The 54,214-nt window shown below is 70.1% G+C and carries 53 protein-coding genes (1 of these 53 running past the window's edge); 22 read left to right on the forward strand and 31 right to left on the reverse strand.

The genetic code is table 11. The annotated features are described in order from the left end of the window. Positions 1–880, forward strand: partial view of a multifunctional oxoglutarate decarboxylase/oxoglutarate dehydrogenase thiamine pyrophosphate-binding subunit/dihydrolipoyllysine-residue succinyltransferase subunit gene (locus tag DC434_RS11130; protein ID WP_116635329.1) — the final stretch only. Its footprint begins 2,801 nt before the window's first position; the window shows 880 of its 3,681 coding nt (coding positions 2,802–3,681); its start codon lies off the left edge, out of view; its stop codon occupies positions 878–880. A gap of 71 nt (positions 881–951) precedes the next feature. Here the strand turns inward: DC434_RS11130 and DC434_RS11135 are convergent, their stop codons facing one another. Genes DC434_RS11135 through DC434_RS11145 form a run of 3 tightly spaced genes read right to left on the reverse strand, consistent with a single transcriptional unit; the run spans position 952 to position 3,134 of the window. Then, positions 952–2,253 (reverse strand): GNAT family N-acetyltransferase, encoded by a 1,302-nt coding sequence (locus tag DC434_RS11135; protein ID WP_116635330.1) that lies wholly within the window; start codon positions 2,251–2,253, stop codon positions 952–954. 33 nt (positions 2,254–2,286) lie between these two features. Next, positions 2,287–2,532, reverse strand: a complete 246-nt coding sequence (locus tag DC434_RS11140) for a zf-HC2 domain-containing protein (protein WP_116635331.1) — start codon at positions 2,530–2,532, stop codon at positions 2,287–2,289. Beyond that, positions 2,529–3,134 carry a sigma-70 family RNA polymerase sigma factor gene (locus tag DC434_RS11145; protein ID WP_243408894.1) on the reverse strand — a complete coding sequence of 202 codons (606 nt, stop codon included), beginning with the start codon at positions 3,132–3,134 and terminating at the stop codon, positions 2,529–2,531. The genes DC434_RS11140 and DC434_RS11145 overlap by 4 nt, the downstream gene beginning before the upstream one ends. A 126-nt stretch (positions 3,135–3,260) precedes the next feature. Between DC434_RS11145 and aroA the strand changes: the two genes are divergently transcribed. Genes aroA through bcp form a run of 3 tightly spaced genes read left to right on the forward strand, consistent with a single transcriptional unit; the run spans position 3,261 to position 6,134 of the window. After that, positions 3,261–4,577, forward strand: coding sequence for a 3-phosphoshikimate 1-carboxyvinyltransferase (gene aroA / locus DC434_RS11150; RefSeq protein ID WP_116635333.1), 1,317 nt, complete (start codon positions 3,261–3,263; stop codon positions 4,575–4,577). A 3-nt stretch (positions 4,578–4,580) separates the two neighbouring features. Next, positions 4,581–5,651 carry a ribosome small subunit-dependent GTPase A gene (gene rsgA, locus DC434_RS11155; protein WP_116635334.1) on the forward strand — a complete coding sequence of 357 codons (1,071 nt, stop codon included), beginning with the start codon at positions 4,581–4,583 and terminating at the stop codon, positions 5,649–5,651. A 9-nt stretch (positions 5,652–5,660) separates the two neighbouring features. Further along, positions 5,661–6,134 (forward strand): thioredoxin-dependent thiol peroxidase, encoded by a 474-nt coding sequence (bcp, locus tag DC434_RS11160; RefSeq protein WP_116635335.1) that lies wholly within the window; start codon positions 5,661–5,663, stop codon positions 6,132–6,134. Positions 6,135–6,156: 22 nt separating this feature from the next. Here the strand turns inward: bcp and DC434_RS11165 are convergent, their stop codons facing one another. Continuing rightward, a complete protein-coding gene (locus DC434_RS11165; protein WP_116635336.1) occupies positions 6,157–6,543 on the reverse strand; it encodes a hypothetical protein in 387 nt (128 codons plus the stop codon). 234 nt (positions 6,544–6,777) lie between these two features. Between DC434_RS11165 and DC434_RS11170 the strand changes: the two genes are divergently transcribed. After that, positions 6,778–7,026: a WhiB family transcriptional regulator gene (locus DC434_RS11170; RefSeq protein WP_028503730.1), complete on the forward strand. Its 249-nt coding sequence runs from the start codon at positions 6,778–6,780 to the stop codon at positions 7,024–7,026. 69 nt (positions 7,027–7,095) lie between these two features. Here the strand turns inward: DC434_RS11170 and DC434_RS11175 are convergent, their stop codons facing one another. Both DC434_RS11175 and DC434_RS11180 read right to left on the reverse strand, forming a co-directional pair. Continuing rightward, the gene (locus tag DC434_RS11175; RefSeq protein ID WP_116635337.1) at positions 7,096–8,580 is read right to left on the reverse strand and encodes a PAS domain-containing sensor histidine kinase; all 1,485 of its coding nucleotides are present in this window, start codon (positions 8,578–8,580) and stop codon (positions 7,096–7,098) included. A gap of 24 nt (positions 8,581–8,604) precedes the next feature. Then, on the reverse strand, positions 8,605–8,991 hold the full coding sequence (locus DC434_RS11180) for an Rv3235 family protein (RefSeq protein ID WP_116635431.1): 387 nt from the start codon (positions 8,989–8,991) through the stop codon (positions 8,605–8,607). A gap of 127 nt (positions 8,992–9,118) precedes the next feature. Between DC434_RS11180 and DC434_RS11185 the strand changes: the two genes are divergently transcribed. Beyond that, positions 9,119–9,730: a hypothetical protein gene (locus DC434_RS11185; RefSeq protein WP_116635338.1), complete on the forward strand. Its 612-nt coding sequence runs from the start codon at positions 9,119–9,121 to the stop codon at positions 9,728–9,730. Here DC434_RS11185 and DC434_RS11190 read toward each other — a convergent pair. Then, the gene (locus DC434_RS11190) at positions 9,718–9,996 is read right to left on the reverse strand and encodes a helix-turn-helix domain-containing protein (protein ID WP_116635339.1); all 279 of its coding nucleotides are present in this window, start codon (positions 9,994–9,996) and stop codon (positions 9,718–9,720) included. The genes DC434_RS11185 and DC434_RS11190 overlap by 13 nt on opposite strands. A gap of 97 nt (positions 9,997–10,093) precedes the next feature. On the opposite strand from DC434_RS11190, the gene DC434_RS11195 reads away from it, so the two are divergent. Both DC434_RS11195 and DC434_RS11200 read left to right on the forward strand, forming a co-directional pair. Next, a complete protein-coding gene (locus tag DC434_RS11195) occupies positions 10,094–10,714 on the forward strand; it encodes an SAF domain-containing protein (RefSeq protein ID WP_116635340.1) in 621 nt (206 codons plus the stop codon). A gap of 5 nt (positions 10,715–10,719) precedes the next feature. Next, entirely contained in the window at positions 10,720–11,952 is a 1,233-nt protein-coding gene (locus DC434_RS11200) for a P-loop NTPase (RefSeq protein WP_165808053.1), read from the forward strand. On the opposite strand, the gene DC434_RS11205 is transcribed toward DC434_RS11200, so the two are convergent. Together DC434_RS11205 and secA are read right to left on the reverse strand one after the other, a co-directional pair. Continuing rightward, a complete protein-coding gene (locus DC434_RS11205) occupies positions 11,876–13,102 on the reverse strand; it encodes a pyridoxal phosphate-dependent aminotransferase (RefSeq protein WP_116635342.1) in 1,227 nt (408 codons plus the stop codon). The two genes, DC434_RS11200 and DC434_RS11205, sit on opposite strands and share 77 nt — an antisense overlap. A 76-nt stretch (positions 13,103–13,178) precedes the next feature. Further along, positions 13,179–15,983 (reverse strand): preprotein translocase subunit SecA, encoded by a 2,805-nt coding sequence (secA, locus tag DC434_RS11210; RefSeq protein ID WP_116635432.1) that lies wholly within the window; start codon positions 15,981–15,983, stop codon positions 13,179–13,181. Positions 15,984–16,171: 188 nt separating this feature from the next. On the opposite strand from secA, the gene DC434_RS11215 reads away from it, so the two are divergent. Beyond that, on the forward strand, positions 16,172–16,774 hold the full coding sequence (locus DC434_RS11215) for a PadR family transcriptional regulator (RefSeq protein ID WP_116635343.1): 603 nt from the start codon (positions 16,172–16,174) through the stop codon (positions 16,772–16,774). A 74-nt stretch (positions 16,775–16,848) separates the two neighbouring features. Further along, a complete protein-coding gene (locus DC434_RS11220) occupies positions 16,849–18,186 on the forward strand; it encodes a hypothetical protein (RefSeq protein WP_116635344.1) in 1,338 nt (445 codons plus the stop codon). A 64-nt stretch (positions 18,187–18,250) separates the two neighbouring features. Here the strand turns inward: DC434_RS11220 and raiA are convergent, their stop codons facing one another. The 5 genes from raiA to mtrA form a co-directional block, all read right to left on the reverse strand. Then, complete coding sequence (gene raiA, locus DC434_RS11225; RefSeq protein ID WP_116635345.1) at positions 18,251–18,907, reverse strand: ribosome-associated translation inhibitor RaiA; 657 nt, start codon at positions 18,905–18,907, stop codon at positions 18,251–18,253. A gap of 87 nt (positions 18,908–18,994) precedes the next feature. After that, positions 18,995–19,687 carry a phosphoribosyltransferase family protein gene (locus DC434_RS11230; RefSeq protein ID WP_116635346.1) on the reverse strand — a complete coding sequence of 231 codons (693 nt, stop codon included), beginning with the start codon at positions 19,685–19,687 and terminating at the stop codon, positions 18,995–18,997. 96 nt (positions 19,688–19,783) lie between these two features. After that, positions 19,784–21,502 carry an LpqB family beta-propeller domain-containing protein gene (locus tag DC434_RS11235; protein ID WP_116635347.1) on the reverse strand — a complete coding sequence of 573 codons (1,719 nt, stop codon included), beginning with the start codon at positions 21,500–21,502 and terminating at the stop codon, positions 19,784–19,786. Next, positions 21,495–23,177, reverse strand: a complete 1,683-nt coding sequence (gene mtrB, locus DC434_RS11240) for an MtrAB system histidine kinase MtrB (RefSeq protein WP_116635348.1) — start codon at positions 23,175–23,177, stop codon at positions 21,495–21,497. The genes DC434_RS11235 and mtrB overlap by 8 nt, the downstream gene beginning before the upstream one ends. Before the next feature lie 7 nt (positions 23,178–23,184). After that, a complete protein-coding gene (gene mtrA / locus DC434_RS11245) occupies positions 23,185–23,865 on the reverse strand; it encodes an MtrAB system response regulator MtrA (RefSeq protein ID WP_116635349.1) in 681 nt (226 codons plus the stop codon). 96 nt (positions 23,866–23,961) lie between these two features. Between mtrA and DC434_RS11250 the strand changes: the two genes are divergently transcribed. From DC434_RS11250 to DC434_RS11270, 5 genes are all read left to right on the forward strand, one after another. Continuing rightward, positions 23,962–25,419 (forward strand): glycerophosphoryl diester phosphodiesterase membrane domain-containing protein, encoded by a 1,458-nt coding sequence (locus DC434_RS11250; protein ID WP_116635350.1) that lies wholly within the window; start codon positions 23,962–23,964, stop codon positions 25,417–25,419. Continuing rightward, entirely contained in the window at positions 25,416–26,057 is a 642-nt protein-coding gene (locus DC434_RS11255) for a DUF4129 domain-containing protein (protein WP_116635351.1), read from the forward strand. Before DC434_RS11250 ends, DC434_RS11255 begins: the two co-directional genes overlap by 4 nt. Beyond that, positions 26,054–27,238 carry a DUF4350 domain-containing protein gene (locus tag DC434_RS11260; protein WP_116635352.1) on the forward strand — a complete coding sequence of 395 codons (1,185 nt, stop codon included), beginning with the start codon at positions 26,054–26,056 and terminating at the stop codon, positions 27,236–27,238. The genes DC434_RS11255 and DC434_RS11260 overlap by 4 nt, the downstream gene beginning before the upstream one ends. Before the next feature lie 99 nt (positions 27,239–27,337). Further along, on the forward strand, positions 27,338–28,261 hold the full coding sequence (locus DC434_RS11265; RefSeq protein WP_243408905.1) for a MoxR family ATPase: 924 nt from the start codon (positions 27,338–27,340) through the stop codon (positions 28,259–28,261). Beyond that, on the forward strand, positions 28,262–29,569 hold the full coding sequence (locus tag DC434_RS11270; RefSeq protein ID WP_116635354.1) for a DUF58 domain-containing protein: 1,308 nt from the start codon (positions 28,262–28,264) through the stop codon (positions 29,567–29,569). Positions 29,570–29,584: 15 nt separating this feature from the next. Here DC434_RS11270 and DC434_RS11275 read toward each other — a convergent pair whose 3' ends face one another. Beyond that, entirely contained in the window at positions 29,585–30,577 is a 993-nt protein-coding gene (locus tag DC434_RS11275; RefSeq protein WP_116635355.1) for a stage II sporulation protein M, read from the reverse strand. A 16-nt stretch (positions 30,578–30,593) separates the two neighbouring features. Between DC434_RS11275 and DC434_RS11280 the strand changes: the two genes are divergently transcribed. Further along, complete coding sequence (locus tag DC434_RS11280; protein ID WP_116635356.1) at positions 30,594–31,403, forward strand: RDD family protein; 810 nt, start codon at positions 30,594–30,596, stop codon at positions 31,401–31,403. Between the two features lie 30 nt (positions 31,404–31,433). Here DC434_RS11280 and ahcY read toward each other — a convergent pair whose 3' ends face one another. From ahcY to DC434_RS11305, 5 genes are all read right to left on the reverse strand, one after another. Further along, positions 31,434–32,879, reverse strand: a complete 1,446-nt coding sequence (ahcY, locus tag DC434_RS11285) for an adenosylhomocysteinase (RefSeq protein WP_116635357.1) — start codon at positions 32,877–32,879, stop codon at positions 31,434–31,436. A 40-nt stretch (positions 32,880–32,919) separates the two neighbouring features. Continuing rightward, the gene (locus DC434_RS11290; RefSeq protein ID WP_116635358.1) at positions 32,920–34,134 is read right to left on the reverse strand and encodes an ABC transporter permease; all 1,215 of its coding nucleotides are present in this window, start codon (positions 34,132–34,134) and stop codon (positions 32,920–32,922) included. After that, positions 34,131–34,883 (reverse strand): ABC transporter ATP-binding protein, encoded by a 753-nt coding sequence (locus tag DC434_RS11295; RefSeq protein ID WP_116635359.1) that lies wholly within the window; start codon positions 34,881–34,883, stop codon positions 34,131–34,133. The genes DC434_RS11290 and DC434_RS11295 overlap by 4 nt, the downstream gene beginning before the upstream one ends. Next, a complete protein-coding gene (locus tag DC434_RS11300; RefSeq protein ID WP_116635360.1) occupies positions 34,880–35,806 on the reverse strand; it encodes a biotin/lipoyl-binding protein in 927 nt (308 codons plus the stop codon). Before DC434_RS11300 ends, DC434_RS11295 begins: the two co-directional genes overlap by 4 nt. 101 nt (positions 35,807–35,907) lie before the next feature. Continuing rightward, complete coding sequence (locus DC434_RS11305) at positions 35,908–36,114, reverse strand: DUF3499 family protein (RefSeq protein ID WP_116635361.1); 207 nt, start codon at positions 36,112–36,114, stop codon at positions 35,908–35,910. A gap of 77 nt (positions 36,115–36,191) precedes the next feature. Here DC434_RS11305 and DC434_RS11310 point away from each other — a divergent pair, with 77 nt between their 5' ends. Continuing rightward, positions 36,192–36,620: a hypothetical protein gene (locus DC434_RS11310; RefSeq protein ID WP_243408895.1), complete on the forward strand. Its 429-nt coding sequence runs from the start codon at positions 36,192–36,194 to the stop codon at positions 36,618–36,620. Positions 36,621–36,655: 35 nt separating this feature from the next. On the opposite strand, the gene DC434_RS11315 is transcribed toward DC434_RS11310, so the two are convergent. The 4 genes from DC434_RS11315 to manA all read right to left on the reverse strand — a co-directional run bounded on the left by DC434_RS11315 (position 36,656) and on the right by manA (position 42,893). Continuing rightward, positions 36,656–38,038, reverse strand: a complete 1,383-nt coding sequence (locus DC434_RS11315) for a DUF5719 family protein (RefSeq protein WP_116635362.1) — start codon at positions 38,036–38,038, stop codon at positions 36,656–36,658. Continuing rightward, positions 38,035–41,238: a glycosyltransferase gene (locus tag DC434_RS11320; RefSeq protein ID WP_243408896.1), complete on the reverse strand. Its 3,204-nt coding sequence runs from the start codon at positions 41,236–41,238 to the stop codon at positions 38,035–38,037. The genes DC434_RS11315 and DC434_RS11320 overlap by 4 nt, the downstream gene beginning before the upstream one ends. Positions 41,239–41,312: 74 nt before the next feature. Further along, positions 41,313–41,630 carry a WhiB family transcriptional regulator gene (locus DC434_RS11325; protein WP_116635434.1) on the reverse strand — a complete coding sequence of 106 codons (318 nt, stop codon included), beginning with the start codon at positions 41,628–41,630 and terminating at the stop codon, positions 41,313–41,315. Between the two features lie 108 nt (positions 41,631–41,738). After that, the gene (manA, locus tag DC434_RS11330) at positions 41,739–42,893 is read right to left on the reverse strand and encodes a mannose-6-phosphate isomerase, class I (RefSeq protein WP_116635363.1); all 1,155 of its coding nucleotides are present in this window, start codon (positions 42,891–42,893) and stop codon (positions 41,739–41,741) included. A gap of 69 nt (positions 42,894–42,962) precedes the next feature. On the opposite strand from manA, the gene DC434_RS11335 reads away from it, so the two are divergent. Beyond that, on the forward strand, positions 42,963–44,378 hold the full coding sequence (locus DC434_RS11335; RefSeq protein ID WP_116635364.1) for an O-antigen ligase family protein: 1,416 nt from the start codon (positions 42,963–42,965) through the stop codon (positions 44,376–44,378). Continuing rightward, positions 44,375–45,673, forward strand: a complete 1,299-nt coding sequence (locus tag DC434_RS11340; protein WP_116635365.1) for an O-antigen ligase family protein — start codon at positions 44,375–44,377, stop codon at positions 45,671–45,673. Before DC434_RS11335 ends, DC434_RS11340 begins: the two co-directional genes overlap by 4 nt. 35 nt (positions 45,674–45,708) lie before the next feature. On the opposite strand, the gene galE is transcribed toward DC434_RS11340, so the two are convergent. After that, complete coding sequence (gene galE / locus DC434_RS11345) at positions 45,709–46,698, reverse strand: UDP-glucose 4-epimerase GalE (protein ID WP_116635366.1); 990 nt, start codon at positions 46,696–46,698, stop codon at positions 45,709–45,711. A gap of 150 nt (positions 46,699–46,848) precedes the next feature. Here galE and DC434_RS11350 point away from each other — a divergent pair, with 150 nt between their 5' ends. The 3 genes from DC434_RS11350 to DC434_RS11360 are packed head-to-tail and all read left to right on the forward strand — an operon-like array spanning position 46,849 to position 50,314. Further along, positions 46,849–48,759, forward strand: coding sequence for a glycosyltransferase (locus tag DC434_RS11350; protein WP_116635367.1), 1,911 nt, complete (start codon positions 46,849–46,851; stop codon positions 48,757–48,759). Beyond that, the gene (locus tag DC434_RS11355) at positions 48,756–49,718 is read left to right on the forward strand and encodes a glycosyltransferase (RefSeq protein WP_116635368.1); all 963 of its coding nucleotides are present in this window, start codon (positions 48,756–48,758) and stop codon (positions 49,716–49,718) included. The genes DC434_RS11350 and DC434_RS11355 overlap by 4 nt, the downstream gene beginning before the upstream one ends. Positions 49,719–49,720: 2 nt before the next feature. Further along, positions 49,721–50,314 carry a hypothetical protein gene (locus tag DC434_RS11360; RefSeq protein ID WP_243408897.1) on the forward strand — a complete coding sequence of 198 codons (594 nt, stop codon included), beginning with the start codon at positions 49,721–49,723 and terminating at the stop codon, positions 50,312–50,314. Positions 50,315–50,329: 15 nt separating this feature from the next. Here DC434_RS11360 and DC434_RS11365 read toward each other — a convergent pair whose 3' ends face one another. The 6 genes from DC434_RS11365 to DC434_RS11390 form a co-directional block, all read right to left on the reverse strand. Further along, entirely contained in the window at positions 50,330–50,881 is a 552-nt protein-coding gene (locus DC434_RS11365) for a hypothetical protein (RefSeq protein ID WP_116635370.1), read from the reverse strand. Continuing rightward, positions 50,878–51,480, reverse strand: coding sequence for a sigma-70 family RNA polymerase sigma factor (locus DC434_RS11370; protein WP_243408898.1), 603 nt, complete (start codon positions 51,478–51,480; stop codon positions 50,878–50,880). The genes DC434_RS11365 and DC434_RS11370 overlap by 4 nt, the downstream gene beginning before the upstream one ends. 7 nt (positions 51,481–51,487) lie before the next feature. Beyond that, a complete protein-coding gene (locus DC434_RS11375) occupies positions 51,488–52,282 on the reverse strand; it encodes a hypothetical protein (RefSeq protein ID WP_116635372.1) in 795 nt (264 codons plus the stop codon). A 224-nt stretch (positions 52,283–52,506) separates the two neighbouring features. Beyond that, entirely contained in the window at positions 52,507–53,241 is a 735-nt protein-coding gene (locus tag DC434_RS11380; RefSeq protein WP_116635373.1) for an ABC transporter ATP-binding protein, read from the reverse strand. After that, positions 53,241–54,032 carry an ABC transporter permease gene (locus tag DC434_RS11385; RefSeq protein ID WP_116635374.1) on the reverse strand — a complete coding sequence of 264 codons (792 nt, stop codon included), beginning with the start codon at positions 54,030–54,032 and terminating at the stop codon, positions 53,241–53,243. Before DC434_RS11385 ends, DC434_RS11380 begins: the two co-directional genes overlap by 1 nt. 10 nt (positions 54,033–54,042) lie before the next feature. Next, positions 54,043–54,214 (reverse strand): UDP-galactopyranose mutase (locus tag DC434_RS11390; protein ID WP_279303209.1); only part of this gene is annotated, 172 nt, incomplete at its 5' end.

The following is a 54,214-nucleotide window of genomic DNA, read 5'->3' on the forward strand; positions in this document are numbered from 1 at the left end:
GCTCCCGCTGTCGAACCTCTCCGACGCGCAGGGCCGCTTCTTCATCTACGACTCGCTCCTCAGCGAGTACGCCGCCCTCGGCTTCGAGTACGGCTATTCCGTCGAGGCTCCCGAGGCGCTCGTCCTGTGGGAGGCGCAGTTCGGAGATTTCGTCAACGGCGCCCAGTCGGTCATCGACGAGTACATCTCCGCCGCCGAGCAGAAGTGGGGACAGCAGTCCAGCGTCACGCTGCTCCTCCCCCACGGCTACGAGGGCCAGGGACCCGACCACTCGTCGGCTCGCATCGAGCGCTTCCTGCAGCTGTGCGCGCAGGACAACATGATCGTGTCCCGTCCCTCGACCCCGGCGTCGTACTTCCATCTGCTGCGTCGACAGGCCTACGCCCGTCCGCGCAAGCCGCTGATCGTCTTCACCCCGAAGGCCATGCTGCGTCTGCGCGGCGCGACCAGCCCGGTCGAGGACTTCACCCAGGGCCGTTTCGAGCCCGTGATCGACGACCACCGCGATCTCGATCGTGCCGCCGTGAAGCGCGTGCTCGTACACTCCGGCAAGGTGCACTGGGATCTCCGCGCCGACCTCGAGAAGAACCCGAACCCGGAGATCGCCCTGGTCCGGCTCGAGCAGCTGTACCCGACGCCGATCGACGAGCTCAAGGCCATCACCGACTCGTACCCGAACGCCGAGCTGGTGTGGGTGCAGGAGGAGCCGGAGAACCAGGGCGCGTGGCCGTTCCTGGCACTCGCCTTCGCCGACGTCCCCGGTGACCGCTCCTTCCGCCCTGTGGCTCGCACGGCATCCGCATCGCCGGCCACCGGATCCTCCAAGGTGCACGCCGCCGAGCAGGCGAAGCTGCTCCGCGAGGCGCTCACGCTCGGCTGAGCGCTCCCGCCGACGACGAAGGCGCCTCGACCTCACGGTCGGGGCGCCTTCTCTCGTTCCCGCTGGACGCGTCAGTACCAGATGTCGAGCGACGGCGCGGGGAACGCGATCAGCGCGCGGTCGAGGGCTTCGACAGCCGCGGCGTCCGCGGTGATGCGCCCGGCTCCGTGCAGGGACGCTGTCCGCACCCCACCGGCGTACAGGGAGGACAGCACGGAGACGTCGAGCGAGATGTCCGGCGTCGCAGTCTCCACTCGGTCGACCGTCGCGGCACCGGCGCCGTCGACGCGGAGATGCCAGTCGCCGCTCGCGAAACCGAGCGGGTCCTCGACGCGGATGACGGTGTCGAGCGGAGCCGAGTACCGGCGGGCGGAGAGCGCGACCGGCACGTCGAGGATGCGCAGCCAGCCATGGTCGTGCACGACCTGCGTCACGCCGCGCGGGTCCGCCACCAGCCACGGCAGCGGATCGTCGAGCGGACGGAGATCGGCGGTGACCTCGTCGACGAGGTCGTGCTGCAGCGCGAAGCGCCAGAGCGCCGCCACGGCGTCGGGCGTCTCGGCGACCAGGAGCCCGATGTCGAGCCGGAAGCGGAACGAGTCGCCCTTCTCGTGCACCGTGTAGGCGAGCGCGCCGCGGAGTTCGCCGGCGTCGTCGAGGAAGCGGACCCCTCGCACCTTGTCGCGGTCCTGACCCGCCGGCGATGCGCCCGAGAGGCCCTCCCACCGACCCTGCCAGCCGGGGATGCGGCCTGATACGGCGTGACGCGCACGCTCGTGCACGGTGCCGATGTCGGCGGCCAGGGCCTCGCGATCGACGTACTCGACCCGTCCGGACGGCGTCGCGCCGCCCCACCCGGCACGGCGGGTGTCGATCGTGAGATGCGCGACAGGGATCGCGGAGCCGAATCCGTACCGGCCGTAGATCGTCGCCTCGGAGACGGTGAGGCCGGCCATCGGGACTCCGGCGGAGGCCGCGGCGCGGAGTTCGCCCTCGAGCAGCGACCGGGCGATGCCGCGGCGACGATGAGTGGCGGCGACCGTCACCATGCTGATCGCCCACATGTCCAGTTCGCCACCGCCGGGGATGGTGAGCGGCGTCACCCAGGCGTTGGTCGTCGCGACCGGGAACGCAGACGCCGGTGCACCGGGCTCGTAGACCCCGATGTTGCGTCGCTCGGCGAACGTCTTCCGGTTCTGGGCGAGCGACTCCGCACTCGGCTCGGCTCCGAGGAAGCCGCGGTCGGCGGCCCGCTGGAACCCGCTCGCGCTCTCGTCGACCGTCAGATCGACGACGCGGTAGTCGAGTCCCGCGGCGCGCAGCCGTTCGGTCGAGGTCGGGTCGGCGGGCACATCACGCGCATCGATGGTCATCGATCCAGCCTACCGACGGCCCCCGACGGAGGGTCAGTGCTGAGAGGCCTGGACTTCGCGCAGACGGGCGAACACCTGATCGCGCAGCTGCTCCGGAGCCGTCTCCTTGCAGGCGCGGGCGACGACCTCGGTGAGCGTCGTGGCGACGAGAGCCTCGTCCCGGCACGATGCGCAGTTCTCGAGATGCTCCCGGATCTCGGTGTGCTCGGTCTTGCACACCTCGTTGCGGAGGTACTCCTCCAGATCCTGGCGGGCCTTGTCGCAGCCGCAGTCGCTCATTTCGTGCTCCTCGTGTCAGCCGCGGCGATGCCTCGCTCGGCGGCGTAGTCAGCCAGCAGCTCCCGCAGCATGCGCCTGCCACGGTGCAGGCGGCTCATCACGGTGCCGATGGGGGTCTTCATGATGTCGGCGATCTCCTGGTAGGCGAAGCCCTCGACATCCGCGAAGTACACCGCCAGCCGGAAGTCCTCCGGGACGGCCTGGAGGGCATCCTTCACGACGGATGCCGGCATGCGGTCGATCGCCTCGGCCTCGGCCGAACGGCCGTGCGTCGCGGTGGTCGACTCGGCGCCACCCAGCTGCCAGTCCTCGAGCTCGTCGATCGTGCCCTGGTAGGGCTCGCGCTGCCGCTTGCGATAGATGTTGATGTAGGTGTTCGTCAGGATGCGGTAGAGCCACGCCTTGAGGTTGGTGCCCTGCGAGAACGTCGCCCAGGAGCCGTACGCCTTCACGAACGTCTCCTGCACGAGGTCGGCGGCGTCGGCCGGGTTGCGCGTCATGCGCATCGCGGCGGCGTAGAGCTGATCCATGAAGGGGATCGCCTGCTCCTCGAATTCGCGCCGAGGGTCGCCGACGGTCTCTGCGGTTGCGGTGTCATCCATCACCGGCCAGTCTAGGCCGCTGATGTCCAGCGTCCCGCGTTCCAGCGTGCCCAGCATGCACTCTCCTCCTCGGCGGACGCCCGCGCCTTCACGCCGCGGGCATCCTGTTCACTAAAGTGAGAACCGATGAGCGCGAACAGGTATTCCCCCGCCCGAGTCCAGGGCGCCTATGCCGCGCCCACCGTGGACGATCCGGTACACGCCGAGCTCACCATCCCCGGGTCGAAGTCGCTGACCAATCGCGAGCTCATCATCGCCGCGATCGCCGACGGACCCGGTCGGCTGATCGCCCCGCTGCATTCCGACGATTCGGCGCGCATGGTCGACGCGCTGCGCGCGCTGGGCGTCGGCATCGAGGAGGTGGATGCCGGACACGAGTTCGGCCCCGACCTGGTCGTGACCCCCGCGAAGCTCGAGGGCGGCAAGACGGTGGACTGCGGTCAGGCCGGCACGGTGATGCGTTTCATCGCCCCGCTCGCCGGTCTCGCTGCCCACGACGTGCACCTCACCGCCCACGAGACCGCGCTGCACCGTCCGATGGGCGGATTGATCAGCGCGCTCCGCGACCTCGGCGTCGACATCGACGACGAGGGCACCTGGGCGCTGCCGTTCACGATCCGCGGTCACGGCCGCATCCGAGGCGGCCGTGTCGAGATCGACGCCTCCGCGTCGAGTCAGTTCGTCTCCGGGCTCCTGCTCGCCGCACCCCGTTTCGATGTCGGCCTGCACCTCGTGCACACCGGCGAGCACCTGCCGAGCCTCCCGCACATCGACATGACCATCGAGGCGCTGAGCCGACGCGGCATCCGCATCGAGCGTCCCGCGGTCGGCGAGTGGCTCGTCGAGGCCGGAGTCCCCCGCGCCAAGGAGATCGCGATCGAGCCCGACCTCTCCAACGCCGCGCCATTCCTGGCTGCCGCGCTCGTCACGGGCGGCGCGGTGTCGATCACCGGATGGCCGGCGCACTCCACCCAGCCAGGCGCCCTCCTTCCGGAGATCCTGCAGGCCATGGGCGCGCACGTCGGCCGCCACGGCGGCACGCTCACCGTGCGCGCCGGGTCCGGCATCCGCGGGCTCGACATGGATCTCTCCGCGGCGAGCGAGCTCACCCCCACTCTGGTGGGGCTCGCCGCCTTCGCGGACTCGCCGACGACGATCCGCGGCATCGGGCACATCCGCCTGCACGAGACCGACCGCATCGCCGCCCTCATCGGCAATCTCCGTGCCCTCGGCGGCGACGCCGAAGAGCTGACCGACGGTCTGCGCATCATCCCGGCTCCGCTGCACGGAGGCGCTTGGGCCGCGCATCACGACCACCGGATGGCCACCACCGGAGCGCTCATCGGCCTGCGCGTCCCCGGCGTCGAGATCGACGACATCGGCACCACCGCGAAGACCCTCCCGGAGTTCACGATGCTCTGGGAGCGGATGCTGCGAGGCTGACCGATGAGCTGGCTCGACGACACCGACGACCTCGACGACGACTTCGAGGACTTCGACGAGAGCAGCATCCGCACGCGCCCGAATCCGAAGGCGAATCGGCCGCGCACCAAGCGGCGGCCCGCCCATGACGACGCGCAGACCGGTCGCGTGCTCGGGGTCGACCGCGGCCGCTACACCGTGCTGCTCGACGAAGACACCGATGACGAGCACGTCATCAGCTCCGTCCGCGCGCGGGAGCTCCGCCGCATGCCGATCGTCACCGGCGACCAGGCGCGCGTGGTCGGCGACACCTCGGGAGACGAGGGCACGCTCAGCCGCATCATCGGCATCGCCGACCGCACCTCGCTGCTGCGGCGCAGCGCCGATGACACCGACCAGGTCGAGCGGGTCATCGTCGCGAACGCCGACCAGATGCTCGTGGTGGTCGCCGCTGCCGACCCCGAACCGCGCGCCCGGCTCGTCGACCGGTATCTCGTCGCGGCCCTGGATGCCGGCATCCGCCCGCTCCTCGTCGTGACCAAGACCGACATCGCCGATCCGACCGAGTTCCTCGCGCACTTCGACGGCCTCGACCTGCGCGTGTTCACCAGCGCGCTGGAGGAGATGCCGGTGGAGGAGATCGGTGCCGCGCTCGTCGGCCACTCCACCGTGTTCGTCGGACACTCCGGCGTCGGCAAGTCGACGCTCGTGAACGCCCTCGTGCCGACGGCCGAGCGGGCCACCGGGCACGTCAACCAGGTCACCGGTCGCGGCCGCCACACGTCGTCGTCGACCGTGTCCCTGAGGTATCACGGCGCGCTCGGCACCGGGTGGGTCATCGACACGCCCGGCGTGCGCTCCTTCGGCCTCGGACACGTCGACCCGGCGAACATCCTGGCGGCATTCACCGAGCTGGCCGAGATCGCCGAGAACTGCCCGCGCGGGTGCACGCACCTCGCCGACGCCCCCGACTGCGCCCTCATCGAGGCCGCGGAGAGAGGCGAGCTCAGCGAGACCGGACGCGCCCGCCTCGATTCGCTGCAGCGGCTGCTGCAGACGTTCTCCGACAAGGCCGAACAGACCCCCGGCCGATAGGGTGGACGGGTGACTCAGCGCCTCGAACCCGGAACCGCAGCCCCCGACTTCAGCCTCCTCGACCAGGACGGCACCCGCATCTCGCTCGCCGACCTGCGCGGCGAGAAGGTCGTCCTGTACTTCTACCCGGCGGCGATGACGCCCGGCTGCACGACCCAGGCGTGCGACTTCCGCGACAGCATCGGCTCTCTCCAGGGCGCCGGCTACCGCGTCATCGGGATCTCCCGCGACGAGCCCTCGACGCTGGCCGCGTTCCGCGAGCGCGACGGACTCACCTTCACCCTCCTCAGCGACCCGGACCACGCGGTCCACTCCGCCTACGGGGTGTGGGGCGAGAAGATGAACTACGGCAAGGTGATCGAGGGCGTCATCCGCTCGACCTTCGTTCTCAACGCGGACGGCGTCATCGACATCGCGCTCTACAACGTGAAGGCCACCGGCCACGTCGCCCGCATCCGCAAGCTGCTGGGTATCGACGCCTGAGACCGGGAGCGGCCTCCGGCGCTCACTCCGCTTCGCGCTGCTCGCCCTCGCGTCGCGCACTGGCGATGAGCAGGACGAAGCCGAGAAGGGCGGGGAGTCCCACGGCCAGCGTAAAGGTCCAGGAGATGGGCTGGATCGTGAGCGAGGCGAGTGCCAGCGCGACCGCGAGCACCTGGAAGACCACTCCCCCCGACCGCGCCCAGGAACGCCCGCTGCGGGTGCCGACGGCGAAGGCGATCAGGGCGGCTGCACCGATGAGCGTGAGGACGATCAGCGCGAGTGCCGTCGGGAGGGATGCCGCGTCACCTGCTCCGAGTCCGGCGAGCTCGATGACCGCGAAGACGAGCAGTGCCGCCCCCTCCGCGGCGAGAACGACAGACGCCGCGAGAGCGAGTCCGGGTGCACGCACGATGTGTCTCCTGAGAATCGAATGAGAAGGCGGAAAACCCTTGATTTCGCAGGTTTCATGTAACAGAATAGACAGCGTCATGTGCTCCCACAGCGGCGTGGGGCGGGCGTTTCGCTCGCATCACAATTCGCGGGCATCCGTCCGCATCTCAACAGGGTAACTGAACCCGAACAGTAGCCCGAATCGAGCGGTCGCGTCGCGACATCTCTTTGAAATCCACACCGAGGAGCCCCCATGGACTGGCGCGACAAAGCCGCCTGTTTGACTGTCGATCCCGAGCTGTTCTTCCCCGTCGGGAACACCGGTCCGGCCGTCGACCAGATCGAGAAGGCGAAGACCGTCTGCGCCACCTGCACGGTGACCGAGATCTGCCTGCAGTACGCCCTCGAGAGCAGCCAGGACTCGGGCGTCTGGGGCGGTCTCTCCGAAGACGAGCGCCGCGCTCTGAAGCGCCGCGCCGCCCGCGCCCGCCGCGCCTCCTGAACCTCACGGAAGCGGCCTGAGACCTCGTGTCTCAGGCCGCTTTCCTGTGCGCGGTGCGCGGGGTGATGCTCAGGGCTGCAGCCAGCGCAGCGGAATGTCGATGACCACCTCGGTGCCCTCGCCCTCGCTGCCACGCCACTCGATCGTGCCGCCGAGCTCGCCCTGGATGAGCGTGCGGATGATCTGAGTGCCGAGGCCCTGGCCGATCCGACCCTCCGGCAACCCGAGACCGGTGTCGTGCACGGTCACGCGGAGGTTGTCCTCGGTGCGGGTGGCATCGATCGTCACCAGGCCCTCCCGGCCCGCGAGTCCGTGCTCGACGGCGTTCGTGACGACCTCGGTGAGAGCCAGGGCGAGGGGCGTCGCGTACTCGCTCGGCAGCACCCCGAACCGTCCGGTCGACTGCGTGCGCGCCCGCGTGTTCGGCGCCGAGGCGACCTCGGCCACGAGCTTGAGGACGCGGTGGAAGACCTCGTCGAAATCGACCTTCTGCGTGAGCCCCTGCGCGAGCGTGTCGTGCACGACGGCGATCGAGTCCACGCGCCGCATCGCCTGCGTGAGGGCGTCGCGCGCCTCGTCGGAATGCGTGCGCCGCGCCTGGATGCGCAGCAGCGACGCCACCGTCTGGAGGTTGTTCTTCACCCGGTGATGGATCTCACGGATGGTCGCATCCTTCGTGATGAGCTCCTGCTCCTGGTGACGGAGCTCCGACACGTCGCGGCAGAGCACGATGGCCCCGATCCGGGTGCCGTGGTCCTTGAGCGGGATGGCTCGCAGCGACACGGTCACCCCTCGAGCCTCGATGTCGGTGCGCCATGGTGCGCGCCCCGTGACGACGACGGGCAGCGACTCGTCGACCTGGCGCGACGGCGGCACGAGCCGCGTCGTCACCTCGGCGAGCGACTCGCCCTCGAGCTCGTCGTCGAAGCCCATGCGGTTGAACGCCGAGAGGGCGTTCGGGCTCGCGAACGTGGTGATCCCGTCGACGTCGATGCGGATGAGACCGTCCGACGCGCGAGGCGCACCCCGCCGCGGCGACGTCGGTGCCGCGAGGTCGGGGAAGCTGCCGTCGGCGATCATCCGGAAGAGGTCGTTCGCGCACTCGTCGAACGTGATCTGCTGACGGGACGGCGTCCGCGCCTCTCCGAGGTTGGTGTGCCTGGTCACGACCCCGATGACCGTCGGCTCGGTTCCCGACCCGCGGCGCTCGCTCACGATCGGGACGGCGCGCACCCGCGTCGGCGTCTCCTCGAACCAGTCGGGTGAGGACGAGTCGACGATCGTCGCCGACTCGAAGGCTCCCTGCACCTGGGTGCGCCACTGCGGTCGCACCCTCTCCCCCACGATGTCCCGGTAGAAGAGCGTCGCCGCTCCACTGGGCCTCGCGTGGGCCACGGCGACGAACGATCCGTCCTCGGTCTGGATCCAGATGACGATGTCGGCCGACGCGAGGTCGGCGAGAAGCTGGCCGTCGCCGGCGAGCCGATGGAGCCACTCCACATCGCTGTCGGTCAGACGACCCTGGGCGTGGGCGAGATCACTGAGGGTTGACACCCCTCCAGCCTAGGGCGACATGGCTCAGAGGATGGCCAGAGAGCTCGCGCGCCACCGGCGGTCGAAGCCCTCGAGACGCACGGCGACCGCGCGGGTGCGTCCCGGACCCGCCACGACCACGACGGCCTCGATCACCCCGTCCGTCGGCTCGCACACCCGGATCGACAGGATCTCGAAGGTCGGACGCGCCGGTGGGACTCCTCGCGCGCTGCGCGCCCTCGCCGAGAGGTTCGCCCTCGTCGCGAGACTCCGGAACGCGTCTTCGCTGAACCATCGGGCGAGCTGATCGACCTCTCTGACCCCGGCGAGCACCTCGAGCGCTCCCTGCGTCAGGCTGCGGAGCAGCGGAACGGGGTCCGGCAGCTCGACGGTGGGCGTGGGCTGCGGCGCGAAGTACTCGTGAAGCGTCATCATCGGACTCTCGATCGGGGCGGACTGCGCGCCAGTAGAGCACGGGAAGTCCGTCACCGTGGGCGTCGCCCGAGAGGAATGTGGATAACTCGTACGTCGTTCCCGGACGTGGCCTACTCTCGGTCGGATGCACTGGGATCGACTGTTCGAAGATCTCGAGGGTCAGCTGGCCTCGGAGTGGGAAGCCGAGCGCGCCGCCCTCGATGCCGAGTCGGAGCGCCTGCGGATCGCGCGTCTCGAGCTGCGTGCGCGACTGCGGATGCTGTGCGCCCTCGGCGCGGAGGCCGTGATCGACCTCGCGAACGGACGGCGCCTCCCGGTGACGCTGCGCGCTCTGGGAGCGGATTGGATCGCGGTGACCTCGCGCGTCGCCGACGGCACGCAGGCCGGCCCTTCGACGCTGCTCGTCCCCGAGCACGCGATCGCCGGAATCACGCTCGATCACGGCATGATCCTCGCGAGCCTCGAGGAGCCGGCCCCTTCAGAGCACGCGCTCCGCGAGCGGATGACGCTCGGGTTCGTGCTGCGCGATCTCGCGCGCCGTCGTGTCGCGGTGCAGGTGAGCACGCTCACGGGGGAAGACGCGCACGGCACGATCGATCGCGCCGCCGCAGATCATCTCGATCTCGCGGTGCACGACAGGGGAGACGCCCGACGTGCGTCCGCGGTCCATGGGTTTCGCGTCATCCCGTTCTCGCGGCTGGTCGCGGTGCGGACGCCGGGGACTCAGATGCCGTGAGCAGACGATGTTCCCCAGACCTCGGGGAAGCTCGCGGTCTGGGACTGACGCCACAGCGCCATGCGACGAGAGGTCTCGGACTGCTCGGCCAGGTAGTCCTGCAGGCTGGCTTCCTCGACGCGCCAGCGCGGCGGCGTTCCGAGCTGCGACCCGCGCAGGCGGCCTTCGTGGACGAGGGTGATCACCTCGTCGACGCCGATGCTCAGCAGCTCGGCGACCTGCGCAGGTGCGAGGAATCGCGGAGCGGACGCGAGCGGATCTGCCATGGCCCCATTGTCCCGCACTCCCCCGTGCCCGCATCGGCCGATCCGGCCCTGTGGATAACTCGACGGGCGTCGGCCGGATTTCTGTGACGATGTCGCCATGGCTGTCCTCTCCCGTCCTCGGCGCGCATTCTGGGGCGACGTGCGCTTCCTCGTCGGCATCGCCCTGGTCGTCGTCTCCATCACGGGCGTCTGGCTCATCGTCTCCGCCGCCGACGACGCGGCGCCCGTGCTTCAGGCCGGCCGCACCATCACCGAGGGCGAAGTCCTGACGTCGGGTGACTTCCAGGTCGTCGAGATCGGGCTCGGCGCACTCGCGGACGAGTACCTCGGTCCCCAGGACCTCCAGCCGGGGCAGGTGGCATCCCGAACGCTGGAGAGAGGCGAGATCGTGCCCATCTCGGCGACGGCCGATGCCGCCGAGAGTCGCAGCACCACCATCGTGATCGAGAGCAGCACGGGCATCCCCGACGACGTGGAGAGCGGAGCGGTGGTCGAGGTATGGCAGGCGCCTCGGCTCGAGGACGGGCGCTCGTTCGATGCTCCGCGCATCCTCGTCGCCGAGGCGAGCGTCCGCGAGGTGCTCGAGGACGACACCATGCTCGCCGACGCGGGCACCCGGGTCGAGATCGTGATCGCCCGCTCCGATGTCGCGGATGTCCTCGCCGCCGTCACGGGAGGCTCCTCGCTCTCGGTCGTCCCGATCCGGTCCGTACGATGACGTCGGTGATCCTCGCCATCCCTGAGCCGCGGGCCGCCGCACTCGCCGCAGAGCTCGATGCAGAGGAGATCCGCGTCGCCGCGATCGTGCCCCCGACCGCGGCGATCGATCTGCTGCCCGGCGTCGAAGCCATCGTGGTCCCCGCCACACGTGCGGTGCTGACCGCGAGCCTGATCGCCGCCTGCGATCGCGCCGGCGTGCGCATCCTCGCGCTCGGAGGCACGGAGACCCGCCTCCTCGGCCGACTCGGACTCGCCGCGGCGCTTCCGGCGGACGCCGCCGGATGGGAGGTCGCCGCAGCTCTGGCGGCGGAGACGCCTCGCCCGGCCCGTGTCCCCGACGCTGCTCCGCGTCGCGTCATCGCCGTGTGGGGCCCGCAGGGCGCACCGGGGCGATCGACCGTCGCGATCCAGCTCGCGGTCGAACTCTCCCGTGCCGGTCGCACCACCGCGCTCGTCGACGCGGACTCGACGGCGCCCTCCCTCGCCCTGCTGCTCGGGCTCAGCGACGAGTCTCCCGGAATCGCGGCTGCGTGTCGGCGCGCCGAGCTCGGCGGTCTCGATGCGACGGAGCTGACGCGTCTGGCGACCACGATCTCCACCAGCGCCGGCGAGCTCGAGGTCCTGCCGGGACTCAACCGTCCGAGTCGCTGGCCGGAGCTCTCAGCGGCGCGTCTCGGCGCCGCCCTGCGCGCCTGCCGCGAGTGGGTCGACGAGACGGTCGTCGACGTCGCGGCGTCCTTCGACGCCGACGACGAGGTGACCAGCGATCTGGCAGGCCCGCGTCGCCACGCCGCCACGTCGACGGCGCTGCAGGAGGCCGACCTCATCGTCGCGGTCGCGTCGGCCGACCCGGTCGGGATCAGCCGATTCCTGCGCGACCATGCCGAGCTCCGACGCCTGGTGTCACCGACGCCCGTGACCGTCGTCGTGAACCAGATCCGCCCGGGGCCTCTGGGCCTCGACGCACGCGGTCAGGTGCGACGCACCCTCGAGCGGTTCGCCGGCATCACCGATCTGGAGTTCCTGCCTTTCGATCGACGCGCCGCCGACGCCGCCCTCCTGCACGCAAGGCCCCTCTGCGACGTCACACCACGATCCGCGCTCGTCGCCGCGGTGCGCCGGCTCGCAGTCTCTCTCGCGGGAGAAGGCCGGGGACCGGCTACTGCCGGTAGCTCGCGAGGAAGTTCCCCAGTCGCTCGACGGCTTCGCTCAGCACTCGCGGCTCGGGCAGAGTGACCAGGCGCAGGTGATCCGGCGTCGGCCAGTTGAATCCCGTGCCCTGCACCAGCAGGATGTGCTCCGAGACGAGCAGATCGTAGACGAGCTTCGCGTCGTCGCGGATCTCGTGGACGTTCGGGTCGAGTCGCGGGAAGGCGTACAGCGCCCCCTCCGGCTTGACGCACGAGACACCAGGGATGGCTTCCAAGCCCTCCCAGGCGATGTCGCGCTGCTCATGCAGGCGCCCGGTCGGCGCGATCAGCGCATCGATCGACTGCACTCCGGAGAGAGCCGCCTGCACGGCGTGCTGCGCAGGGACGTTCGGGCACAGCCGGGTCGACGCCAGCAGCGTGATCCCCTCGAGGAAGCCCTTGGCGTGATCCTGCGGCCCCGTGATCACCATCCAGCCCGAGCGGTAGCCGGCGACGCGGTAGGTCTTGGAGAGTCCGTTGAACGTCAGGCAGAGCAGATCGGGGGCGAGCGTCGCCGTCGGGATGTGCACGGCGCCGTCGAACAGGATGCGGTCGTAGATCTCGTCGGAGAGCAGCAGCAGCTGGTGCTCCCGCGCGATCTGCACGAGCCCCTCGAGGATCTCGCGGGAGTAGACGACACCGGTGGGGTTGTTGGGATTGATGATGACCATCGCCTTGGTGCGCGGCGTGATCTTCGAGCGGATGTCCTCGAGGTCGGGCTGCCAGCCGTCGTCCTCGTCGCACAGGTAGTGCACGGGCGTGCCGCCGGCGAGGCTCGTCATGGCCGTCCACAGCGGGTAGTCGGGCGCGGGGATGAGCACCTCGTCGCCCTCGTCGAGCAGCGCCTGCATCGTCATCGTGATCAGCTCGGACACGCCGTTGCCGAGGTAGACGTCGTCCGGATCGAATCGCGGGAAGCCCTCGATCTGCTCGTAGCGGCTGACGACGGCGCGGCGGGCCGAGATGATGCCCTTGCTGTCGCTGTAGCCGTGCGCCGTGGGAAGAGCCGCAAGCATGTCGTGCACGATCTGGTGCGGAGCGTCGAAGCCGAAGATCGCCGGATTGCCGGTGTTCAGCTTGAGGATCTTGTGCCCCTCGGCCTCCAGCCGCGCCGCCTCGACGAGCGCGTTTCCGCGGATCTCGTACAGGACGTTCTTGAGCTTCGACGACTGGTCGAAGTTGCGCGTTGGGGTCATCGACCAAGCCTACAGCGACGAAGAGAGGGCCAATCCACACGGAATGGCCCTCTCTTCGTCGCTACGGCGGACCGCGCTACTTCTTCTTCTTCTTCTCCTGCGCACGACGCTGCTCGCGGTTGCCCGCTGCCGGAGCGGCGGCATCCGTCCTCTGGCCGAAGGCACCGCGCGGTGCCTCCTCCGTCTCCTCCTGCGGAGCCTGGGCGCGTGCTGCCGCCGCCTGGCGGAGACGCTCGGTGGCGGCCTGCTGCACCTGGCCGCGGTCGTTGCGGACCTCGACCTCGCCGGCGTCGTTCGCGGCCGAGTACTCCAGACGCTGCTCGCCGCCGTCGGTCGCGAGGCCCTTGGCCTCGACCTCTGCGGTCTGCGAGTCCGCACGACGGACCTCGACCTCGAGGTTGTAGAGGTAGCCGACGGACTCCTCCTTGATCTGCCCCATCATCGACTGGAACATCGCGTAACCCTCGCGCTGATACTCGATCAGCGGGTCGCGCTGCGCCATCGCACGAAGGCCGATGCCGTCCTTGAGGTAGTCCATCTCGTACAGGTGGTCGCGCCAGCGGCGGTCCAGCACCTGCAGCACGACGCGACGCTCGAGCTCGCGGGTCGCGGCCTCGCCGAGCGACTCCTCGCGCTTCTCGTAGGCGATCTTCGCGTCGGAGAGCAGCTCGCGGGTGAGTCCGTCCGCGGTGATGCCGCCCTTGCGGCCCGCCGCCTCCGACACGACCTCGTCGATCGTGACGCCGACCGGGTAGAGCGTCTTCAGCTCGGTCCACAGGGCGTCGAAGTCCCAGCTCTCGTTGTGCCCCTCGCCGGTGTGGTCTCCCACGACTCCGCCGATGGCGTCCTCGATGAAGTGCTGCACGCGGCCGGCGATGTCGTCGCCCTGCAGGATGTGGCGGCGGTCGGCGTAGATCGCTTCGCGCTGGCGGTTCAGGACGTCGTCGTACTTGAGGACGTTCTTGCGCATCTCGGCGTTGCGGGACTCGACCTGGGACTGCGCGCTGCGGATCGCCCGCGAGACGAGACCCGACTCGATCGGCACGTCGTCCGGGAAGTTCGTACGCGACAGGATCGCCTCGGCCGCACCCGACTGGAACAGGCGCATCAGGTCGTCGGTGAGGCTCAGGTAGAAGCGGCTCTCACCGGGGTCGCCCTGACGTCCGGAGCGCCCGCGGAGCTGGTTGTCGATGCGACGGGACTCGTGACGCTCGGTTCCGAGCACGTAGAGTCCGCCGGCCTCGATGACCTTCTCGGACTCCTCCGCGACGACATCCTTCATCGCCTGGTAGGTCTCGTCCCAGGCGACCTCGTACTCCTCGGGCGTCTCTACGGGGTCGAGCCCCTTGCCCTTGAGCTCCTGCACGGCGAGGAACTCGGCGTTGCCGCCGAGCATGATGTCGGTTCCACGACCGGCCATGTTGGTGGCGACGGTCACGGCGCCGAGGCGACCGGCGCGGGCCACGATCTCGGCCTCGCGCGCGTGGTTCTTCGCGTTGAGCACCTCGTGCTTGATGCCCTTCTTGGCGAGGAGGCGCGAGAGGTACTCGCTCTTCTCGACGCTCACCGTGCCGACCAGGACCGGCTGGCCGCTGTTGTGGCGCTCCGCGATGTCCTCGACGACCTGGGTGAACTTCGCCGTCTCGTTCTTGTAGACGAGGTCGGACTGGTCCTTGCGGATCATCGGCCGGTTGGTCGGGATCGGGATGACGCCGAGCTTGTAGGTCGACATGAACTCGGCGGCCTCGGTCTCGGCCGTTCCCGTCATGCCGGCGAGCTTGTCGTAGAGACGGAAGTAGTTCTGCAGCGTCACGGTGGCGAGGGTCTGGTTCTCGGCCTTGACCGGAACGCCCTCCTTGGCCTCGATCGCCTGGTGGATGCCCTCGTTGTAGCGACGACCGACCAGGATGCGGCCGGTGTGCTCGTCGACGATCATGACCTCGTCGTTCATGACGACGTAGTCGGTGTCCTTCTTGAAGAGGGCGAGCGCCTTGATCGAGTTGTTGAGGAACGAGATCAACGGGGTGTTCGCGGACTCGTACAGGTTCTCGATGCCGAGATAGTCCTCGACCTTCTCGATGCCGGGCTCGAGCACGCCGACCGTGCGCTTCTTCTCGTCGACCTCGTAGTCCTCGCCGGCCTCGAGCGTGCGCGCGATCTTGGCGAACTCGGCGAACCAGCGGTTGGCCTCGCCCGACGAGGGACCGGAGATGATCAGCGGGGTGCGGGCCTCGTCGATGAGGATCGAGTCCACCTCGTCGACGATCGCGAAGAAGTGCTCGCGCTGGACGAGGTCCTCCTTGCGCCACGCCATGTTGTCGCGCAGGTAGTCGAAGCCGAACTCGTTGTTCGTGCCGTAGGTGATGTCCGCGGCGTACTGCTCGCGGCGGACGGCCGGGGTCTGCCCGGAGACGATGATGCCGGTGGTCATGCCGAGGGCACGGAACACACGGCCCATCAGCTCCGCCTGGTAGCTCGCGAGGAAGTCGTTCACCGTGATGATGTGGACGCCCTTGCCGGCGATCGCGTTGAGGTAGGCCGGGAACGTCGCGACGAGGGTCTTGCCCTCACCGGTCTTCATCTCGGCGATGTTGCCGAGGTGCAGGGCGGCTCCACCCATGATCTGCACGTCGTAGGCGCGCATGCCGAGCGTGCGCTTGGCCGCCTCGCGCACAGCGGCGAACGCCTCGGGCATCAGCTGATCGAGCGTCTCGCCCTTCTCGAAGCGGGCGCGGAGCTCGGTCGTCTCGTTCCGCAGCTCGTCGTCGGTGAGCTTGGAGATGTCCTCTTCCAGCGCCCCCACTGCCTTGACCACCTGGTTCAGGCGACGGATGACCCGCCCCTCACCAGCACGCAGCAGCTTCTCAAGAGGATTGGCCACGGATGTCATCTCCCTGTCAGTGGGTAAATCGCCGGCCACCGGAAGGCGGTCGCCAGGCATACTTTGCCATGTTACCGGGCTGTGACCTGCACGTCGCCTGCAAGCGCGGTCTGCGCGCCGGTCCGGATGGTTGCCCGGTATCCATATACTCGGTATCGCGTTCGACAACACGCGGTCGGGAGATCACCATGTCGGTCCGTCAGAGCCTGCTCGCCATCCTCGATCAGGGTCCGTGCTACGGCTATCAGCTGCGACACGAGTTCGACCGTCGCACCGGTTCGACGTGGCCCCTCAACGTGGGCCAGATCTACAACACGCTCGAACGGCTCGAGCGCGACGGACTCGTGCAGCGCGGCGACACCGACGAGCACGGCCACGTCTACTGGCAGATCACGGATGCCGGATCGGCCGAGGTCGCGCAGTGGCTCTCCTCCCCCGTGGTCCGGACGCCGGCGACCCGCGACGAGCTGGCGATCAAGCTCGCGGTCGCCGCGACCCTGCCGGGAGTCGACGTGGCCGCCGCCCTCCAGGCGCAGCGCGAGGCCTCGCTGCGGCAGCTGCACGCGCTCCGGCACACGCCCCGCCCCGAGATCGCATCCGACGGCCCCGAGGATCTGGCCTGGTCCCTCGTGCGGGACTCGATGATCTTCGCCGCCGAGGCCGAGCTGCGCTGGCTCGATCACGCCGGAGAACTGCTCGCACAGCATCCGCAGCATGCGATGGCTCTGGAGCTGGCCACCGAACGACCCAAGCGCGGCCGACCCGCGACCCGCACTCCTGCGATCGCCTGACGCCGTCAGCGAACCCCGTTCGCCCGGAGCGGATGCTCAGCCACCGCGACCGCAGGGGAAACTAGGATCGATCCATGGCTGGATTTTGGGGCAGACGCAAACGCGAACAGGAAGAACTCGCCGCACAGGACGCCGATCTGGCGCGTCGCGCAGAGCAGGCCCTGGTCGGCGCCGACGAGAGGATCCGCACCACCTCCGACGAGCTCGACTTCGCCGAAGCCGAGCTCGGAGCGTCGCTGACCGCCGACCTGCGCAAGGCCCTCGCCGCCGTGCGCACGCATCTGCGCGAGGCGTTCCAGCTGCACCAGCTGAACCACGACGAGATCCCCGACACGGCCGAGGAGCTGCGCACCCGCAACGCGCGCATCCTCCAGCTGTGCGACTGGGCGCAGGACCTGCTCGACGAGAAGACGTCGGTGCTCGCCGCATCCGTCGCCAAGGTGCGCAGGGCGCCAGAGGTGATCGCACAGGTGCGAGCGGATGCCGCGGCGCTGAGCGCGCGCATCCCGCAGACGAACGAATCCGTCTCGCGGCTCTCGGCCCGCTACGCCGAGTCGGCCATGCACCAGATCACGGCCAGCGCCGCCGAGGCCGAGCAGCTGATCGCCTTCGCGACGCACAGCGCCGACATCTCCGAGCGCCGCCGCGCGGCCAAGCAGAACGAAGAGGCCAACCTCGCTCTCGAGACGGCGACCGAGGCCACCCGCCGCGCGTCCGCGCTGCTCGACGCCGTCGAGGACTTCGAGATCGAGGCTCTGCGCGCCGAGTCCACCCTCGCCGAGGTCGTGGCAGACTCCCGCGGCGATCTGATCGCCGCCCGCACCGCCCCGCAGGCTCCCGCGGTCGCCGAAGCGGTCTCCGCTCTCCAGGCCGCGCTGAGCGCACTGACACCGTCCGGCACCCCCAACGACCCCTTCGCGGAGCTGTCGCAGCTCCGCACCGCGAACTCCGCGCTCGACGACGCGATCGCGAAGGCCCGCCACCGCGCCGAGAACCCCCTTCCGAGCATCCCTCAGGTGCAGCACGCGATCGACGACGCCGACCGGCAGCTGGGCGTGGCACGCGGACTCATCTCCGGCCACCGCGGGTGGATCGGTGCCGACGCGCGGACACGCCTCGCGGAGGCCGAACGGCTGCGAGTCGACCTGTCCGATCTGCTCCCGGCCGAGGACACGAGAGAAGAGGCGCTCGTCCAGGCCCGCCGTGTCGCGCACCTGGCATCCGAGGCCCTGCAGCTCGCGCAGCGCGACATCGACTCCTCCCGTCCCGACGACCAGGGCTGGGGTGGTGGCGGCGGCTACGGAGGCGGCGGCTGGGGCGGACGGCCGCGCGGAGGCGGTGGAGGCGACATCGCCTCGGGCATCCTCGGCGGGCTCGTGATCGGCAGCCTCCTCGACGGCATGTTCGACTGACCTCTCACGACCCAACGTCAGAACGGCCCGTCCCCTCAGGGACGGGCCGTTCTCTGGTCTCAGCTCAGGAAGCCAGTGCCTCCGACGGCGGCGCCTGCGTGCTCAGCGCGATCACACCGTAGTCCCAGCCCTTGCGGCGGTAGACGACGCTCGGGTGATCCGTGCGGACGTCGACGAAGAGGAAGAAGTCGTGGCCGACCAGCTCCATGCGGTCGACGGCCTCTTCGACCGTCATCCACTCCGCGTCGAAGCTCTTCGTGCGGATGACGACCGGCGAGTAGCTCTCCTCGTCATCGTTCTGCACCGGGATGGTGCCGGTGGCGACAGCGTGCAGGATGTCGGCGGATGCCGGCTGCACATCGATCCCCTCGAGCTCACCGGTGCCCTTCTCGAAGTGGGCACCGCGCGGGTGCTGGCGTCCGTCGACGCGCTTCTCCTTGGCACGACGCAGCTGCTCGGACATCTTGTCGATCGCGAGATCGAGTGCGACGAACTTGTCGCCGTCCGTCGCCTCAGCTCGGACGACCGGACCCTTTCCGACGAGCGTGAGCTCGACCGTCTCCTCGGGGACGTGGCCGTTGCGGAAGACGCGGTGCGTGACCTTCACGTCCAGCCGTTGCGCTCGACCCGCGAGCGTCTCGACCCTGGCGATCTTCTCCTCGACAACGGTTCGGAAGCGATCGGTGATTCCCACTCCGACGCCGACGATGCTCGTTTCCATTGCTGTCTCCTTGTCCCGGTCCTCCCGGCCAAGGGCGGACCGTTGTCGCCTTGTGGTCCCCAACCGTAGTCCGCCTGCGAGTCGATGTCACTGGTGACTTTCGTCGTGTCGTCGATGAGTTCCCGATGAGTCTCCTTCGAATCCGGCGCGCCGCGGCGTGGCGGCGAGCGCGACCGCCGCGTTCACCCTGAACCCTGCCGCGCGGAGTGCGCGAGCCGCCTCGTCGAGCGTCGCCCCGGTCGTCACGACGTCGTCCACCAGAATCGCCTCGGCTCCGCGACCGGCCCGTCGCGCACGCATCGCACCCCGGACGTTCAGTGTCCGCTCGCGCACCCCGAGACCGCGCTGATCGGCGGGTCTCGCCACGAGGGAGAGCACGCGCTGCGGTGTGTGCCCGGCACGGCGGATGAGCATGTCGGGCACACGGTAGCCGCGCCGGCGGAACGCACTCCTCGCGGTGGGCACCGGCACGATCCACGTCGAGGACGACAGGACGGGCGCCAGGACGATGGCGAGCGCCGACCCGAGAGGACGGGCGAGCTGGGTCTCCCCTTCGCCCTTGAGGCGGCGGATGCAACGCGCTGCGACCCCCTCGTATCGGAGGGCGGCGTGCACGGGCAGTCCGCCCGGCGTCATCCCCCGTTGCGGCGTCGGCGCCAGCCGGTCATGACAGGACGGGCAGAGCAGCCGACCCGGCTCGTCGCACCCCGCGCACGAGGCGGCGAGCAGGAACGCGGCGATCTCGGCGCCGAGGGTGCGAAGAGCGGAAGCGGGCAGCATCCGCCGATCCTCTCGGATCAGGACAGCTCGACGAACGCACGCACGCCGCAGCCGGGGAGAACCGAACGGATCAGCCCGCCGTGCAGGAGGGGCGATTCACTCGCCCGCCCGGGTCGCGAGGACCGAGATCCCCGCGGCGATCTCCCGCCACGCCGAGCCCGCGTGGGCGAAGAGCTGTCCGCCGACGCCGACGACCCGGAGCCCGCCGACCGTCCGCGCGCCGGCGATCGACACGGCATCCTCCGGTGCTGCCTCAGCGGTCCCCGGCCCGCCCACCATCTGGGTGAGCACCTGCGGGCTCTGCGGATCGATGAGGATCCCCAGTCGCTCCGACCCGAGCCACGCCAGCCCGATCGCCGGAGCCGAGAGCTGCGTCACCTGCTTCACGTCGCCGAGCTCGACGGGGATTCCCGCCGGATCGCGCACCACCGCGGCGACCACGACCCAGCGCTGCTGACCGACCGTGACAACGGCGGCCACCCTCGCGCCGTCCGCAGAGACCCGAAGATCGGAGATCGCCGAGGCCGTCGGCCAGGCGTTCGCCACCGGGTGCTCCACGACGTCGCTCCCCCGGGCGTGCACGGCGGTCGGAGCGCCTGCAGGGACCGTCCAGGTGTAGCCGTAGGGGTCCATCGACGGCTCGATCAGGCCCTGCCGCGCGTCGAGCTCGTCGACGCTCCCCTCGCTGACGAGGTAGACGTGATTGTCGGCCAGCTGCACCGCCGCCTGAGAGTCGTCGGTCGCGACGTCGATCGACACGATGGGCTGATCGATCGCGACGATGCCCTGGGTGATCCCGGGGATCGCGGTGACCTCGTCCCCGACGATCCTCCCGAACGACCCGTTCTGCAGGACGAGCGTCCCGACGTCCGGCGGCGCGTCCACCAGCTCGACGACGCCGGCGTCGAGCGTGCGTCCGTCCACGGAGAAGCGCACCTGCGAGACGGACACGCCCGCGGCTTTGAGCGTGGCCTGCAGCTGTGTGCGCATGCGGGACAGGGTGAGCTGGTCGAGTCCGATCGCCGGGCGCGTGAGCGCGACCTCGGCCACCTGGTCGGTGATCAGCACGGCGTCCTGCGCCAGCTGCACGTCGGCCGGGAACGCGGTCTGGACGGCGGGGTCGAGCCAGGCGCTGGGCGATCCGTCGATCAGCGCCTGGGTGACGGTGGTCGCGGGACTCTGCCGACGCGGGAACCACCGCACATCCGGCACGAGCCGAGACCACTCTCCGTCGAAGTACTGCAGCGGGTACCCCTCGAAGACGTTCGAGAACCGGGGCTGGTCGATGACGATGCCGTCGGGTGCCTGCGTGATGCGCCACTCCCCGTCGTCCGTCCGCTCGAGGCTGAACTTCACGGGTGACGGCCCGAGGGCCTCCGCATACGCACCGGATTCGTCGACGCTCGCGACGAGGTCGAGGCGCACCTGCACCTCGGCGCTCTCCGCCTCCTCGACGGCATCCGCCGGGACGGAGGAGGTGAGCACGCGGGTCTCCGTGCCGACGTCGATCGACACTCCCGCGGCCGGACGCCATGCGCGCTGCAGCGCAGGTGCGAGGAACTCGCGCGCCGTCGCCCAGTTCTCCGACGTGGTGATCCCCGCCTCGAGGAAGCCCTCGACGATCTCCTCCGGACCGGCGCCCGCGATCGGTCCCGACGCCACCGGGAGGAAGTCGACGTCCTGCGGCGACTCGCCGAGCACGAGGCCGACCGTGACGTCGCCACTCGTCGGCAGCCCGGCGCACGCGGGCAGCAGCAGCGCCGCGACGATCAGCGCGATGCCGCGCAGCACCCGCGTGCCTCTCCGATCAGTCATCGTCGTCCGGCTCCTTCAGCAGTCCGGGGAGCTCCGCCCAGGAGATGGGCTGGGTCGCGTCGCCGAGCTCGGCGAGCGGCTCCTGCGGCTCGATCGGGATCGGGCTCGGCCCGTCCAGGACCGCGCCGTGCCGCGGGATCGTGAGGACGAAGTTGGTCCCGACGCCGAGCTCCGACCACACCGCGAGGGTGCCGCCGTGCAGAGTCGCGTCGCCGAGCGCGATGGAGAGCCCCAGCCCCGTGCCCCCGAGGGTGCGCTGGCGCGAGGGATCGGCGCGCCAGAAGCGGTCGAAGACGCGTTCGGCGTCGGCGGGCTCCATGCCCAGACCGAAGTCCCGCACACCGGCGGCCACCGCGTGCTGGTTGCTGTCGACCGTCACCACGATCGGTCGTCCTTCACCGTGCTCGATCGCGTTCCCGATGAGATTGCGCAGCACACGGCGGACCCGACGAGGATCCATGTCCACCGGCGAGTAGCCGCCGGGGCCGACGAGTCTCAGCTCGGAACCGCGCCCCTCGGCGAGCGGACGCATCTGCTCGATGATGTCCTCGGCGAGGTGGGCGAGGCTCGTCGCCTCCAGCTCGAGCTGCACGGACCCCGCGTCGTAGCGGCTGATCTCGAGGAGATCGGCGAGCAGCGTGTCGAACCGCTGCACCTGGGTGTGCAGCAGCTCGGTCGTACGGGCGGTCGTCGGATCGAACTCCTCGCGCTGATCGTTGAGCATGTCCGCGGCGAGGCGGATCGTCGTCAGAGGCGTGCGCAGCTCGTGCGACACATCGGACACGAAGCGCTGCTGCACCATCGACAGCTCGCCGAGCTCCTTGATCTGGGCCTCGATGCTGTCGGCCATGGCGTTGAAGGACCGCCCGAGGGTGGCCAGCTCGTCCTCGCCGTGCACCTCCAGACGCACGCCGAGATCGCCCGCCGCGAGGCGCGCGCTCGTCTCGGCGGCCTGCACGATCGGCGTCGCCACCGCGCGGAGCACGATCCAGGAGATCGCCGCGACGATCGCGACGAGACCGATCCCGGCGATCCACAGCGTCCGCTGCACGAACACGAGGGTCTGATCCGCATCGGCGAGGTCGTAGGCGAAGTAGATCGCGAACGGTCCCGCCTCGGGCACGTTCAGCTGCTGTCCGACCACGATCCCCGGCACCTCGCCGCCATCCGCGACGGGAAGGGCCACCGACTGCCAGGCCTGACGATCGGCGAACTCCTCGACACGCGCCTCGATCTCCGGGCTGAGCCGGTTCCTGCTCAGCCCCGCGGTGAAGCCGTTCAGGCGCACGCCGTCCGACTCCGTGTCGATGCGGAAGCCGGCGAGCTGATCGGTGCTCGAGGTTCGCGCCAGGTTCGCCTGGATGCTGCTCCACAGATCGGCGAGAGCAGCCGGGTCGTCGCTCACCTCGGCGACGTCGAGGATGTCCTGCGCCTGGTCGACGGCGCGGCGGGCATCCTGGAGGGCGACGTTCTTGCGCGACACGAAGAGGTCGTTCTGGATGACGAGGGCCATCGTGACGCAGGTGATGAAGATCGCCAGCGACGTCGCGATCAGGGTGATGGTGAGCGTGCGGAACCGCAGCGACCGGCGCCAGAGCGCGGAGAGCACGGTCGGCCATCCGCGCCAGTCGCGGATGACAGCGACGGCCGTGGTGGTCGCTGTCGTCGCGTCCATCGTGCGCCTAACCGACGCTCCCGGCGCGATAGCCGACGCCACGCACCGTCATGACGATCTTGGGATTGTCGGGGTCGAGCTCGACCTTGGCGCGCAGGCGCTGCACGTGCACGTTCACGAGTCGGGTGTCGGCCTTGTAGTGGTAGCCCCAGACCTGCTCGAGCAGCATCTCACGGGAGAACACCTGCTGCGGCTTCGAGGCGAGCGCGACGAGCAGCTGGAACTCCAGCGGGGTGAGAGCGATCGGCGTCGTGCCACGACGCACCTCGTGCGCGTCGACGTCGACCGTGAGGTCGCCGACCTTCAGCTGCTCGCTCGTGGCCTGCGGCGTCGGACGCAGCCGGGTGCGGATGCGTGCGACCAGCTCCTTCGGGTTGAAGGGCTTCACCATGTAGTCGTCCGCCCCGACCTCGAGGCCGCGGACCACATCGGCGGTGTCGCTGCGCGCCGTCAGCATGAGGATGGGGACGCCCGACTCCGCTCTGATGCGCGTGCAGATCTCGATGCCGTCCATGCCCGGGAGCATGAGGTCGAGCAGCACCAGGTCGGGACGCTGCGTGCGCCACTCGTCGACCGCACGTGCGCCGTCGGCGCAGAAGACCGGCTCGAAACCCTCCGTGCGCAGCACGATGCCGATCATCTCGGCGAGCGCGGTGTCGTCGTCGACCACAAGAATGCGTGAGGTCATAACTGTTACCTTATGGCACCGAGTCCCGCGGTCCCCAGGTCTGCGCACCACGTACAGGGATATGACACGATGGGAGCGCTCGATGGAGGGAGTGCTGTGAGTGGTGCGACGTGGACCCCTGCCCCGAAGAAGGGTGTCATCCCCCTTCATCCGCTGACCTTCGGGATGCTGCTGGGGAAGGCCTTCGCTGCCCTCCGGCACAACCCGAAGGTGCTCTTCGGCTTCGCCGTCGTGATCCAGCTCGTCGTCGTGGTCGCCACGGCCGGCGTGATGGGTGTGGTGCTCTTCACCACGTTCTCGCGCCTGGAGACCGTGTCGCCGTCCTCCCCCGACTTCGAGGCCGTGCTCGCCGGCACGATCGCGATCAACATCATCGCGGGGCTCGCGGTCGGTCTGACCTCGATCGCCTTCACGGCGATGATGCAGGGAGTGGTCGCCGCAGAGATCGGCTACGCGTCGATCGGAGTGAAGGCGACGCTCGGGATGCTGTGGCGCAAGATGGCGCCCGCGTTCTGGCGTCTCGCCGGCTTCGCCTCGCTGTCGGTGATCGCGGTGTTCGGGTTCTTCGCGATCGTCGCCCTGATCATCGGGGCCTTCATCGCCGGCGGACTCGGCGGCAGCGTCGAGCTCATCGGGGTCATCGTGCTGGTGGTCGTGCTCATCGGGCTGGCCTCGATCCCGCTGATCGTCTGGCTGAGCACCAAGCTGCTGCTGGTGCCCTCGATCCTCGTGCTCGAGAAGGCGCGCTTCCGCGAGGCGCTCGTGCGTTCCTGGCGCCTCACGCGCGGCCGGTTCTGGGTCGCGTTCGGCGTCACGTTCCTCATCAGCTTCATCATGGGTCTGGCGATGCAGGTCGTGAGCTTCCCCGTCGCGATGCTCAGCTCGCTCCTCGGGTCCGTGGTCGCTCCCACCGGCGAGTACGAGCCCGGTGCGGTCATCGGCTTCATCTTCACGCTCATCGCACCGCAGATCCTGCTCCTCGTGCTCCAGGCCATCACCCTGGTCGTGCAGAGCACGGGATCCGCCCTCGTGTACCTGGACTGCCGGATGCGCTACGAGGGGCTCGATCAGACGCTCATCTCGCACGTGGAGCGTCGTGAGCTCGGCTGGACCGAGGAGCAGCTGGGCGACCCCTTCGCCGTCGATCCGTCGCGGGCCGTGTCCAGCGCTCCTCCTCCCCGGCAGGTGCCGGAGCACGTGATGATGTCCCAGACGCCCGGCTACGCACCGTACGGGGCGCCGGCTCCGCAGGGCTACCCGCCGCAGCCGTACGCCGCGCAGCCCGGCGGCATGCCTCCCTACGCCGGACAGCCCTCCGCGCCGCCGCCGTACGTTCCATCGGCGTACACGCCACAGCCGTACGCACCGCAGCAGCCGGCCGGCGCGCCTCCCGCCGCGTTCGCGCCCGCGCCGCCTCCCGCTCCTGCGGCGCCTCCCGCTCCTGCCGCGCCTCCGGCGTCCTCCGCCCCTCCGGCGCCTCCGACCGACAGCCCGTGGGCCACTCCCGCGGACGGCGGCTGGGCCGCCCCGGGAAGCGGCGACGGCACGGCATGATCCGACCGTCCGACGATCTGTTCGTCCCCGACGGGGACGAGGCGCGGCGCTGGGCCGAGGAGGAGCTCTCCAATCCCCGCTACGCCGATGCGAAGCCGACCTGGTTCGATCTCGTCGCCCGCGACATCGGGAGGTTCATCGCCGACCTCTTCACGTCCGACAACGGCGCGAACGTCGGGCCCTGGGCGCTCATCATCGTGACGGCGATCATCGTCGCGGCACTCATCACCGCGCTCATCATCTGGGGACGCCCGCGGAGCTCGAGGGCCGTGCGCCGGGCGCGGACCGACCTCCTGGGCGAGCAGGACGACCGCACGGCCGCGCAGCTCAGAGCGGATGCCGAGCGCAGCGCCCGCGACGGAGACTGGGACACCGCCACGATCCTCCGTTACCGCGCGATCGCGCGCAGCCTGCTGGAGCGCGACCTCATCGATCCGGCGCCCGGGGCGACCGCGCAATCGATCGCCCGGGAGGCCAGCGCGGTGTTCGCCGACGAGGCCGGCGCGATGCGTCGCGCAGCGGTGTCCTTCGACGACGTGCGCTATCTGCGCCACCCCGCGACCGAGGAGAGCTACCGCGACCTCGCGGCCACGGATGAGCGACTGCGCGCGCGACGCCTCGAGGCGGTGCCCGCGTGACCTCGATCGAGCAGGCGAGTGCGGAGTCCACCGCAGACGCCCGACCCCGGCGCGTGCGCACGATCGTGGGATGGGTGATCGTCGTCGCGCTCGTCCTGCTCGTCGCGTTCGTCGCCCTCCGCGTGAGCGCGAGCGGCCCTGGCGCGCGCGGCACGCTCGATCCGGAAGGGCGCGACGACTCCGGCGCTCTCGCCCTCGCCGAGATCCTGCGCGACCAGGGTGTGGAGGTGTCGGTCGCCCGATCCCGTGCCGAGGCCCGCGCGGCGGTCGGCGACGACACGACCCTGGTGATGACGAACCCCTACACGCTGAGCGACGACGCCCTCGCCGAGCTGCTCGAGCCCGCCGACCGGATCGTCTTCCTCTCGACGGGCACGCACCTGCTGAACGTCCTCGACATCGGCGAGAACGCCCCGGGGAGCTCCGCGCCCGCGGATGCGGAGTGCGACGTCCCGGAGTTCGCCGAGGTCGGGACGATCCGCGCCGACCGGTTCTTCTCCCCCGCCGACGGCGTCGAGGCCTGCTTCGGCGACGCCGACGGCGCCGCGGTCCTCGTCGATGACCGCGCGGACCGCGACGTCCTCGTCGTGGAGGGCACGAAGCTCTTCAGCAACGCCTACCTCGCCGAGAACGGCAACGCCGCCCTCGCTCTCGCGCTCCTCGGTCAGACCGAGCGGGTCGTCTGGTACGTGCCGTCGTTCGGCGACACCGACATCGAGGGCCAGTCGCCCGACACGCTGGGCAGCCTCACACCTCCGTGGGTCACGCCCGTCATCCTGCTGCTCCTCGCCGCCGGGGTCGCCGCCGCGATCTGGCGCGGCCAGCGCTTCGGACCGCTCGTCGCCGAGACTCTTCCGGTGACCGTGCGCGCATCCGAGACCATGCACGGGCGCGCGCGTCTCACGGCGAAGGCCGGCGACGCACCCCACGCGGGGCAGGCGCTCCGCGACGGTGCGCAGCGCCGTCTCGCCCGCCGCCTCGGGCTCGCGGTCCACGCCGGTTCCGACGAGGTCGCCGACGCGGCATCCGATCGCCTCCGGATCCCCCGCGGCACGCTGCAGGCGCTGCTCGCGGGCCCGCTCCCCGCAGACGACGCCGCCCTCGTCGAGCTCGCCCGACGGCTCGACGAGCTCGAGGCCGCCGTGGAGGCGAGCATGCACACCACCAGGGGCGAGTCGTGATCCGCATCCGAACCGCCGTCCATCCATCCCCACGGAAGCCGAGGCCACCACGTGACCGTTGACAACCACTCCGCCGACGACGCCGCGCTGCGTCAGGCAATGCACCGGGTGCGCACCGAGGTCGACAAGGCCGTCGTCGGTCAGGCCGGCACCGTGACGGGCCTGCTCGTCTCGCTGCTCGCCCGAGGGCACGTGCTGCTCGAAGGCGTGCCCGGTGTCGCGAAGACCCTGGTCGTGCGCTCGTTCGCGCGGGCTCTCGGGCTCGACACGAAGCGCGTGCAGTTCACGCCCGACCTCATGCCCGGCGACGTGACCGGCTCCCTCGTGTACGACGCGCGCACCGGGGAGTTCGACTTCCGTGCGGGCCCGGTGTTCACGAACATCCTGCTCGCCGACGAGATCAACCGCACGCCGCCGAAGACGCAGGCAGCTCTCCTCGAGGCGATGGAGGAACGCCAGGTCTCCGCTGACGGCGTGAGCCGGCCGCTGCCCGATCCGTTCCTCGTCGCGGCCACGCAGAACCCGATCGAGCACGAGGGGACGTACTCGCTGCCCGAGGCGCAGCTCGACCGCTTCCTCATGAAGCTCGTCGTCGGGATGCCGGAGCGCGATGCCGAGGTCTCCGTCCTGCGCCGGCACGCGGAGGGCTTCTCACCGCGCGACCTGACCGGCGTCGAGTCCGTCGTCACGGCAGACGAGATCCGCGCGGCGCAGGCGGCCGCGGGGCGCGTCGAGGTCACCGACGACGTCCTCGGCTACGTCGTCGATCTCGCCAGGGCGACGCGTCAGTCCCCGTCCGTCGAGCTCGGGGCGAGCCCGCGCGCGTCGACGGGGCTTCTCGCCGCCGCGAAGGCATGGGCATGGCTCAACGCCTCCTCCGCCGTCACCCCCGACCACGTCCAGACCATGCTGGTGCCGGTCTGGCGCCATCGCCTGCAGCTGCGCCCTGACGCCCAGATGGAGGGCGTGTCGGCGGATGCCGTGCTCACCTCGGTCGTGCAGCAGACCAGGGTGCCGATCTAGGTGTTCGTCACCGGCCGCCTCGCCCTCGCCCTCGCCGTGGGCGTGATCCCGCTCGTCCTGGCCGGACTCGCGGGCTATCCGGCGTACGCGGTGCTCGGCGGATGGATCGCGCTCTGCCTCCTGCTGACCGGGATCGACATCGCCCTCGCGGCCAGTCCTCGAAGTGTCACGGTGACGCGCCGCGTGCCGAAGCGCACGCGGATCGGCGAGCCGGTGCCGGTGAGCGTCGCCCTGCAGAATCACGGTGAGCGCACGCTGCACGCGGTGATCCGCGACGCCTGGCAGCCGACGGCCGGGGCATCGCCCGCGCGCCCGCAGCTGAGCATCCCTCCCGGGGAACGCGCACGGGTCGCGATCCCGCTGCTGCCTCGCCGCCGCGGCGAGCTGGTGAGCGAGTTCGTCATGATCCGCTCCCGCGGTCCACTCGGCCTGGCCGGTCGGCAGACGCGGCACCGAGTGCGCGGGGCGATCCGTGTGCTGCCCGCCTTCTCCTCCCGCAAGCATCTCCCCTCGCGACTCGCGAGACTGCGCGAACTCGACGGCAACACGAGCATCCAGGTCCGCGGGCAGGGCACCGAGTTCGACTCGCTGCGCGAGTACGTGCGCGGCGACGACGTGCGGTCGATCGACTGGCGAGCGACCGCGCGCGCCGGAACGACCATGCTGCGCACCTGGCGGCCGGAGCGCGACCGTCACGTGGTCATCATCATCGACACCGGACGCACGGCGGCCGCTCGGGTGGGCGACGGCACGCGCGTCGACGCCTCGCTCGAGGCGGCGCTCCTGCTCGCCGCGCTCGCCTCGCGCGCCGGGGATCACGTGCACCTGCTGATGTACGACCGTGTGGTGCGCGGCCGCGTCACCGGCGTCGACGGCACGGCCCTGCTCCCCGCCATGACCGACGCGATGGCCCCGGTGCATGCACGTCTGGTCGACACCGACTGGCACGGCGCATTCGCCGCCGTCCGCACGCTCACGACCCGCCCCTCGCTCATCGTCGTGCTCACCGCGCAGGACGCCGCGGAGTCCGCCAGGGCGTTCCTCGGTGCCTTCCCCGACGCGTCTCGTGCGACGACGGTGCTGGTCGGATCGGTGACGGATGACGACATCGCGGATCTCGCCCGTCGGCGAGGCTCACGCGAGGAGATCTATCTCGCCGCGGCTGCCGAGCGCACGCTCAGGGATGCGGAGAACGTCGCGGACGCGATCCGTCGCGCCGGGGGCGAAGCGATCGCCGCAGACCCGGAGGAGCTTCCGCCGCGCATCGCCGACCGCTACCTCGAGCTCAAGGCCGCCGGCCGGCTCTGATCCGTCGGACCGGGGTCACCCGGCGACGAGTCGCGGGGTGCCGGCCTCGTACTCCACCAGATCGCCGGTCGCGCCTCGGCGGTGGGCCCGACCGCCGATCACGATCATGTAGATGAGGAACACGGCGAGCGCGGCCGCACCGATGCCGATCTTCACCGGCCAGGGCAGCGACCAGCCGGTGATGAAGCCCTCGACCAGGCCTGCGAGGAACAGCGCGAACACCAGCCCGAGCGCCACCGTCGCCAGCGACCTGCCCTCTTCCGCGAGCGCCTCGCCGCGGGAGCGGGGCCCTGGCGCGACCCAGGCCCAGAAGATGTGCAGACCGGCGGCCGCGGCGACGAAGATGCAGGTCAGCTCGAGCATGCCGTGCGGGAGGATGTAGAGCAGCATGACATCGGCCTTGTCGTGCGCGGCCATCACGGCGCCCGACAGACCGAGGCCCATCGCGTTCTGCACGAGCACGGCGATCGGCCAGATTCCGGTCACGCCGAAGAGCACGCACTGCATCGCGATCCAGGCGTTGTTCGTCCAGACCATCCCCATGAACTCGGCGGCGGGGTTCTCGGTGTAGTAGCCCGTGAAGCTCTCGTCCGCATACTGTTCGAGCGCATCCGGCGGACCGAGCGTCGCGATGAGCGCCGGATCGTTCGCGATCCACGCGGCGGTGCCGACGCCGATCGCGATGAACGACACGGCGATGATGGCCGTGGTCCAGCGCAGCCGGTACAGGGCTGCGGGCAGCTGGAGGCTGAAGAACCGCGCGGTCTGCGTCAGGATGCTGTCCGAGGCCCCGGTGAGGCGGAGCCGCGCGCGCACGAGGATCGTGGAGAGGTAGGCACCCTGGGGCGACTCCCCCACCGAGGTCTTGAGCTCGGCGAGATCCGCGGACGCCGCGCGGTAGCGCACGATCAGCTCGTCGACACCCGCCCCGTCCAGGCGGGCGCGGCTCAGCTCGTCCAAGCGCTCCCATTCGGCGCGGCGTGCATCAGACAGCGCATCGGCATCCACCTGATTTACTGTACTCATGTCCGTCCCGATCGATGCGTCCGACGAGGTGCTCTCCGGCGAGGCCGTCGCGATCGACGTGCAGCCGGTCGGCTTCCTGCTCCGCGCCTTGGGCGCCCTGATCGACATGGTGGTCGGGTTCGCCGTCTTCATCCTGTGGCTGTTCCTGCGCATCTGGCTGCTCGACGCCGGTGTGCTCGACGACGCCACGGACCGCATCGCGACGGTCGCCGCACTGGTGGTCAGCTTCGTGGTGCTGCCGATCACCGTGGAGGTCGCCACGAAGGGCCGCAGCCTCGGAAAGCTCGCGGTCGGCGGGCGGATCGTGCGTGTCGACGGTGGCGCTGCGGGCTTCCGCCACGCGTTCATCCGCGCCCTGCTGGGTGTGCTGGAGATCTACGGCACGTTCGGCGGCGTCGCCGTCCTCACGGGCGCCTTCAACTCCCGTTCCCAGCGCCTGGGCGATCTGGTCGCGGGAACGTACAGCCAGCGTGTTCGCACCCCACGGCTCATCCCGATCGTGCCGGTCCTTCCGCCGGAGCTCGGCGGCTGGGCGCAGATCGCCGACGTGGCGCGACTTCCCGACCGGCTCGCGCGGCGCATCTCCCAGTTCCTGCAGAGCGCTCCTCGCCTGGTCCCTGCAGCGCGGGCCAGGGTCGCCCAGGACCTGCTCGCCGAGGCGACCCCCTACGTGTCGCCGATGCCTCCCGCGCATCCGGAGGCCGTGCTGATCGGCATCACCGTGCTGCGCAGGGAGCGGGAGCGCCGCGCCCTGGAGAACTCCGATCGGCGGGCCGAGAAGCTCACCGGTCGTCGCGTCGGGGTCTGAGCGGCTCTCGTCACCCGCCGCGCCGCGCGCTCAGTAGCGGTAGTGATCGAGCTTGTAGGGCCCGTCGACGGGAACCCCGATGTATGCGGCCTGTCCGTCGGTCAAGGTGGTCAGCTGCACGCCCAGGGCGTCGAGGTGCAGGCGCGCGACCTTCTCGTCCAGTGCCTTCGGCAGCGTGTACACGCCGGTCGGATACGCCTCGATGTTCGTGAACAGCTCGAGCTGCGCCAGCACCTGATTCGTGAACGACGCGCTCATCACGAACGATGGGTGGCCGGTGGCGTTGCCGAGGTTCATCAGGCGTCCCTCGCTGAGGACGAGCACGCTGCGACCGTTCGGCATCCGCCATTCGTGCACCTGCGGCTTGATCTCGATCTTCTCCGCGCCGGGCAGCGCCTCGAGCCCCGCCATGTCGATCTCGTTGTCGAAGTGGCCGACGTTCGCGACGATCGCCAGGTGCTTCAGCGCCTGCAGGTGCTCGGTGGTGACCACGTCGCGGTTCCCCGTGCCGGTCACGACGATGTCGACCTCGCCGGCCACATCGAGCAGCCGCGCCACCTGGAAGCCGTCCATCGCGGCCTGCAGCGCGCAGATCGGATCGACCTCGCTGACGATGACGCGCGCGCCCTGTCCGCGCAGCGCCTCGGCCGCTCCCTTGCCGACGTCGCCGTAGCCGCAGACGAAGGCGACCTTGCCGCCGATGAGCACGTCCGTGGCGCGGTTCAGTCCGTCGGGGAGGGAGTGGCGGATGCCGTACTTGTTGTCGAACTTGCTCTTGGTCACCGAGTCGTTGACGTTGATGGCCGGGAACAGCAGTCCGCCGGCCGCTGCGAGCTCGTACAGGCGGTGCACGCCCGTCGTGGTCTCCTCCGTGACGCCGAGGAGACCAGCGGCGACCTTGGTCCAGCGGTCCGGCGACGAGGCGAGCGAACGACGCAGCAGGTCGAGGATGATCGTGTACTCGTGCGAGTCGTCCGCTGTCGTGGCGGGAACAGCGCCCGCCTTCTCGGATTCCGCGCCCTTGTGCACGAGCAGTGTGGCGTCGCCGCCGTCGTCGAGGACCAGGTTCGGACCGTCGAAGCCCTCGGCGGACCAGTCGAAGATGCGCTCGGTGCAGGCCCAGTACTCCTCGAGGCTCTCACCCTTCCAGGCGAAGACGGGCACGCCGGCGGGGGCGTCGACCGTTCCGTCGGGCCCGACCACCACCGCGGCCGCGGCCTCGTCCTGCGTGGAGAAGATGTTGCAGCTGGCCCAGCGCACCTGCGCACCGAGCGCGACGAGCGTCTCGATCAGCACCGCGGTCTGCACGGTCATGTGCAGGGACCCGGCGATGCGGGCGCCCGTCAAGGGCTGCGCCGCGCCGAACTCCTCCCGGAGCGCCATGAGGCCAGGCATCTCGTTCTCCGCGAGTCGCAGCTGGTGACGGCCGGCTTCGGCGAGGGACAGGTCGGCGACGCGGTACTCGAGCTCTGGCATGCCCCCATTGTTCCAGTCCCCCGCGGCGGACCGCCATGTGTCAGAAGCGGATCGCGTCGATCACCTTCACCCGCAGCGCGACGAGGGCGGGGATGAAGCCGGACACCGCACCGACGATGACCGAGGCGACGAGGCCGATCACCGCCGCCCGCATCGGGAACGGCGGCACATCCTGCATCCCGATGAACATCGTCGTGAGCAGCCAGTCCGAGCGGAGCACGGCGACGATGATCGCGATCCCGATCGCTCCCGCGACGGTCGTGGCCACGAGGCTCTCCAGGAACACCGAGAAGAACACCCGTCCCGAACTCGCTCCGAACGCACGTCGGACGCCGATCTCGCGCACGCGCTGACGCATCGCCACGAGCTGGATGTTGATGAGGCTCAGCGCGCCGAGGGCGAGGATCACGGCGGCGATGCCGCCCGTCACCATCTCGAAGGTCGCCTGCGCGTCCATCGTCCCCGGCTGAGCAGCCCAGTCCGACCGGCTCACCGAGACCGTCTGTCCCTCGGGGAGCCCGGCACGCAGGTCCATCGCGAGCACCGGACCGATCTCGTTCGCCTGTTCCGGGCCGACCCAGATCTCGTACTGCGACCAGGCGTCCTCGGGGAGCGCGTCGACGCGCTCGCGGTACGCGTCGTACAGCAGATCGATGCGGAGCTCCTCGTCGCCGAATCCCTGCCGCGGGACCACGCCGACGACCTGGTAGGTGCCGCCGCCCGCCCCAGTGAGCGTCACGATCGGATGCTCGGCGAGCGGCACGCGCCCGATGCGGTCCCACAGCGGCTCGGAGATGACGGCCGCGGGTGCCAGCGCCTCGATGTCGGAGTCGCGAAGCCAGCGACCCTCCAGGAGCTTCTCGCGATGGATCTCCGAGTACACCGGATCCATCAGTCGTGCGTTGACGTCGGTGATGCCCTCCGGGAGCCGGATTCCCACGGTCATCCCCTGCACGATGCGCGCGGTATGGCTGAAGGAGAATCGCTCGCCGACTCGTGCGAAGCGCTCGTCGAAGTCGTCTATGTCGACCGGGGCGCCCTCGTCTCCGCTCACGCCGACGACGATGGTCGCCGCCCTGCCGCCCCAGCGATCGGACTGCTCGGCCTGGTACTGGCGCTGATACTCGGAGATCGCGACGACCGCGGTGAGGGCGCCGACGGAGACGGCGATGCCGATCAGGCTGAGGAGGACGCGGAGCTTGTGGACGCGGATCTCGGCCCAGGCGTCGGCGAGCGCACCGAGGAAGCCGGTCACGCGCGCGCTCCGTCCGGCGGGGCCGGCACCGCTGCGGCGAGCGTGGACGCCTCGAAGGCCCGACCGAGGTCGGCCGGTGCGAGAGCTCCGGCATCCAGTCGGTAGTGGCGCCGTGCGCGCGCGGCGACGTGCAGGTCGTGCGTGATCGTGACCAGCGCCGCCTCCGTCTCGGTGGCCACCTCGTCGAGGAGCGACATGACGGACGCTCCGGTGTCGATGTCGAGCGCACCGGTGGGCTCGTCTGCGAGGATCAGCACGGGCCTGCGCACCAGAGCGCGGGCGATCGCGACGCGCTGCTGCTCACCGCCCGACAGCCGATCAGCGACCTGGTCGACGCGATGCCCGAGCCCCACGCGCTCCAGCATGTCCGCGGCGATCTGCCGACGGTTCCAGAACATCCGCCCCTTCGCGTGGCCGAGAGGCATCATGACGTTGTCGATCGCGGTGCGTCCCGGCAGCAGATTGAACTGCTGGAACACGAACCCGACGTTGTCGCCCCGCAGCCGGTCGAGCCGTCCCGAACGCATGCGGCGCACCTCGCGGCCCTCGAAGGCGACGGTGCCGGACGTGGGCGCGTCGAGCATGCCGAGGATGTTGAGCAGTGTGGACTTGCCCGAGCCGGAGCGGCCGACGATCGAGACGTGGTCTCCTGCGCTCACCTCGAGATCGATGCCGCGGAGGATCTCGAGCCGCGAGTCGTCGGCCAGCAGCACGCTCTTCTCGACGTCCTGCAGAGCGACGAGCGTCACCAGTTCATCCCGCTGTCGCACTGCTCGACCCCGGGAGAGACCTCGTAGCAGAACTCCTCGACCGGAGCCACGAACCCCGGCACGAACTGCCGGATGCTGTCGCCCTCCTCGAGCCCCTCGACGACCTCGACCATGACGCCGTCGTTGACCCCGAGCTTCACCGCGCGTTCCTCCGGCTCGGTGCCGTCGCCGGCATCGACCCAGACGTTCCCGGTTCCGGCGCCGCCCTGCACGGCCGTGACGGGGATCACGAGCGCGTCCTCGACCTGGCCGAGGGCGAGATCCATGGTCGCGGGAAGACCGGCGAAGACCGTCTGATCGCCGGGGATGGCGCAGCGGACGCTCGCCGTGCCCTCAGCGCTGACCTGCACCCCCACGCCCGTGCAGACGAAGGGTGCCGGGCCGCCGGCGATCGTCACGGTGCCCTCGGTCGGCGCGTTCACCAGGCGGTACAGCTGGACGGGCTCCACGGTGGCCAGCAGGTGATAGCGCGCCGGGGTGAGGGTGTAGGACTCGGTGCCGACGGATACCGTCTGCCCCTTGACCAGGGCGATCTCCGACACGTCGCCGCCCTCCGGAGCGAGCACGTCGATGTCCGCGCGGGGGTCCTCCTTGCGCACGGTGAAGAGCGCCTGCCCCGCCGCGACCGTGGCTCCTTCCCCGACATGGACGGCCGTGACCGTGCCGTTCAGCTCGCTCCGCACACCGTACTTGTCATCCCGCGCGACGTTCCCGCTCAGGCTCAGCGCGTTGACGACAGAACCACGCTCCACCGCCACGACGGGATCCGTGATCCCCGCCTCCGGGCTGACGACGCTCTCGGCGCGGTCGGGGAAGAAGGCGATCTTGACGAGCGCCGCGGCGCACGCTCCGAACACGAGCACGAGGAGGAGGGGGAAGATCCAGCGACGCCAGACGATCACGGCAGCCTTTCCGAACGCGCCGCTCTGACGGGCCCGCGGCCAGAGTACTCAGACGCCCTCTCCGGTCATCGCGACCTCTCCCGCGTGTCGTCGGGATGCGGTCAGGCGCGAAGGGCCTCGTGCCGGACGACGATCCAGCCGGACGGGACCGACATGCGGTCCGCGTGCGGAGAGCACAGGTCGTGCGCCTGCGGATCGTTCGCCGCGCCGAGCGGTCCGAGTGCCGCCATCTGATCGCGGTAGTCGTAGGTGAGCGTGGCCACCGCTTCTCGCGCGCAGCCGACCTTCGAGCAGAGTCGTCCGTCCATCAACGCAACAGTACGGTGCCGCAGTGCCGGCCGCCGGATGCCGCGCCGCGCGCAGCGGCACCGCTTAGACTTTCGTCATGCCCCGTCGCCGATCCGCTCGCACCTCCGCAGCCCCTCGGCGCGGAGCACGGCACGGGCGTCACGGGCGGCTCGGACGCAGCGAGGTCGTCCGACCTCCTCTTGCTCCCCTCGACGGCCGACTCGACCGATTCGACCTGACCGTGGGCACCGCTGTCGAGTTCCTCCGCGGCACCTGGCCGGAACTCCAGGAGGTGCGATTCGAGATCGGTGCGATCCCGGCCTTCGACGCCACCGACGAGGTGCCGCGCTGGCACCTCGACCGTGAGAACCGTCGGATCGTGCTGTTCCGCCTGCCGATCGAACGTCTCCTGCCACCCGGTCACGATGACGCGGCGCATCGCCGGATGGCGATCGAGAGCGCGGTGTTCCGCGCGGCGGCCGAGTACGTCGGGCGAGAGCCCTGGGATCTCGGCCACGACCACTGACCGCGTCCCCGCTCAGGGAACGCCGGCACTCGACGTCAGGGGTAGACGGTGATCGTCTGCTCGGCCCCGGCGCCGGCCTGCACGGGCAGCACCGCGAGTGCGCCCGGCTCCGTCATCGTGACGGCGGCGTGAACCGTGGCCGACGTCCGCAGCAGGTACGTCGTCCCCGGCTCCACGTCGGCACTCACCGACTCTCCCGCCCGGACGACGATCTCCTCGGCGCCGCCCCCGTCTGCAGGCTCGAGCGACACCGTGGCATCCTCGTCCGCGGTGTTCGTGATCTGCAGCTGCGCCGTCGGTCCCTCGGGGACGGCGACGAGGACGTCGGCATCGATCTCAGGAGCCGGGGTCACCCAGGCGAAGTCGGATCCCAGGCCGGCGCCGTCCTGCTGACGCACGGCAGCCACCACGGCGACGTCGGCCTCCACCTCGACCGAGTACGTACCGGGTGCCAGTCCGCTCAGCGAGACGTCGGCCGGGGTCGCGGACGACAGCGGGACGGTGAACTCGTTCGCCACGTCGCGTGACCCGGTGGCCCGCACGACGATGCGGGCCTGCCCGTCCGCGTCCGGAGAGAGGAGCCGCATGACGTTCATGTCCGCCTCGTCGCCCTCGACGGGGAACGACTGCACTCCGGAGAACACGAGGTTCTGCTGCGCACCCGCCACCGCGTCCTGCAGATCGATGCCGGCGGGATCGAGAACCCGCACGAGGGAGGACTGCAGGACGGCACGCACCGGCGCGCCCACCGCGTTGACCTTGACGACCGGGGCGTCGTTCCCGGCCGCGATCGACGAGAGGGGAAGAGCGAGCTGCGTGCCGGCCGGCACCACCACGGTGCGCGCGCTGCGCGTGGTGCCGTAGACGGACAGCGTCACCGTGGTCGGAACCTTCCCGGCATTGGCCAGGGTCACGATGTCCTCGGTACCGGTGCCGACGCTCCCGCCGACGAGCCAGGACTCGAGGCGGGGTTCGCCGCACGCCAGGGCGGCGAACCCCGCGAGGTCATCTTCCGCGATGGTCACGGACTCCGCCGCCGCGATCAGCGGCGCGGTGCGGCCCTCGACCGTGCCGGTGAGCACGCGGACCTCGCCGGCATCCGGCAGGTCAGGGCTCTCGAGCGTCGTGGTCGACGGACGACCCGAGGTGCCGGCGTCGGTGAGGGTCGGCGATGCGGCGGAGCGCATGTCCAGAGGGGCCGACGAGTCCCGCCCGAGCGCGCGCAGATCGCCGTTGCAGACGAGGACGGTGTCGCCGGGCAGCGGTGTGACCTGGACCTGGGCGGGGTCGTGGCTGATCTCGGGCCACGGCGCATGGATCGCCGCGAGGACACCGACCGTGCACGCGACCGCGACCGCGACCCCGGTGATGAGGCGGGCGCTGGTGGCGGCGACTCGGAAAGCACGGGTGCCGTTCATCGGTTGTCCTCCTCGGCGGCATCGGCGGGCGACGCCGCATCGGCGGATGGCACTGCCTCGTCGGACGGCACTGCGTCGTCGGACGGTGACGGCTGCTCGGAGGCCGAGGCATCAGAGGCAGCCCCCTCATCAGAGGCAGCCTCCTCATCAGAGCGCACATCCTCGTCCGAAGGAACCTCGTCCGCCGACGATTCCTCGTCGGAGGGAGCGGATGCTTCGTCGGAGATCGCCTCGTCCTCGGGCCCCGGCGCCTCGTCGGGTGATTCCACACCGACGAGCGGATCGTCGGAGATCGCGTCCTCGGTCTCGCCGGTCGCGACGGTCGGCACGGTCGCCTCCGCGATCCCGGCGTCGTCGTCCTCCCGATCCTCCGCGTGCCGCGGGAGCACGAGCGGCTCCTCGGGAACCCGGCCGACGATGCGGGACTGCGAGCGAGCGGCGCGGCGCGATGCGCGCGTCGGGACGGACAGCAGCAGGGCGGCGAAGACGAACACGAGCTGCAGGGTGATCACCAGGCGCGCCGTGCCCTGCTGGGTCTGCGTCAGCGCCTCCGGTGCTGCCGCGTCGGCCTCCAGCCGCCACAGCACGCCGCGCTCCGTGGTGCCGGCGTGCACGAAACCGGGACGCTGGTCGATCGAGGTGACGGCCGTCGTCCCCAGCGCACGCGCCTTGTCGCTCTGTCCTCCGGGGAGCTGAGCGAGCAGCACATAGCTGATGCCCTGCTTCGCCAGTTCACCCGGAGCATCGAAGTCGCGAGCCGAGAGCAGGTCGACGGCGAGCGTGGTGATGTCGGTCCCCTGCGGTTCGACGGCGGTGGTCATCATGGTCGACTGGGCTCCGAGAGTCTCACTCGCTCCCCAGGCGACATCGACGGCCAGGCCGCCGTCATCCTGAGGTGTGAGGACCAGGGTGGCGATCTGCTGATCCCCGGCGGCCTGCGCCGCGACATAGGCCGGCAGCGTCGAGGTCGGGCCGTTCGTCAGGGCCGACCGGTCGAGGTGGAACGCCGTGAGGGCCGGCACCGCGCACACCACGAGCGCGACGGCCGCGATCGAGGTGGCGACCAGGCGGAGTCGTGGCAGGGTGAGCGCGGTGTCCAGCGTGACCAGCGCCGCGCCCACGAGACCGATCCACGCGAGGCTGAGACCGGCACCGGGCCAGATGGCGACCGGATTGCCCTGCGTGAAGCTCACGGTGATGCCGACAGCGAGGAACGCCGTCGCGAGTCCCGCCAGCGTCACGGTGAGGAGCGTGATGCCGGCGCGCCAGCGGGGGGCGACCGCGGCGGCGAGAGCGAGCAGGGCGATCGGAGCGCACAGCAGTGGCGCCCAGCTGCCGATCACGGCCGGAGCGAAGACCGTCCACCCGGCGAAGTCGCTCGTCGGGAACCCGGTCGCGAGTGCGAGGCGCCCGGCGGCGTCGGCGCTCGCCTGCGGGCCGGCCCAGATGAATCCGGGATCGCCGAGCAGTGCGAGCGGCGAGCCGTGCGCGACCTGCCAGAAGATGAGCGGCGCGAACAGCAGCGCCGTCGGAAGCGGGAGCCAGAGCTGCCGGCCGGCGCCGCGGAACTGCGCCGTCGCGAGCGTGATGCCGATCGCGACGACCCAGAGCAGCGCCAACGCGGGCGCCAGCGACGGCGCGCACGCGACGACCGCGGCGAGCAGGAGCGAGGCGGCGCCCGCAGCTCCCCAGGACCGGTGCGCGACGACAGCCGCGTGGAAGAGCCAGGGAAGCAGGAGATGCACGAGCACGGCGCTCGGCCGTCCGTCGACGAGCGCCGTCAGGAAGGTCGGCGCCATCGCCCAGGCCACGCCGGCGAAGATCCGGAGACCCGCACGGTCGGTGACGCGCGTGGCTGCGAACCATCCCCCGAGAACAGCGAGCGGAAGGGCGAGGATCCAGAGCAGCACGAGCGTGAAGGAGGGACCGGCCGGCCAGAGCGTGCCGAGGATGGCGACGACTCCGGCGAACGGATCGGCGGGGCCGACCAGATCGAGACCGACGCCGCGGAGCCCCCAGGCCGCATCGCTCCACAGAGCGGACACCGTGTCCCGCAGGGGCAGCAGTGCTCCGCCGCCGACGGTCGGCCATGCCAGCACCGTGGTGAAGGAGGCGATGCTCACCACCAGCGCGGCCAGCACGGCCCACGCGCCGCCGCCGGAGAAGAAGCGCAGCTCGCTGACAGCACCGCCCTCGCTGCCGTGTCCGTCGTCGAGACGGCGACGCAGCTGCGACGACGTGACCCGCAGTGGAGCGATGCTCGCCCAGGTGGAGGCGCGGAAGGAGCGGATGCGGGCACGCGAGCGTGCGACGGCGTTGACGCGCAGCATCGCGGTGAGCGCGGCGGCCCACTCGGGGATCACCGCTTCCGGTCGCTTGCCGATGAGGTGCGTGATCGATCGCCAGAGCGCGAGCGGGAGGAGCGCCAGCCAGTGCAGGGGCACCACCGGCGCCGGGGCGTAGGCGAGGCGGCGATGCAGCTGTGCGAGACGTCGGACGTAGGCTCGGCGCGAGCCACCGGAGGGCAGAGCCGCAGGCCCGTCCGGAGCCGCCGAGATGCGCGCACTCGGTGCGAGCACGACGCGGCCGCCCCCGAGGCGGGCGCGGACCCCGAGATCGAGACCTTCATCGGCCCCGGCGAGCGCAGGGTCCGGGCGCAGCGCGTCGCGGACCTCGCCCCGGATGAGGATGCCGCGGATGTCGGACCCGAGCACGTCGTCCATGCCGTCGTGCTGTCCCTGGTCGAGCTCCCCCGCGGCCAGTTCGACCGAGCGTCCGAGTGTCGTCATCGTCACGCCGAGCGAGACGATCTCCCTCTCGTTGTCGGTCGCGACCAGCTTGGGAGCGACGATCACCGCGGAGGGCGAACGCTCCAGCATCCCGCTGAGCCGCTCGAGGGCGCGCGGGTGAGGTGCGGTGTCCTGGCCGAGGAGCCAGATCGCGGTTCCGTCGGCGACGCGGGGGCGTGCGAGTTCCACGGCCTCGGCGAACGACGTCGTCGCGCGCGCCTCGATGATGCCCTCGACCGTGCCGGCGACCGTCTCGCTCTCGCGAGCGGTCGTCGCATCGCCGCACATGACGAGGGTCACCGCGGCAGGAGGTGTCGTCTGGGACCGGACGGCGTCGAGAGTGCGGAGGAGCTGCGCGCGGGCAGAGGATCCGGGGCGCGCGACGATGATGGCGTGAACTCGGGCTGGCATGACGTGGTCAGCCTAAGCGCGCGATCCGCGCCTCTGGAGCAGTGGACGCGGCGCGCCCGCGAAGCCGGATGCGATCAGCTCGCGCGACGCTTGAGCTTGCGGCGCTCGCGCTCGGAGAGTCCGCCCCAGATTCCGAAGCGCTCGTCGTTGTTGAGCGCGTACTCGAGGCATTCCCCTCGGACATCGCACGTGGTGCAGATGCGCTTGGCGTCTCGCGTGGATCCGCCCTTCTCCGGGAAGAAGGCCTCGGGATCGGTCTGCGAGCAGAGAGCGTCGCTCTGCCAGGCGAGGGCGTTGTCGTCTTCGGCGTTCGGCTTCCGAACCCCCGGCACTCCGAGGTTGATCGGATCGACGAACCAGTTCTCCGGTACGTCGGAACGGTATCCCGTCATCTCGATCTCCAACCCTGTCTCCGCCCCCCGGCGGGCCGTGCTCACACTAATTACACCCGTGTCATTCGCTCCGGTCAAGTCGCGGATCGTAAACCCTCAAGCCGCTGTTTAAAGTTCTTGGTCGCGCATCGGCGTGTCGCGCCCGGGCGACGCGATGAACACCTCGCCGGCTCCGGACAGCGTGATCGCGCCCTCATCCGGCGTGGCGAACGCCACCGCACCGACGGCGATGCGTCGGGCCTCTCCCGCGGCGGAGGCGACGGTGACGTCGCCCGCGGTCGCGAGCACCATCGTCGGGCCGGCGACGTCCCGGGTGAGCGGCGCACCGCCCAGCGAGACCCGCTCGAGGGCGAAGTCGGCGATCGGCACCGGATAGACCGTGCTGCCGCTGTCCCCTGAGGGACGCAGCACCGGCACCTCGCCGGCGGAGGTGTCGAGGATCGACAGCAGCTCCGGCACGTCGATGCGCTTGGGGGTGAGACCGCCGCGGAGCACATTGTCGCTCGCGGCCATGATCTCGACTCCGAGCCCCGAGAGGTACGCGTGCAGCAGGCCGGCGCGCAGGAAGACGCCTTCTCCGCGCCGCAGGACCACGTGGTTCATCAGCAGGGCCACGACGACACCGGGGTCCCCCGGGTAGTGCTCCGCCACACCGGCGATCGCCCGGAGCGTGCCGTTCCACTCCCCCGCGTCCGCCGCGGCCGCGGTGCGCACGGCCTCGATGATGTCGTCGACCTCGGTCTGCGCCTCACCGCCGAGCAGCCACCCGATCACCGCGCGGAGGACGTCGCCGTCGCCGCGCAGCCGCTGGCGGAGTGCCTCGACGCCCGCGCTGTCGCCGAGCGCGTCGAGCAGCGACGCGGTGCCCTCCACCGGACGCAGCCCGCTGAGGGATTCGAAGGTGTCGCTGAGCGCCACGATGAGCTCGGGCTTGTGGTTGTCGTCCCGATAGTTGCGCCGCGGGTCGTCCGCCGCGAGACCGTCCTCCCGCGACCACCCCTCGCGCGCCTGCGAGATCGTCGGATGCACCTGGATCGAGAGCGGCCGACCGGCCGCGAGCAGCTTCAGCAGGTACGGGAGCGAGCCCCCCGTGATCTGATCGAGCGTGCCGCCGCCCTCCACATCCGCCGGGTCGCCGGGATGGTCGCCGAACCAGACCTCGGCCTCCGGCGCGCCCGAGGGCGTGCGGCCCTCGAGCTCGGCGAGCAGGGAGTCGGATCCCCAGGCGTAGTCGCGGGGCGCGTTCGTGAGGCTGAGCAGCATGGATCCCAGCGTAGAGCCGTGCGGAGGCGCTCAGGGACGCACGAAGCGCGGCGCGGTAGCCTGAACGCGATGGCTCAGTACACCAAGCATCCCGTGGCGCCCCCGCCCACCGCGCCGGAGCGCGAGTCGACGGGGCATCTGCTGCTGCGCGCCTACGTGATCCTGGTGCTCTTCGTCACGTTCGCGCACTCGGCCGTCTACAACCTGCTCGGGATGATCGGCGCCGGGATCGTCCTCGCGGCCTTCACCCTCGCCACGCTCGCGATCGGCATCCCGATGCTCGCTCGCAACCGACCGCAGCCCTTCCGCTGGAGGCGCCTGCCCTGGTCGGCACTCGGCTACACGACGCTCGCGCTCGTCTCCGTCGCCTGGTCGCAGTGGCGCGGACCGACGCTCCTCACCTGGGTGCTGCTCGCCGCTGTCACGATCAACGGCCTGTTCATCGCGCACGTGCTCACCTGGCACGAGATCGTCCGCGCCCTGTCGTCGGCCTTCAAGTGGATCCTCGGGCTCTCGCTGGCTCTCGAGCTCTGGGTCTCCCTCGTCATCCACGGCCCGCTGCTGCCCAACTTCGCCACGCTACCGGACGGCGAGATCGACCCGCAGTGGTACTGGGTGCGCGACAACCTGTTCGACGGCGGTCGCATCCAGGGCATCGTCGGCAACGCCAACCTGCTGGCGATCATCTCGCTCTTCGCGATCATCACCTTCGGCGTGCTCTTCGCCGCGCGCGCACGCTGGCGGACCACCCTCGCGATGTGGTCGCTCCTGGCCGCCTACTTCCTGTTCCGCACGTCGTCGGCGACCGCGCTGGTCTGCGCCGCTGCGGCCGCCGTGGTGCTCGTGGTCGCCCTGCTCATGCGGCGAGCCGGTACTCCGGGAGCGCGCACCCGCGTCTACGTGATCGCGATCGGCGGCACGGTCCTGGGCGTCGCGGCGGTGTGGCTGGTGCGGGAGCCGCTGCTCGCGCTTCTGGGCCGGAGCTCCGACCTCACGGGCCGCTCCGACCTGATCTGGTCGAAGGTGCTCGAGCGCGCCGGCGAGCATCCGCTCTTCGGCAACGGCTTCTCGAGTCCTTGGATCCCGACGGACCCCGCGTTCGACGGCTGGATCACCGACCACGGCATCACCGTCTTCCACGCCCACAACATGTGGCTCGACGTGCTGCTGCAACTCGGCGCGCTCGGGGTCGTCCTCATGGCGCTCGCCTACGTGAGCCTGCTGTGGCGCTCGTGGTTCTTCGCCGTCGACCGGCCGCGCTGGGACCTCGAGGCCGCCCGGCCGTTCTCGCCGCTCACGCTGCTCCCGAGCCTGTTCACCATCGTCCTCCTCGTGCAGGGGCTCTCCGAGTCGACCCCGATCATGCTCTGGGGATGGATGCTGCTGGTGCTGCTGTCGTTCAAGCTCAAGTCGGTTCCGCTGGTGGGCGTGGGCGAGCGCGACCTCCTCTTCGAACGCGGCGCGCGCCAGCGGCGGGTTCCGTGACACCGGTCCGCCCGATCGTGCGCCTTCTCGGGTCCGTCGAGATGGCACGGGCGTTCACGCTGGCCGCTCTCACCGCGGTGTTCGGATCGTTCGCGATCGAGCAGATGACGTCGGCCGTCACCCTGGCCGCGGTCATCACGGCGCTGTGCCTTCTCGGCGGCGCGATCCTCTGGGTCCGCCGGGAGGAGCTGTCGCCGCTGCGCATCGCGCCCTCCTCGCTCTTCGCGTTCCTCTGCTGGGCCCTGGTGAGCCTCGTCTGGACGACCGACCGCTCCGACACGGTGTTCGGCTGGCTCTCCCTGTTCGGGTTCGCCTTCCTGGCGATCACCGTCGGCCACATCCGCGACACGCTGCAGACGGTCCGCGCGATCGGTGACACGCTGCGCGGGCTGCTGGCCGTCTCGCTCGGCATCGAGATCCTGTCCGGCATCCTGCTCGACGTCCCGTTCGCCTTCCTCGGCGTCCAGGGGAATCTGGCCGCAGGCGGCCCCATCCAGGGTCTCTTCGGCAGTCGCAACATGCTGGGGTTCATCGCGGTCATCGCGCTGATCACGTTCGTGATCGAGTGGCGCACCCAGTCGGTCGACCCTCCACTCGCCGTGGTGTCGGTCGCCCTCGCCGGATCGCTGGCCTTCCTCTCCTCCTCTCCGACCGTTCTGGTGCTCGCCGTCGCCGTCGGCATCGTGACGGTCGCGCTGACGATCGTCCGGCACGCGTCGCCGGAACGGCGCAACCTCGTGCAGTGGATGCTGGGAATCCTCGTCGCTCTGGCGCTCACCGTGGCGTTCGCGCTGCGGCATCAGATCATCGCGCTCCTCGACGCCGGTTCCGACTTCTCGATCCGCGCCACGCTCTGGAACACGATCCTGGACTTCGTCGCCGTCAAGCCGATCCAGGGCTGGGGATGGTTCGGAGACTGGGCGCGCGGCGAGTATCCGTTCACCTACATCAACTTCCAGCTCGACGACCGCCATCAGAGCGCGCTGAACGCGTTCTTCGACGTGCTCCTGCAGCTGGGCTCGATCGGACTCGTGCTCTTCCTGCTGCTCGGCGGCGTGGCGCTGGTGCGCTCGTGGCTGGTGGCCAGCGTGCGGCGGTCCGTCGTCTACGCGTGGACGCCGATCACCCTCGTCACGCTCGCGGTCGACTCGATGTTCGAGAGCTTCACGATCGTCGGGGCCGGCTGGTTCATGCTCGTGCTCTGCGCCCTGCGCGCCGGCCAGTCCCGGTCCTGGCGCGAGAACATCGACGCCGCGCACACGAGCTCGATCCCGACGCTCCGCCCGCAGGAGTGATGCGGCCGGGGCGAGCCCGGTTCAGAGCACGACCTTCAGCGCAGGGTACCGAGCTTCTCGGCCCAGGCGATGGCGTCGCGCACACCGTCGTCGACGGAGCGCTCCGCCTGCCAGTCGAGGACCTCACCCGCACGATCGACGATCGCGAAGGCGCCGGCCTGATCGCCGGGACGGCGACCGGTCTCGACGACGGCGAGGGGCTCACCGGTCACGCGTTCGAATGCGGCGACCAGCTCGCGCACCGTCACGCCGTCGCCGGTGCCGAGATTGATCACCCGGTACGGCTCGTCCGCGGTGGCGACCTCGTCGAACCGCTGCACGGCCGCGACATGCGCGAGCGCGAGGTCCCAGACGTGGATGTAGTCCCGCAGCCCCGATCCGTCGCGCGTCGCCCAGTCGGTGCCGGTGATCGTGAACGGCTCGCCGGCGGCATGCGCCTGCATGATCTTGCCCAGCGCGTGCGAGGGCCTCGGGTTCTGCTGCCCGGTCCGGAGCTGCGGGTCGGCGCCGATGGGGTTGAAGTAGCGGAGCGCGATCGCACGGAAATCGCCGGCGGCGGCCGCGTCGCGCAGGATCTCCTCGACCATCGCCTTGGTGGTCGCGTAGGGGCTGGAGGGCGCGAGGACACCGTTCTCATCGACGCCTTCCCCGGTCTCCCCCGCGTAGACGGAGGCGGACGAGCTGAACACGATGCGGGCGATGCCGGCGTCGCGGAGTCGCTGGAGCAGGAGCACCGTCTTGCCGACGTTGGAGTCGTAGTAGCCGAGCGGGTCGGCGACGGAATCCGGCACCACCGCGCGGGCCGCGCAGTGGACGACCGCATCGATGTCCGGGTGGTCCGACAGCAGGCGGTCGAGAAGGGCCGCATCGGCGATGTCGCCCTCGTAGAGGTTGCGGCCTTCGCCGAAGGCGCGGAGGCCCGTCGACAGGTCGTCGAGAATGACGACCTCGATGCCGGCCTCGATGCATGCCGTCGCGACGGTGGACCCGATGTAGCCGGCGCCGCCGGTGATCAATACCTTCATCGCCCTCAGTCTAGCCAGACGCCCGGGCGGCACGTGGAGCCGACTCTCCGCAGATCCGAAGGCGACGGACGGTAGGCTACTCACTGCTCGTCGCGTCGCGCGCTGTCCCGCCACAGCGGTCTGCGACACCAACATCGGAGAACTTACCCAGTGGCCCACGTCCTTCAGAACGTCGTCTTCCCACTTGATCGCGACCCCGATCTGCTTCCCCTGTACGCCGATCCCGAGACGTGGTCGGTCATCGAGGACGTGCCCGTGCGCGTGTCCAACCGTGCGCACCTCGGCAATATCCTCGGCCGTCACCGAGCGCGCATCGTCGCCGGGCGGCGTGTGTCGCTCGGCACCTACTTCAACGCTTTCCCCGCCTCCTACTGGCAGCACTGGACCAGCGTCCGAGAGGTCCGGCTGACCGTCCGCACGACGGGGCCCGCGACGATCCTCGTCTACCGCTCCAACGGCTCCGGCATCCGCCAGCGCGTCGCCACCCGTGAGGTGACCGGCGAGGCGACGACCTCGTTCGACCTCGACCTCACGCAGTACAGCGACGGCGGCTGGATCTGGTTCGACATCGTCGCCGACGAGAAGCCCGCGGTGCTCGAGGGCGCGGAGTGGACGACCGAGCAGGAGCCAGCGCGGTCCGGCAAGGCGTCGCTCGGCATCACCACGTACAACAAGCCGGACTACTGCGTCGAGACGCTGCGCGCCCTGGCCGCCTCCCCCGACGCGCTCGAGTTCGTCGACCGCATCTTCCTGGTCGACCAGGGGTCGCAGCTCGTCTCCGCGCAGGACGGCTTCGACGAGGTCGCCCAGAGCCTCGGGGAGACGCTGCAGGTCATCCGGCAGGAGAATCTGGGCGGATCCGGCGGGTTCGCCCGCGCCATGCACGAGACGCTGCAGCGCCCGGAGAGCGACTTCGTGCAGCTGCTCGACGACGACGTGCGCCTCGAGCCCGAGTCGCTGCGCCGCTCGATCGTGTTCGGCCAGTACGCGACGACGCCGGTGCTCGTCGGCGGGCACATGTTCGACCTGCTCGATCGCCCCAAGCTCCACGGCTGGGCAGAGGTCGTCGACGAAGACCCGTTCATGTGGCGCAACCTCTATCAGGAGAAGATGCCGCACGACTTCGGCGTGTCGAACCTGCGCCAGTCGACGCTGCTCCACATCCGGATGGACGCCGACTACAACGGCTGGTGGATGTGCCTGATCCCCCTCGACGTGATCCGCAAGGTCGGCCTCGCGCTCCCCGCGTTCATCAAGTGGGACGACGCCGAGTTCTGCCTGCGCGCAGGAGAGGCCGGGTTCCCGACGGTCTCAATGCCGGGCGTCGCCCTGTGGCACGTCTCCTGGGTCAACAAGGACGACACGATCGACTGGCAGGCGTACTTCCATGCCCGCAACCGGATCGTCGCCGGCCTCCTGCACTCCGGCGCCCCACGCGGAGGAGCGCTGCTGAAGCACAGCAGACGTGTCGACCTCAAGCACCTGATGATGATGCAGTACTACCCGGTGGCTCTGCGCGCCCGCGCTCTGCGGGACATCCTGTCGGGCCCCGACCACATGCGGCGGAACCTGGCGACGGCGATGCCCGCCGCGCGCGCACTCGCCCCCGAGTTCCCCGAGACCGTCGTGCACCGGGATCCGGCGAGGGTGCTGCACTCCCGACGCGGCCGCCGCGTGTTCCAGCAGCTGTCGAAGAACGATCTGGACAACCCGACAGGCATCCGGCTGCGGGTGTTCACGCTCCGCACGCTGCTGTCCCACTGGCTGCACCGGCCGCACCCCGCGAACATCGCGCAGCCCGAGGTCGAGTTCGGCAAGGAGGACGCCCTGTGGTGGCGCGTCCCCGCCTTCGACAGCGCGCTCGTGAGCGCCGCGGACGGATCCGGCAAGAACATCTACACGCGCGACCGCGGACAGTACCGCCGCATGCTGCGCGAGAGCATCCGACTGCACTCCGAGCTGCGCCGCCGGTGGCCGCAGCTGCAGAAGCAGTACCGCGAGGCGCTCCCCGAGCTCGTCTCACCCCAGTCCTGGCAGCAGATCTTCGAGGAGAAGGCATGACCGCGGCGCCCGCTGCATTCGACCCCACGGCCGCGACGATCGTCATCGTCACCTTCAACCGCTCTCACCTGCTCTCGGGCCTGCTCACGAGCATCACCGCGATGGACCCGAAGCCCGGCCATGTCGTGATCATCGACAACGCGTCCGCCGACGACACCACCGCCGTCGTCGAGTCCTTCCGCGAGGGCATCGGCACCGAGATCGTCTACCGCCGCCTGGAGACGAACACCGGCGGTTCCGGCGGATTCAGCGAAGGCATGCGCACCGCGTACGAGCTCGGCTCCGAGTGGATCTGGATGATGGACGACGACGTCGAGGTCCTCACCGACGGCCTGGCGAAGATGGGCAAGTGGGCGCCGCGGTTCAAGAGCATCCAGGGCCGCCGCATCGACTACGACGGCAGCGAGTTCTACTGGCAGTACCGCATCGCGGAGCGCATGGGGATCCCGATCCCGTTCGCGCCGTCCGGATTCGACGACTCCGGATTCAAGGAGATGAACAGCGGATGCTTCGAGGGCATGTTCATCCACCGCTCGATCGTCGCGCAGATCGGCCTCCCCGACCCGAGGTTCTTCATCTACTGGGATGACCAGATGTACGGGTGGCTCGCCTCGCGCCGAACCACCGCCGTCATCGTGGACGAGTTCGTCCTGCGGCGCACGCGCGAGATCAAGCAGTGGGACATGGGCATCCGCCACATGAACGCGTCGAGCAACGCGTATCGCTACTACATCATGCGCAATCGCGGGTTCATCAAGCAGTACTACCGTGTGCACGGGGTCTACAACCCGGTCCTGTTCGGGCTGGGCACCGCGGCGACATTCGCGAAGGAGCTGATCCGGCTCGTGTTCGTGGAGAGGACCGTGCGCGGGACCAGCAACCTCTTCCGCGGAATCCGTGACGGCGGCAAGGCCGGACGCGACCGCACCTGGCAGCCGATGGAACCGCTGGAGGCATGACGATGGACGAGCAGCAGCCGGAACTGCGGTGGGCCCCGCTCCCCGCTCCCCCGAAGCGCACCGGCCGGATCTGGCTGATCGTCGGCCTCTCGGTCGCCGCTCTGGCGATCGTGGGCGTGCTGCTCTTCCTCTTCCTCCCTCGAGGTGACGGCCCCACCCCCGGCGCGAGCCCGTCGTCCACGCCGTCGGCCTCCCCGAGCGCGACGCCGACACCGACACCGACGCCGTCCGCGACGCCGGCTCCGAGCCAGACTCCGATCGTCGACCCTCCGCCGGCGACCGACCCGACGATCGAGGCCTTCCGCGGTCAGGTGAGCGGCTGGCTCAACGACGCTCCGCGCGGACTCGACATCATCACCGGCGCCAACGGACCCGACGCGCTCCCGGTCGTCGAGACGCTCCAGCAGGACGTGCAGCGCCTCTCCGACGCGCAGCCGCCCGCCTCGATCGCCGACGGATGGCGTGACGGGCTCTCGGTGTACTCGCAGCGGCTGACCGACCTGCAGTCCGCGCTGACGGTCGGCGCCGCTCCCGCCGAGACGATCGATGCCGCCCGTGCGGCCGTGCAGGACCTGCGCGCCCTCGTCGGACTCTGACGTCGTCGGGTCGGATCAGGACCCGGATCGATCCTCTTCCGTCCAGTCGACCATGCCCGCAGAGGCGCAGTCGGGTGCCGGGATCACGACGGGTGCGCCGTCGGCGAGGCTGCACAGCGCCAGTGCGGGCCTGCCCACCGGGGCGCTCTGCGGGCTGCCGCTCTGGAACTCCACACTCATGAGCAGCCCTTCATCCCATAGTCGCGCACATTCCTCGATCAGTTCGGGCGACGGGTTGGCTCCGCTCGGGACGGGGACAGACACCGCGATGCCGCGCGGGTCCGAGAGCGCACCCCCGGACCCGGACAGGGAATCGACGGGTCCGGCGACGGCAGCGCAGACCACATCCACCGACCGCGTCTCGAGGCCGCCGGCGACGGGCTCCGACCCCCGATCGGCTAGCGCCCAGGCGGTCCCGGCCCCGGCGAGCAGACACACCCCGGCGACCAGACCCCACGCGAGGCGCGTTCCACGCCTCACCGGTCGCGCGTCGGTCGCCTGCGTGACCAGGGCTCGTCGGAGCCGTGCGCGGAACTCCGGATCGATCCCTCCCGTGCTTCCGCTCATGTCGTCCCCTTTCCGCCTACCCGGGCGTCCGGGGTGAGCTCGGTCATCGCGACGCGCAGCCGCTGCTTCGCGCGACTGAGTCGCGTGCGGACCGTTCCGGCGGGCACGCGCAGCAGCCTGGCCGCATCGGCAGGCGCGACCTCCTCGATCACGCAGAGCGCGAGGATCTCCTGATCCGACGCGCTCAGCCGCGCGAAGGCCGTCTCCACCTCACCTCGGCGATGCGAGCGCGTCTCGGCATCGAGCACCTCCTCCGCATGATCGGGGACGACGTCGGGCCGCAGTCGTCGGAGGAGGCGTTCGTGCCGCATCCGGGTCCGGGCGCTGTTCCGCGCGATGTTGGCCGCCGTCACGAGCAGCCATCCGATCACGGAGCCGTTCACGACTCTCACCCGAGAGCGCAGCCGCCACGCCTCGAGGAACACCATCGCCGTGACGTCCTCGGCGTCCTCACGCGAATGGGCGAATCGCCGCGCCTGTCGATGCACACGGTCGACGTGCCGATCGAAGACAGCGGCGAAGGCGTCGGCGTCGCCGGCGCAGGCCTGCGCCCAGAGGTCGGCGTCGCTGCAGTCCATGCTCTGCCCGGGGTCAGTCACAGGTAGCTCAGCGCGGAACGAGGATCGATGAGACCACGACCGCGCCGGGTCCGTACTCCTGGTCCATCTCCCGCTGCAGTGCACCGTCCACGTCGTGGACGACCTGGATCGTGATCACGCCTGTCAATGCGTCCGGACCTGTCGTCATGACCTGATGCTCCGTCATCCTCTGATGATCCGCCATGATCTCCTGAACCCGCGCATTCAGCTCCGCATCGGTGAAGTCGACCGAGAACACGCAGAGCGCTCCTCCCCATACTTCGCGGATCCGTGCCTCCGCCCCCGCAGGATCCGACCGTACCCCGACGTTGATGATCGAGAGCCCGGCGTGCACGGCGTTGAGCCGCAACGCCTCGAGGGGATCCGTCCCGGGCGGCACGGTCGGGATCTCGCTGCGGTCGATCCACATGGTGCCGTATCCCTCCACGCTCGCGATCAGGCCGAACGCAGCGTTCAACGATTCATAGGACGCTCTCGTCTCGTCGACGATCTTCCATCCGCCATCCGGCGCGGGGCAGCGAGAAGGCAGGATCGGACCTGTCGGATGGGCGGGCGGTGTCGCGGCGATCGGTCCCGTGGAGACGACGGCGAGGGTCTCGGCGTCCGAGTCGTAGACTCCCGTCACCGTGAAGTCGCCCCAGCGCACGCCTGCGTGCTCCTCGTACTGCCCCTCGACGGCTTCCCAGTCCCACCCGGCGAGCTCCACCCCGCCGGCGCATGCAGGAGGATATGGCTGGAGTACTCCGAAGCAGAGATTCGTCTGTCCGTCGCGTTCGATGACCGCCCCCGAGGCTTCGGTCATGAACGTCGACGATATCCCGGCGCCGAGAGCTCCCCCTTCTCGCACCTCTTCCGCGCGTGGTGTGGCGCACCCCGTGGCGGCCAGGGCCAGCACCAGCACCACCGCCCCGCGCGCACGCCCTGCGATCGACCTCACCACACCGACCTCCCCCTTGAACTCCGGGATCCGCTGATGCGGCCCTCACCAGGGAGTGTCGCGAGGACGCCCAACGTTACAGGAAGGGTTCAGGCGTTGTAGTCGGCGTTGTACTGCGCCAGCACGTCGGCGATCGGCGCGTCGAGCACGAGCTCGCCTTTGTCGAGGTAGAGGCCCCGCGTGCAGAAGCGACGGAGGTCGCGCTCGTTGTGGCTCACGAAGAACAGCGTGCGCCCTTCGGCCAGCAGCTCGTCGATGCGGGTGTAGCACTTCTCGCGGAAGGCCTTGTCCCCTACCGCGAGCACCTCGTCGACCAGGAGGATCGGCTCGTCGAGCTGCGACACGACCGAGAACGCCAGGCGCACCTTCATGCCGTTGGAGAGGTGCTTGTAGGGGGTCTCCTCGAAGCCGGCCAGCTCGGCGAACGCGATGATGCCGTCGTATCGACGGGAGACCTCCTCGCGCGACATCCCGTGCAATCCGGCCGTGAGCCGCACGTTCTCGCGCACCGTGAGGTCGCCGACGAAGCCGCCCGTGATCTCGATCAGCGGGGCGACTCCCCCGTTGACCGTGACCGTTCCCGTGTCGGGCAGGAGGACCTTGGCGACCAGGCGGAGGAGCGTCGACTTGCCCTGGCCGTTGCGCCCGACCACGCCGATCGACTCGCCCGGCTGCACGGTGAACGAGACGTCGCGCAGCGCCCAGAACTCCCCGGGACGCGAGCGTCGCGAGGCCCCGGAGAAGAGATCCTTGAAGCTGCGTCGTCCACGACGGTTCCGTCGGAAGTGGACGCCGAGTCCCTGGACTTCGATGGCCGCGGACATCACAGCTCCTTCAGCACGGGACGCTCCAGGCTCCGGAACGTCCAGACGCCCAGCGCGAGGATGACGATGCACATCACCGCACTGATCACGACGGGGGTCGTCTGCCAGAGCTCCGGGAAGAATCCGACGCGGTAGAGGGTGAAGATACCCGCCAGCGGATTGAAGGCGCCGATGGTGTCGAACGGCGCCGGCAGGTCCTGGAAGCTGTAGATCACGGGCGAGGCGTAGAAGAGCGCGCGCAGGATCAGCGCCGTCGTCCGCTCGAGGTCGGCGTAGAGCACGCAGAGCGGAGCCACCAGCAGCCCGAGGCCGACGAGCAGCGTCACCTGCATGAGCATCGCCACGGGGAACCAGAGCAGCATCCAGTTGACGGTCGCGCCGCTGAACACCGCGAAGAGCACCAGCACCGGAATCGAGAAGAGGAACTCGATCCCCTTGCTCAGCACGATGCGGTTCACCCAGATCGATCGCGGGATGGCCGTCGACCGCACCAGGCGCGAGTCCTTCTTGAACGCCCTCGTGAAGTCGGACACCGAGGTGTTGAACCACACCCACGGCAGGAGCGCCACGATGAGGAACACGATGTAGGGATCCTCGCCGACGGTGCGGTGGAAGACCTGCGTGAAGACGAACCAGTAGATCGCGCTCATCACGAGCGGATCGAGGACGGACCAGAGGTAGCCGAGGAAGCTCGTCGCGTACCGGACCTTGAGGTCGCGGGCCGACAGCAGCCACAGCGAATGCAGATAGCGCCGGGGCGTCCCGGGCGCCCCGACAGCAGCGTGACTCACGATGTCGAGTCTAGGAGAGAGTGTTGTTCCAGAGCGACAGCGCCGAGCCGATGGCCATGTGCATGTCGAGGTACTGGTACGTGCCGAGGCGTCCGCCGAAGTGCACGTCCTTCTCGCCCTTCGCCAGGTCGCGGTAAGCCAGCAGCCCCTCACGATCCGACGGCGTGTTCACCGGGTAGTAC

The organism is Microbacterium sp. TPD7012 (assembly GCF_003075395.1).
Classification (GTDB): Bacteria; Actinomycetota; Actinomycetes; order Actinomycetales; family Microbacteriaceae; genus Microbacterium.

What these genes read in the sequence shown, in the direction of transcription:
- DC434_RS11135 (WP_116635330.1), bottom strand. Translation starts at nt 2,253, where the DNA reads ATGACCATCGATGCGCGTGATGTGCCCGCCGACCCGACCTCGACCGAA.
- DC434_RS11140 (WP_116635331.1), bottom strand. Translation starts at nt 2,532, where the DNA reads ATGAGCGACTGCGGCTGCGACAAGGCCCGCCAGGATCTGGAGGAGTAC.
- DC434_RS11145 (WP_243408894.1), bottom strand. Translation starts at nt 3,134, where the DNA reads ATGGATGACACCGCAACCGCAGAGACCGTCGGCGACCCTCGGCGCGAA.
- aroA (WP_116635333.1), top strand. Translation starts at nt 3,261, where the DNA reads ATGAGCGCGAACAGGTATTCCCCCGCCCGAGTCCAGGGCGCCTATGCC.
- rsgA (WP_116635334.1), top strand. Translation starts at nt 4,581, where the DNA reads ATGAGCTGGCTCGACGACACCGACGACCTCGACGACGACTTCGAGGAC.
- DC434_RS11170 (WP_028503730.1), top strand. Translation starts at nt 6,778, where the DNA reads ATGGACTGGCGCGACAAAGCCGCCTGTTTGACTGTCGATCCCGAGCTG.
- DC434_RS11180 (WP_116635431.1), bottom strand. Translation starts at nt 8,991, where the DNA reads ATGACGCTTCACGAGTACTTCGCGCCGCAGCCCACGCCCACCGTCGAG.
- DC434_RS11185 (WP_116635338.1), top strand. Translation starts at nt 9,119, where the DNA reads ATGCACTGGGATCGACTGTTCGAAGATCTCGAGGGTCAGCTGGCCTCG.
- DC434_RS11190 (WP_116635339.1), bottom strand. Translation starts at nt 9,996, where the DNA reads ATGGCAGATCCGCTCGCGTCCGCTCCGCGATTCCTCGCACCTGCGCAG.
- DC434_RS11195 (WP_116635340.1), top strand. Translation starts at nt 10,094, where the DNA reads ATGGCTGTCCTCTCCCGTCCTCGGCGCGCATTCTGGGGCGACGTGCGC.
- DC434_RS11205 (WP_116635342.1), bottom strand. Translation starts at nt 13,102, where the DNA reads ATGACCCCAACGCGCAACTTCGACCAGTCGTCGAAGCTCAAGAACGTC.
- DC434_RS11215 (WP_116635343.1), top strand. Translation starts at nt 16,172, where the DNA reads ATGTCGGTCCGTCAGAGCCTGCTCGCCATCCTCGATCAGGGTCCGTGC.
- DC434_RS11220 (WP_116635344.1), top strand. Translation starts at nt 16,849, where the DNA reads ATGGCTGGATTTTGGGGCAGACGCAAACGCGAACAGGAAGAACTCGCC.
- raiA (WP_116635345.1), bottom strand. Translation starts at nt 18,907, where the DNA reads ATGGAAACGAGCATCGTCGGCGTCGGAGTGGGAATCACCGATCGCTTC.
- DC434_RS11230 (WP_116635346.1), bottom strand. Translation starts at nt 19,687, where the DNA reads ATGCTGCCCGCTTCCGCTCTTCGCACCCTCGGCGCCGAGATCGCCGCG.
- DC434_RS11235 (WP_116635347.1), bottom strand. Translation starts at nt 21,502, where the DNA reads ATGACTGATCGGAGAGGCACGCGGGTGCTGCGCGGCATCGCGCTGATC.
- mtrB (WP_116635348.1), bottom strand. Translation starts at nt 23,177, where the DNA reads ATGGACGCGACGACAGCGACCACCACGGCCGTCGCTGTCATCCGCGAC.
- mtrA (WP_116635349.1), bottom strand. Translation starts at nt 23,865, where the DNA reads ATGACCTCACGCATTCTTGTGGTCGACGACGACACCGCGCTCGCCGAG.
- DC434_RS11255 (WP_116635351.1), top strand. Translation starts at nt 25,416, where the DNA reads ATGATCCGACCGTCCGACGATCTGTTCGTCCCCGACGGGGACGAGGCG.
- DC434_RS11265 (WP_243408905.1), top strand. Translation starts at nt 27,338, where the DNA reads ATGCACCGGGTGCGCACCGAGGTCGACAAGGCCGTCGTCGGTCAGGCC.
- DC434_RS11280 (WP_116635356.1), top strand. Translation starts at nt 30,594, where the DNA reads ATGTCCGTCCCGATCGATGCGTCCGACGAGGTGCTCTCCGGCGAGGCC.
- ahcY (WP_116635357.1), bottom strand. Translation starts at nt 32,879, where the DNA reads ATGCCAGAGCTCGAGTACCGCGTCGCCGACCTGTCCCTCGCCGAAGCC.
- DC434_RS11305 (WP_116635361.1), bottom strand. Translation starts at nt 36,114, where the DNA reads ATGGACGGACGACTCTGCTCGAAGGTCGGCTGCGCGCGAGAAGCGGTG.
- DC434_RS11310 (WP_243408895.1), top strand. Translation starts at nt 36,192, where the DNA reads ATGCCCCGTCGCCGATCCGCTCGCACCTCCGCAGCCCCTCGGCGCGGA.
- DC434_RS11315 (WP_116635362.1), bottom strand. Translation starts at nt 38,038, where the DNA reads ATGAACGGCACCCGTGCTTTCCGAGTCGCCGCCACCAGCGCCCGCCTC.
- DC434_RS11320 (WP_243408896.1), bottom strand. Translation starts at nt 41,238, where the DNA reads ATGCCAGCCCGAGTTCACGCCATCATCGTCGCGCGCCCCGGATCCTCT.
- DC434_RS11325 (WP_116635434.1), bottom strand. Translation starts at nt 41,630, where the DNA reads ATGACGGGATACCGTTCCGACGTACCGGAGAACTGGTTCGTCGATCCG.
- manA (WP_116635363.1), bottom strand. Translation starts at nt 42,893, where the DNA reads ATGCTGCTCAGCCTCACGAACGCGCCCCGCGACTACGCCTGGGGATCC.
- DC434_RS11335 (WP_116635364.1), top strand. Translation starts at nt 42,963, where the DNA reads ATGGCTCAGTACACCAAGCATCCCGTGGCGCCCCCGCCCACCGCGCCG.
- galE (WP_116635366.1), bottom strand. Translation starts at nt 46,698, where the DNA reads ATGAAGGTATTGATCACCGGCGGCGCCGGCTACATCGGGTCCACCGTC.
- DC434_RS11355 (WP_116635368.1), top strand. Translation starts at nt 48,756, where the DNA reads ATGACCGCGGCGCCCGCTGCATTCGACCCCACGGCCGCGACGATCGTC.
- DC434_RS11360 (WP_243408897.1), top strand. Translation starts at nt 49,721, where the DNA reads ATGGACGAGCAGCAGCCGGAACTGCGGTGGGCCCCGCTCCCCGCTCCC.
- DC434_RS11365 (WP_116635370.1), bottom strand. Translation starts at nt 50,881, where the DNA reads ATGAGCGGAAGCACGGGAGGGATCGATCCGGAGTTCCGCGCACGGCTC.
- DC434_RS11375 (WP_116635372.1), bottom strand. Translation starts at nt 52,282, where the DNA reads ATGACCGAAGCCTCGGGGGCGGTCATCGAACGCGACGGACAGACGAAT.
- DC434_RS11380 (WP_116635373.1), bottom strand. Translation starts at nt 53,241, where the DNA reads ATGTCCGCGGCCATCGAAGTCCAGGGACTCGGCGTCCACTTCCGACGG.